General features: G+C 59.6%; 60 protein-coding genes and 1 pseudogene (2 of these 61 running past the window's edge). 45 read left to right on the top strand and 16 right to left on the bottom strand.

The window, feature by feature from the left end; translation table 11 throughout:
* From FQ185_RS18280 to FQ185_RS18255, 6 genes are all read left to right on the top strand, one after another.
* Positions 1–399: the 3' portion of a flagellar motor protein gene (locus FQ185_RS18280; protein WP_149418631.1), read on the top strand. Its footprint begins 342 nt before the window's first position; only the last 399 of its 741 coding nucleotides appear in the window; its start codon lies beyond the left edge, outside the window; the stop codon is at positions 397–399.
* A 15-nt stretch (positions 400–414) separates the two neighbouring features.
* Positions 415–1,308 (top strand): flagellar motor protein MotD, encoded by an 894-nt coding sequence (gene motD / locus FQ185_RS18275; protein ID WP_149418630.1) that lies wholly within the window; start codon positions 415–417, stop codon positions 1,306–1,308.
* A 43-nt stretch (positions 1,309–1,351) separates the two neighbouring features.
* Positions 1,352–2,140 (top strand): ParA family protein, encoded by a 789-nt coding sequence (locus tag FQ185_RS18270; RefSeq protein WP_149418629.1) that lies wholly within the window; start codon positions 1,352–1,354, stop codon positions 2,138–2,140.
* A 1-nt stretch (position 2,141) separates the two neighbouring features.
* Positions 2,142–3,011, top strand: a complete 870-nt coding sequence (locus tag FQ185_RS18265) for a CheW domain-containing protein (protein ID WP_149418628.1) — start codon at positions 2,142–2,144, stop codon at positions 3,009–3,011.
* A gap of 87 nt (positions 3,012–3,098) precedes the next feature.
* Positions 3,099–3,584, top strand: a complete 486-nt coding sequence (locus FQ185_RS18260; protein WP_008155806.1) for a chemotaxis protein CheW — start codon at positions 3,099–3,101, stop codon at positions 3,582–3,584.
* A complete protein-coding gene (locus tag FQ185_RS18255) occupies positions 3,585–3,977 on the top strand; it encodes a DUF2802 domain-containing protein (RefSeq protein WP_149418627.1) in 393 nt (130 codons plus the stop codon).
* Positions 3,978–4,017: 40 nt separating this feature from the next.
* Here the strand turns inward: FQ185_RS18255 and FQ185_RS18250 are convergent, their stop codons facing one another.
* Entirely contained in the window at positions 4,018–4,347 is a 330-nt protein-coding gene (locus FQ185_RS18250) for an EscU/YscU/HrcU family type III secretion system export apparatus switch protein (protein ID WP_149418626.1), read from the bottom strand.
* Entirely contained in the window at positions 4,344–5,918 is a 1,575-nt protein-coding gene (locus FQ185_RS18245) for a flagellar hook-length control protein FliK (RefSeq protein ID WP_149418625.1), read from the bottom strand. Before FQ185_RS18245 ends, FQ185_RS18250 begins: the two co-directional genes overlap by 4 nt.
* A 197-nt stretch (positions 5,919–6,115) precedes the next feature.
* Between FQ185_RS18245 and ccmA the strand changes: the two genes are divergently transcribed.
* From ccmA to FQ185_RS18120, 25 genes are all read left to right on the top strand, one after another.
* On the top strand, positions 6,116–6,751 hold the full coding sequence (gene ccmA / locus FQ185_RS18240) for a cytochrome c biogenesis heme-transporting ATPase CcmA (RefSeq protein WP_149418624.1): 636 nt from the start codon (positions 6,116–6,118) through the stop codon (positions 6,749–6,751).
* Positions 6,748–7,416: a heme exporter protein CcmB gene (gene ccmB / locus FQ185_RS18235; protein WP_059407539.1), complete on the top strand. Its 669-nt coding sequence runs from the start codon at positions 6,748–6,750 to the stop codon at positions 7,414–7,416. Before ccmA ends, ccmB begins: the two co-directional genes overlap by 4 nt.
* 96 nt (positions 7,417–7,512) lie before the next feature.
* Positions 7,513–8,268: a heme ABC transporter permease gene (locus tag FQ185_RS18230; RefSeq protein ID WP_149418623.1), complete on the top strand. Its 756-nt coding sequence runs from the start codon at positions 7,513–7,515 to the stop codon at positions 8,266–8,268.
* Positions 8,265–8,441 (top strand): heme exporter protein CcmD, encoded by a 177-nt coding sequence (ccmD, locus tag FQ185_RS18225; RefSeq protein ID WP_027922383.1) that lies wholly within the window; start codon positions 8,265–8,267, stop codon positions 8,439–8,441. The genes FQ185_RS18230 and ccmD overlap by 4 nt, the downstream gene beginning before the upstream one ends.
* Positions 8,438–8,893, top strand: coding sequence for a cytochrome c maturation protein CcmE (gene ccmE, locus FQ185_RS18220; RefSeq protein ID WP_149418622.1), 456 nt, complete (start codon positions 8,438–8,440; stop codon positions 8,891–8,893). The genes ccmD and ccmE overlap by 4 nt, the downstream gene beginning before the upstream one ends.
* A gap of 3 nt (positions 8,894–8,896) precedes the next feature.
* Positions 8,897–10,885, top strand: coding sequence for a heme lyase CcmF/NrfE family subunit (locus FQ185_RS18215; RefSeq protein WP_149418621.1), 1,989 nt, complete (start codon positions 8,897–8,899; stop codon positions 10,883–10,885).
* On the top strand, positions 10,882–11,418 hold the full coding sequence (locus tag FQ185_RS18210) for a DsbE family thiol:disulfide interchange protein (protein WP_149418620.1): 537 nt from the start codon (positions 10,882–10,884) through the stop codon (positions 11,416–11,418). Before FQ185_RS18215 ends, FQ185_RS18210 begins: the two co-directional genes overlap by 4 nt.
* On the top strand, positions 11,415–11,888 hold the full coding sequence (locus FQ185_RS18205) for a cytochrome c-type biogenesis protein (protein ID WP_149418619.1): 474 nt from the start codon (positions 11,415–11,417) through the stop codon (positions 11,886–11,888). The genes FQ185_RS18210 and FQ185_RS18205 overlap by 4 nt, the downstream gene beginning before the upstream one ends.
* Positions 11,881–13,083 carry a c-type cytochrome biogenesis protein CcmI gene (gene ccmI, locus FQ185_RS18200; protein WP_149418618.1) on the top strand — a complete coding sequence of 401 codons (1,203 nt, stop codon included), beginning with the start codon at positions 11,881–11,883 and terminating at the stop codon, positions 13,081–13,083. Before FQ185_RS18205 ends, ccmI begins: the two co-directional genes overlap by 8 nt.
* Positions 13,084–13,097: 14 nt before the next feature.
* Positions 13,098–13,511: a hypothetical protein gene (locus FQ185_RS18195; protein WP_149418617.1), complete on the top strand. Its 414-nt coding sequence runs from the start codon at positions 13,098–13,100 to the stop codon at positions 13,509–13,511.
* Between the two features lie 821 nt (positions 13,512–14,332).
* On the top strand, positions 14,333–15,166 hold the full coding sequence (phnC, locus tag FQ185_RS18190) for a phosphonate ABC transporter ATP-binding protein (RefSeq protein ID WP_149418616.1): 834 nt from the start codon (positions 14,333–14,335) through the stop codon (positions 15,164–15,166).
* Between the two features lie 43 nt (positions 15,167–15,209).
* Positions 15,210–16,226 carry a phosphonate ABC transporter substrate-binding protein gene (gene phnD / locus FQ185_RS18185; RefSeq protein ID WP_149418615.1) on the top strand — a complete coding sequence of 339 codons (1,017 nt, stop codon included), beginning with the start codon at positions 15,210–15,212 and terminating at the stop codon, positions 16,224–16,226.
* Positions 16,227–16,396: 170 nt separating this feature from the next.
* A complete protein-coding gene (gene phnE, locus FQ185_RS18180) occupies positions 16,397–17,179 on the top strand; it encodes a phosphonate ABC transporter, permease protein PhnE (protein WP_149418614.1) in 783 nt (260 codons plus the stop codon).
* A gap of 36 nt (positions 17,180–17,215) precedes the next feature.
* The gene (phnF, locus tag FQ185_RS18175) at positions 17,216–17,920 is read left to right on the top strand and encodes a phosphonate metabolism transcriptional regulator PhnF (protein WP_178113558.1); all 705 of its coding nucleotides are present in this window, start codon (positions 17,216–17,218) and stop codon (positions 17,918–17,920) included.
* A 14-nt stretch (positions 17,921–17,934) separates the two neighbouring features.
* Positions 17,935–18,381 (top strand): phosphonate C-P lyase system protein PhnG, encoded by a 447-nt coding sequence (phnG, locus tag FQ185_RS18170; RefSeq protein ID WP_149418613.1) that lies wholly within the window; start codon positions 17,935–17,937, stop codon positions 18,379–18,381.
* Positions 18,381–18,980 carry a phosphonate C-P lyase system protein PhnH gene (gene phnH, locus FQ185_RS18165; protein WP_149418612.1) on the top strand — a complete coding sequence of 200 codons (600 nt, stop codon included), beginning with the start codon at positions 18,381–18,383 and terminating at the stop codon, positions 18,978–18,980. Before phnG ends, phnH begins: the two co-directional genes overlap by 1 nt.
* On the top strand, positions 18,980–20,056 hold the full coding sequence (locus FQ185_RS18160; RefSeq protein WP_149418611.1) for a carbon-phosphorus lyase complex subunit PhnI: 1,077 nt from the start codon (positions 18,980–18,982) through the stop codon (positions 20,054–20,056). Before phnH ends, FQ185_RS18160 begins: the two co-directional genes overlap by 1 nt.
* Positions 20,057–20,069: 13 nt before the next feature.
* Entirely contained in the window at positions 20,070–20,936 is an 867-nt protein-coding gene (locus FQ185_RS18155) for an alpha-D-ribose 1-methylphosphonate 5-phosphate C-P-lyase PhnJ (RefSeq protein ID WP_178113560.1), read from the top strand.
* Positions 20,933–21,739, top strand: a complete 807-nt coding sequence (phnK, locus tag FQ185_RS18150) for a phosphonate C-P lyase system protein PhnK (protein WP_149418609.1) — start codon at positions 20,933–20,935, stop codon at positions 21,737–21,739. Before FQ185_RS18155 ends, phnK begins: the two co-directional genes overlap by 4 nt.
* 29 nt (positions 21,740–21,768) lie before the next feature.
* A complete protein-coding gene (gene phnL / locus FQ185_RS18145; RefSeq protein ID WP_149418608.1) occupies positions 21,769–22,488 on the top strand; it encodes a phosphonate C-P lyase system protein PhnL in 720 nt (239 codons plus the stop codon).
* Complete coding sequence (locus FQ185_RS18140) at positions 22,478–23,623, top strand: alpha-D-ribose 1-methylphosphonate 5-triphosphate diphosphatase (RefSeq protein ID WP_149418607.1); 1,146 nt, start codon at positions 22,478–22,480, stop codon at positions 23,621–23,623. The genes phnL and FQ185_RS18140 overlap by 11 nt, the downstream gene beginning before the upstream one ends.
* Entirely contained in the window at positions 23,623–24,192 is a 570-nt protein-coding gene (gene phnN, locus FQ185_RS18135; RefSeq protein WP_149418606.1) for a phosphonate metabolism protein/1,5-bisphosphokinase (PRPP-forming) PhnN, read from the top strand. The genes FQ185_RS18140 and phnN overlap by 1 nt, the downstream gene beginning before the upstream one ends.
* Positions 24,183–24,932, top strand: a complete 750-nt coding sequence (phnP, locus tag FQ185_RS18130) for a phosphonate metabolism protein PhnP (RefSeq protein WP_149418605.1) — start codon at positions 24,183–24,185, stop codon at positions 24,930–24,932. Before phnN ends, phnP begins: the two co-directional genes overlap by 10 nt.
* A gap of 145 nt (positions 24,933–25,077) precedes the next feature.
* Positions 25,078–25,290 carry a type II toxin-antitoxin system HicA family toxin gene (locus FQ185_RS18125; protein WP_149418604.1) on the top strand — a complete coding sequence of 71 codons (213 nt, stop codon included), beginning with the start codon at positions 25,078–25,080 and terminating at the stop codon, positions 25,288–25,290.
* Positions 25,290–25,694, top strand: coding sequence for a type II toxin-antitoxin system HicB family antitoxin (locus FQ185_RS18120; RefSeq protein ID WP_149418603.1), 405 nt, complete (start codon positions 25,290–25,292; stop codon positions 25,692–25,694). Before FQ185_RS18125 ends, FQ185_RS18120 begins: the two co-directional genes overlap by 1 nt.
* Before the next feature lie 98 nt (positions 25,695–25,792).
* On the opposite strand, the gene FQ185_RS18115 is transcribed toward FQ185_RS18120, so the two are convergent.
* Positions 25,793–26,998 carry an MFS transporter gene (locus FQ185_RS18115; RefSeq protein WP_149418602.1) on the bottom strand — a complete coding sequence of 402 codons (1,206 nt, stop codon included), beginning with the start codon at positions 26,996–26,998 and terminating at the stop codon, positions 25,793–25,795.
* Between the two features lie 226 nt (positions 26,999–27,224).
* Between FQ185_RS18115 and FQ185_RS18110 the strand changes: the two genes are divergently transcribed.
* Positions 27,225–27,854 carry a hypothetical protein gene (locus FQ185_RS18110; RefSeq protein ID WP_178113557.1) on the top strand — a complete coding sequence of 210 codons (630 nt, stop codon included), beginning with the start codon at positions 27,225–27,227 and terminating at the stop codon, positions 27,852–27,854.
* Between the two features lie 531 nt (positions 27,855–28,385).
* On the top strand, positions 28,386–28,709 hold the full coding sequence (locus tag FQ185_RS18105) for a DUF6124 family protein (RefSeq protein ID WP_149418601.1): 324 nt from the start codon (positions 28,386–28,388) through the stop codon (positions 28,707–28,709).
* Between the two features lie 183 nt (positions 28,710–28,892).
* Here the strand turns inward: FQ185_RS18105 and FQ185_RS18100 are convergent, their stop codons facing one another.
* The 8 genes from FQ185_RS18100 to gcl form a co-directional block, all read right to left on the bottom strand.
* Entirely contained in the window at positions 28,893–29,891 is a 999-nt protein-coding gene (locus tag FQ185_RS18100) for a sulfate ABC transporter substrate-binding protein (RefSeq protein ID WP_149418600.1), read from the bottom strand.
* 104 nt (positions 29,892–29,995) lie between these two features.
* A complete protein-coding gene (locus FQ185_RS18095) occupies positions 29,996–30,820 on the bottom strand; it encodes an ion transporter (protein ID WP_149418599.1) in 825 nt (274 codons plus the stop codon).
* Between the two features lie 21 nt (positions 30,821–30,841).
* Positions 30,842–31,756: an urea transporter gene (locus FQ185_RS18090; protein ID WP_149418598.1), complete on the bottom strand. Its 915-nt coding sequence runs from the start codon at positions 31,754–31,756 to the stop codon at positions 30,842–30,844.
* Positions 31,757–31,903: 147 nt separating this feature from the next.
* Positions 31,904–33,319: a pyruvate kinase gene (pyk, locus tag FQ185_RS18085; protein ID WP_149418597.1), complete on the bottom strand. Its 1,416-nt coding sequence runs from the start codon at positions 33,317–33,319 to the stop codon at positions 31,904–31,906.
* A complete protein-coding gene (locus FQ185_RS18080) occupies positions 33,309–34,589 on the bottom strand; it encodes a glycerate kinase (RefSeq protein ID WP_149418596.1) in 1,281 nt (426 codons plus the stop codon). Before FQ185_RS18080 ends, pyk begins: the two co-directional genes overlap by 11 nt.
* Positions 34,590–34,742: 153 nt before the next feature.
* The gene (locus tag FQ185_RS18075) at positions 34,743–35,633 is read right to left on the bottom strand and encodes a 2-hydroxy-3-oxopropionate reductase (protein ID WP_149418595.1); all 891 of its coding nucleotides are present in this window, start codon (positions 35,631–35,633) and stop codon (positions 34,743–34,745) included.
* Between the two features lie 152 nt (positions 35,634–35,785).
* Positions 35,786–36,568 (bottom strand): hydroxypyruvate isomerase, encoded by a 783-nt coding sequence (gene hyi, locus FQ185_RS18070; RefSeq protein WP_149418594.1) that lies wholly within the window; start codon positions 36,566–36,568, stop codon positions 35,786–35,788.
* Between the two features lie 140 nt (positions 36,569–36,708).
* A complete protein-coding gene (gene gcl, locus FQ185_RS18060; protein ID WP_149418593.1) occupies positions 36,709–38,484 on the bottom strand; it encodes a glyoxylate carboligase in 1,776 nt (591 codons plus the stop codon).
* A 267-nt stretch (positions 38,485–38,751) separates the two neighbouring features.
* Between gcl and FQ185_RS18055 the strand changes: the two are divergent.
* Together FQ185_RS18055 and FQ185_RS18050 are read left to right on the top strand one after the other, a co-directional pair.
* Positions 38,752–39,191, top strand: a pseudogene (locus FQ185_RS18055) (heme-binding protein).
* A 207-nt stretch (positions 39,192–39,398) separates the two neighbouring features.
* Complete coding sequence (locus FQ185_RS18050; protein ID WP_149418592.1) at positions 39,399–39,857, top strand: transposase; 459 nt, start codon at positions 39,399–39,401, stop codon at positions 39,855–39,857.
* Positions 39,858–39,984: 127 nt separating this feature from the next.
* Here the strand turns inward: FQ185_RS18050 and FQ185_RS18045 are convergent, their stop codons facing one another.
* On the bottom strand, positions 39,985–40,593 hold the full coding sequence (locus FQ185_RS18045) for a TetR/AcrR family transcriptional regulator (RefSeq protein ID WP_149418591.1): 609 nt from the start codon (positions 40,591–40,593) through the stop codon (positions 39,985–39,987).
* Between the two features lie 135 nt (positions 40,594–40,728).
* Between FQ185_RS18045 and FQ185_RS18040 the strand changes: the two genes are divergently transcribed.
* On the top strand, positions 40,729–41,643 hold the full coding sequence (locus tag FQ185_RS18040; protein ID WP_149418590.1) for a DUF808 domain-containing protein: 915 nt from the start codon (positions 40,729–40,731) through the stop codon (positions 41,641–41,643).
* Positions 41,644–41,704: 61 nt separating this feature from the next.
* On the opposite strand, the gene FQ185_RS18035 is transcribed toward FQ185_RS18040, so the two are convergent.
* Both FQ185_RS18035 and FQ185_RS18030 read right to left on the bottom strand, forming a co-directional pair.
* Entirely contained in the window at positions 41,705–42,493 is a 789-nt protein-coding gene (locus FQ185_RS18035; RefSeq protein WP_149418589.1) for a VacJ family lipoprotein, read from the bottom strand.
* Positions 42,486–43,784, bottom strand: a complete 1,299-nt coding sequence (locus FQ185_RS18030) for a serine/threonine protein kinase (protein WP_149418588.1) — start codon at positions 43,782–43,784, stop codon at positions 42,486–42,488. Before FQ185_RS18030 ends, FQ185_RS18035 begins: the two co-directional genes overlap by 8 nt.
* Before the next feature lie 224 nt (positions 43,785–44,008).
* Here FQ185_RS18030 and FQ185_RS18025 point away from each other — a divergent pair, with 224 nt between their 5' ends.
* Positions 44,009–44,377, top strand: coding sequence for a hypothetical protein (locus FQ185_RS18025; protein ID WP_149418587.1), 369 nt, complete (start codon positions 44,009–44,011; stop codon positions 44,375–44,377).
* 52 nt (positions 44,378–44,429) lie between these two features.
* Here FQ185_RS18025 and FQ185_RS18020 read toward each other — a convergent pair whose 3' ends face one another.
* Positions 44,430–46,025 carry a beta (1-6) glucans synthase gene (locus tag FQ185_RS18020; RefSeq protein WP_149418586.1) on the bottom strand — a complete coding sequence of 532 codons (1,596 nt, stop codon included), beginning with the start codon at positions 46,023–46,025 and terminating at the stop codon, positions 44,430–44,432.
* A 301-nt stretch (positions 46,026–46,326) separates the two neighbouring features.
* Between FQ185_RS18020 and FQ185_RS18010 the strand changes: the two genes are divergently transcribed.
* The 3 genes from FQ185_RS18010 to FQ185_RS18000 all read left to right on the top strand — a co-directional run bounded on the left by FQ185_RS18010 (position 46,327) and on the right by FQ185_RS18000 (position 49,353).
* Positions 46,327–47,178 (top strand): glycine betaine ABC transporter substrate-binding protein, encoded by an 852-nt coding sequence (locus FQ185_RS18010; protein ID WP_149418585.1) that lies wholly within the window; start codon positions 46,327–46,329, stop codon positions 47,176–47,178.
* A 208-nt stretch (positions 47,179–47,386) separates the two neighbouring features.
* The gene (locus FQ185_RS18005; protein ID WP_008148580.1) at positions 47,387–47,698 is read left to right on the top strand and encodes a DUF485 domain-containing protein; all 312 of its coding nucleotides are present in this window, start codon (positions 47,387–47,389) and stop codon (positions 47,696–47,698) included.
* Complete coding sequence (locus tag FQ185_RS18000; protein ID WP_149418584.1) at positions 47,695–49,353, top strand: cation acetate symporter; 1,659 nt, start codon at positions 47,695–47,697, stop codon at positions 49,351–49,353. The genes FQ185_RS18005 and FQ185_RS18000 overlap by 4 nt, the downstream gene beginning before the upstream one ends.
* A 559-nt stretch (positions 49,354–49,912) precedes the next feature.
* Here the strand turns inward: FQ185_RS18000 and gltA are convergent.
* On the bottom strand, positions 49,913–51,202 hold the full coding sequence (gene gltA, locus FQ185_RS17990) for a citrate synthase (RefSeq protein WP_149418582.1): 1,290 nt from the start codon (positions 51,200–51,202) through the stop codon (positions 49,913–49,915).
* A 363-nt stretch (positions 51,203–51,565) separates the two neighbouring features.
* Here gltA and sdhC point away from each other — a divergent pair, with 363 nt between their 5' ends.
* The 5 genes from sdhC to FQ185_RS17965 all read left to right on the top strand — a co-directional run.
* Positions 51,566–51,940, top strand: a complete 375-nt coding sequence (gene sdhC / locus FQ185_RS17985) for a succinate dehydrogenase, cytochrome b556 subunit (protein ID WP_149418581.1) — start codon at positions 51,566–51,568, stop codon at positions 51,938–51,940.
* On the top strand, positions 51,934–52,302 hold the full coding sequence (sdhD, locus tag FQ185_RS17980) for a succinate dehydrogenase, hydrophobic membrane anchor protein (protein WP_007945134.1): 369 nt from the start codon (positions 51,934–51,936) through the stop codon (positions 52,300–52,302). Before sdhC ends, sdhD begins: the two co-directional genes overlap by 7 nt.
* Positions 52,303–52,305: 3 nt before the next feature.
* Positions 52,306–54,081 (top strand): succinate dehydrogenase flavoprotein subunit, encoded by a 1,776-nt coding sequence (gene sdhA / locus FQ185_RS17975; protein WP_149418580.1) that lies wholly within the window; start codon positions 52,306–52,308, stop codon positions 54,079–54,081.
* Between the two features lie 11 nt (positions 54,082–54,092).
* Positions 54,093–54,797: a succinate dehydrogenase iron-sulfur subunit gene (locus tag FQ185_RS17970; protein ID WP_140681891.1), complete on the top strand. Its 705-nt coding sequence runs from the start codon at positions 54,093–54,095 to the stop codon at positions 54,795–54,797.
* Between the two features lie 275 nt (positions 54,798–55,072).
* A protein-coding gene (locus FQ185_RS17965; protein ID WP_149418579.1) for a 2-oxoglutarate dehydrogenase E1 component crosses the window boundary here: on the top strand, positions 55,073–55,603 show its beginning. Its footprint extends 2,301 nt past the window's final position; only the first 531 of its 2,832 coding nucleotides appear in the window; the start codon lies at positions 55,073–55,075; its stop codon lies off the right edge, out of view.

Genomic DNA, 55,603 nt, shown 5'->3' with positions numbered 1-55,603 from the left:
TTGGTGGACGGCGCCGAGCCGGAAGCGATTCGCAGCATCCTTGAAGTGGATTTCTACACCCAGGAAAGCCGCGACATCGAAGCCGCCAAAGTCTTCGAAAGCATGGGCGGCTACGCGCCGACCATCGGCATCATCGGTGCGGTGATGGGCCTGATCCACGTCATGGGCAACCTGGCCGATCCATCGCAGCTGGGCAGCGGCATTGCCGTGGCCTTCGTCGCCACCATCTATGGCGTGGCCAGTGCCAACCTGGTGCTGCTGCCGATTGCCGCCAAACTCAAGTCCGTCGCTTTGCGGCAGTCGCGTTATCGCGAAATGTTGCTGGAAGGCATTTTGTCGATCGCCGAAGGTGAAAACCCTCGCTCTATTGAGTTGAAGCTTCAGGGCTTCATGGATTGATGGGGGTAATGGACTATGGCTCGACGTCGGCAACCTGAAGAACATGTAAACCATGAACGTTGGCTGGTTTCCTACGCTGACTTCATCACGTTGCTGTTCGCCTTTTTCGTGGTGATGTATTCGATCTCTTCGATCAACGAAGGCAAGTACAAGGTCATCTCGGAAGCGTTGATCGGCGTGTTCACCGATTCGGATCGTGCCCTCAAGCCGATCCCGATCGGTGATGAACGACCGAAGACCGTGACCCCGGCCAAACCGTTGGTTAAAGACAGCGAGCAGATCGACGCCGGCATCGCCCAGGCCGCCAACGATCCGCTCAAAAGCATCGCCGATGACATCAGCGCGGCGTTCGGCGACCTGATCAGCTCCAACCAGATGACCATTCGCGGCAACGAACTGTGGGTCGAGATCGAACTCAATTCCAGCCTGTTGTTCGGCAGTGGCGACGCCATGCCCAGCGACATCGCGTTCAACATCATCGACAAAGTCGCCGTGATTCTGAAGCCGTTCGACAACCCGATCCACGTCGAAGGTTTCACTGACGATCAACCGATCCGCACCGCGCAGTACCCGACTAACTGGGAGCTGTCCTCGGCCCGCTCGGCGAGCATCGTGCGCATGCTGGCGATGCAGGGCGTGAACCCCGGTCGTCTGGCGTCGGTGGGTTACGGCGAATTCCAGCCGGTAGCCAACAACGCCACTGCTGAGGGCCGGGCACGCAACCGTCGCGTCGTGCTGGTGGTGTCACGAAATCTCGATGTACGTCGCAGCCTTACCGGTACCGGAACCGCTAAAGCGCAACCCGATGCCGCGTTGAAGCGTGCTGGCACACAAACTGCACCGACCCCGGTCAAGTCGCCGGTACGAGAGAGCGCCGTCAATTCTCCGTCACCCGCATTAATACGTTGAGCTATTTCTCGGTCGACCGGTTCGACCGGGAGGAACAATCCGAATGAGAGTCTGGGCAGTCGCCAATCAAAAGGGTGGGGTCGGTAAAACCACTTCCTCTATCGCTTTAGCCGGTTTACTGGCCGAGGCGGGCAAGCGCGTGGTCGTGGTCGATCTCGATCCTCACGGCTCTATGACCAGCTACTTCGGTTACGACCCCGACAGCCTGGAACACAGCAGCTACGACCTTTTCCTGCACAAGGGCAGCGTGCCGCAAGGCTTGCCTGGTCAGTTGTTGATGCCCACCAGTCACGACAATATTTCCCTGTTGCCGTCGAGCACTGCACTGGCGACCCTTGAACGCCAGTCGCCGGGCCAGAGTGGTTTGGGCCTGGTGATCGCCAAGAGCCTGGCGCAGTTGTGGCAGGACTTCGATTACGCGGTGATCGACAGTCCGCCGTTGCTTGGTGTGCTGATGGTCAATGCCTTGGCGGCGAGCCAGCAGTTGGTGATCCCGGTGCAGACCGAACACCTGGCGGTCAAAGGTCTGGAACGCATGGTCAATACCCTGGCGATGATCAACCGTTCGCGCAAACAGGCGCTGCCCTTCAGCATCGTGCCGACCCTGTTCGACCGTCGCACGCAGGCTTCTCTCAGCACGCTTCGGGTGTTGCGCGACAAGTACCCGGAAGACATCTGGCAGGGCTACATTCCCGTCGACACCCGCTTGCGTGATGCCAGCCGTGCCGGCGTGACGCCTTCGCAGTTCGACGGTAAAAGCCGTGGCGTTCTCGCGTACCGCGCACTGCTCAAGCATTTGCTGGCCGCACAACTTGTCCCGCAGGTGGCGTGAGATGAACCGGCCGGTAAAAATCACCTCGCGTCCGCAACTGGCGCTCCAGTCTTATCTGGACAGCTTGCTGATGGAGGCGACCGAAGAGTTGCCGCCGGAAGTCGAGGCGCTGCCCGAGGTTGTGGAGGCTGAAGCTGCTCTGGACGAATTCCAGGCGGCGGTGCTGGAAGAACAGGCCCGCGATGCGCAGAAATCTGCCGTCGTCGCCGCGCCAGTGGTTGCGCCAATCGTAGCGAAAGCGCCGGTCGCCGTGATCGAAGCACCAGCACCGGTACTTGCACCGGTCTTGACGATTGCGCCGCTGCTGCAAGCCTTGGTGCCGCCGGTGGTCGAAGTTCATCTGCCACCCAGCAACACGCCGCCACCGGTGGAAACCGACGGCCGTCCGGCATGGGCCGCCGAGCCGTTCGAATGCCTGTTGTTCGATGTTGCCGGGTTGACCCTGGCGGTGCCGCTGGTGTGCCTGGGCTCGATTTATTCGTTGGCCGGTCACGAGCTGACGCCGCTGTTCGGTCAGCCGGAATGGTTCCTCGGGATCCTGCCGAGTCAGGCCGGCAACCTGAAAGTGCTGGATACCGCACGTTGGGTCATGCCGGACCGTTATCGCGACGATTTCCGTCAGGGCCTGCAGTACGTCATTTCGGTTCAGGGCTACGAGTGGGGGCTGGCGGTGCATCAAGTCAGTCGCTCGTTGCGCCTGAACCCGAACGAAATCAAATGGAGAAGTCATCGAGGTCAGCGGCCATGGCTCGCCGGCACGGTGATTGAGCACATGTGTGCGCTGCTGGACGTTTCCGCACTGGCCGAGTTGATCGCCAGCGGCGGGGCAAAGCACATGGGCGGCAGCAAGCCGCTACACAAACCGACATAGCTGCCGACATAACAAGTATGCGACGGCATTGTTGAATGCCGCCTACAGAACACACACCGCCAGAAGCGGTTTTTCGAGGGTCAGGGTATGAGTAATCAAGCGACGAATGCAAAAGGTTCTGAAGATCCGATCCTGCAATGGGTGACCTTCAAACTGGACAATGAAACCTACGGCATCAACGTGATGCGCGTTCAGGAAGTCCTGCGTTACACCGAAATTGCCCCGGTCCCGGGTGCCCCAAGCTACGTCCTGGGCATCATCAACCTGCGCGGTAACGTGGTCACCGTGATCGACACCCGTCAGCGCTTCGGCCTGATGAATGCCGAAATCAGCGACAACACCCGAATCGTCATCATCGAAGCCGACAAACAAGTCGTCGGAATCATGGTCGACAGCGTCGCCGAAGTGGTTTACCTGCGTCAGTCGGAAATCGAAACCGCGCCGAACGTCGGTAACGAAGAATCCGCCAAGTTCATTCAAGGCGTGTGCAACAAGAACAACGAACTGCTGATCCTGGTCGAGCTCGACAAGATGATGAGCGAAGAAGAATGGTCGGATCTGGAGAACATCTGATTGATTCTTGAGGTTGCAGTCATTGTCCTGTTCCTGTTTTGGGCAGGCACGCTGGCGATGTTTCTGGCGTACATACGCGGCCAACGGCTGATTGCCGCGCAACAGGCTCAGGGCGATGCGCTGCGCGATCAGCGCATCAAGGAGCTGGCCAAGCGCGTCGACGACTACCAGAGCGGCAACGTGCGCATGGGTGAAGACCTGCACGAACTGCGCGCGGTGGTCGGGCCATTGCCGGACAAACTGGCGCAGCTGGAACAGCGCGACCCGTCGAGCCTGTCGTTTGCCCAGGCGGCGCGATTGGTCGGGATGGGCGCTACCGTTAATGAGCTGACTCAGTCTTGCGGGTTGACCCAGGCTGAGGCGGAGTTGATGCGTAAGCTGCACAAGAACTGATGCCTGTCAGAGATCGTTCCCATGCTCTGCGTGGGAACGATCAGTAGTCGTCGCCGCGATCGGTGATATCTTTCTCGACCATCGGCGCATCCGGATCCTGCCCTTCAGGGAATTTGCCCTTCAGGTTCCAGGCAAACGCGATGATCTCGGCAATCGTGCGATACAACGCCTCCGGAATACTGTCCCCCAGTTCCATCCTCGCCAGCAGTTTCACCAACTCGGCGTTTTCGTAGATCGGCACTTCACATTCGCGGGCAATCTTGAGAATGGCTTCGGCCAGTTCCTCGTCACCTTTGGCCGTGAGGGTAGGTGCGTGGGTGCCGTCGTATTTGAGCGCGATGGCCTGGCGTGGGGCGTTGGGGTTTCTCATGCGGTTTCGTCGACCCAGCGTTGTTCGAGGCGGGTTTTTGCACCTTGCGGTGGCGTACCGAGGTGGCAATCGAGATCGCCGACGTTCAGGCCAGATGACAACAAACGGTCGCGCAAACTGGCCAGATTGCTTTCGATCAGGCTGGCGGTGTAAGGACGTTCGGCCCACAACTGGCCGGACAGGCTGCCTTTGATCAGTTGCGCCTGAATTTGCAACGGTCCCAAAGGCTCCATGTCGAATGCAAGCTCGACGCGCCACAATTGTTGTTTGGGCTCGCGTTCGTCACGACGTTCGTTTTGCTGCTCTTTCTCAGGGGCTTCTTCACGCTGGAACTTGACCTGCAACGGCACGATGTCCTGCATATTGCGCATCGGGATTTCCAGTTGCCAGGTGCTCATCAACCGACCGTCATCGGTGACGCCGGTCTGCTCCAGGCTCGACAACTGATGGCTTTGCAGGCGCGAAACTGCCGCCGCCGCCAAACGCAGCAAGTGTTCGAGATCGCTTTCACCGTCCTGGCTCTGCAACAGACGTTTGGGGAGCGGGAAACTGGTCGGCAGCGGTTTTGCGCTGACCTGTCCGAGCATGCCGAGGGCGCTGCGCACGAAACTCGGCATGGCCTGGGCCAGCGTGTTGGCGGCAATAATCGCGTTGAGATTGGTGTTGGTCGGCAGTGCCGGTGTCAGTTGGGCGATCAGCTTGAGCAGATCACCCTTCATGTCCGGGGCAAGCGTGGGGGTTTGTCCGGCGAGCAGTTTGCTTTCCAGGAACATTCCGCTGTTGGCCAACGCCAGGGCCAGGCCTTTGGGCGTGCTGAGTTGCCGGACATCGGGCAGGCCGGCGAGCAGCTTGTCGACGGCGGCGCGCAGGTCGCTGGAAGTCTGGTCCGATGCCGGCAGGTTTTGCAGAAGCTTGATCAAGCCGTCCAGCGAACCCTGGCGGCTTTGTTGGCTGACCAGTTGCTGCGTCACGGCCAATTGTTCCTGGCGGCTGCTCAACGGCACGAACTTCAAGGTCTGCGTGTCTTGCACCATCGCGCTCAACAAGGTGCCGATGCGCAGCGGCTGCGGACTGTCGATGCTCAGGGTACTGCCGCTCAGCGCTGTGTTGAGCAGGCTCACCAACGAGCGAAAGACCGTCGGCTGGCCCGGCACTTGCGGCATCACCTGGGAAGTCAGCACTTTGCCTTGCAGCAGGGTGCCGACCGGCAGTTGTGCAGTGTCGAGGCGGGTGAGGCTGGCAACGCTTGAGGCGATCGCCTGTTGGACCGTGACCGCCAGATTGCCCGCCGATGGCTGGGTAATCGCCAGGCTGGTGCCTTGAGGCAGCGGCTGATTGCTGGTGGCCTGGACCGTGGTCTGACGGCCACTGTCGAGGGTGACCTTAAGCAGCAATTGAAAGGTCTGATCGGCCTGCTTGAGCGACAGCACTTCGCCCCGGGCAGTCTGGCCGGCAGTAATCAGGCCTTCCATCGGCGTCAGTAATTTGAGCAGCTCTCCACTCACTGCCTGCGCACGTGAGGGCGCAGACGCGGTCTGCGGTAGTGGGAGGATGTTCATTTCGCCTGTCATACGCGGTCACAACCTGAGGAAATTGCCCTCTTTAGAGTAGGGCATGGCATGTATAATGCGGCCCCGATGTATCCGGGACGCTGAAAACATTTCATAAACTTGATCCAGCTCCTTAGAACGAGCCGCCAATGCATTTATCCTGCATCTCTTTAGCGGCCGCTCCACTGCCGACTTGAACCTTAAAGGCCCGAGATCTCTTGACCAGTCCTGTCCTGCAAACCGTTGCCCTTGCCTGTGAGCGAGACCTTCGGCTGCTCTTCGAAAATCTCGAATTGAGACTGGCCAGTGGCGAAATGTTGCAGATCAGCGGCCCCAACGGCAGTGGCAAGACCAGTTTGCTGCGTTTGTTGTCCGGTCTGATGCAGCCGACCGCCGGTCAGGTATTGTTGAACGGTCAGCCACTGGGCGAGCAACGCAGTGAGCTGGCCCGCAACCTGCTGTGGATCGGTCATGCCGCCGGCATCAAGGATCTGCTGACCCCCGAGGAAAACCTCAGTTGGCTCTGCGCCCTGCATCAACCGGCTTCCCAAGAGGCGATCCGGCAAGCGCTGGTGGCGGTCGGACTGCGCGGTTTCGAGGATGTTCCCTGCCACACGCTGTCCGCAGGCCAGCAACGTCGCGTCGCGTTGGCGCGGTTGTACCTGGATAGTCCATCCTTGTGGATTCTTGATGAGCCGTTCACCGCGCTCGACAAACAAGGCGTGGCGCAGCTCGAAGAACACCTGGCCGCGCACTGCGAGCGGGGCGGCATGGTGGTGTTGACCACTCACCACACGCTGAGCCGAATGCCGGCCAGCTATCGCGACATTGATTTGGGGAACTGGGCCGTATGAGTGTTTTCGGCCTGTTGGTCGCCCGTGAGGCCCGTCTATTGTTCCGCCGACCTGCGGAGCTGGCCAATCCGCTGGTATTCTTCGCCATCGTGGTTTCGCTGTTCCCGTTGGCGGTCGGACCCGAGTCTCAATTGTTGCAAACCTTGTCCCCGGGACTGGTCTGGGTGGCGGCCCTTTTATCGGTTTTGCTCTCGCTGGACGGGCTTTTCCGCAGTGATTTCGAAGACGGCTCACTTGAACAGTGGGTCCTTTCGCCGCACCCTCTGCCTCTTCTGGTTTTGGCCAAGGTACTGGCACACTGGTCGTTTTCCGGTCTGGCACTGGTTTTGCTCGCGCCACTGCTGGCATTGATGCTCGGTTTGCCAACCGCCTGTCTGCCGGTGTTGCTGCTTTCTTTATTGCTGGGTACACCGGTGTTGAGCCTGCTCGGTGCGGTAGGCGCGGCCCTGACGGTGGGATTGAAGCGTGGTGGCCTGTTACTGGCGCTGTTGATTCTGCCGTTGTACATCCCGGTGTTGATTCTCGGCAGTGGCGCCTTGCAGGCGGCATTGCAGGGGATGCCGGCGACCGGTTATCTCTTGTGGCTTGGTAGCCTGACCGCCCTGGCGATAACCCTGACACCCTTTGCAATAGCTGCTGGCCTGAAGATCAGCGTCGGCGAATAATAATGAGGTCTGGTCATTTTTTGATCACTTTTTATTGGAAAAAGACAGACCCTTGACTGCTCGTGATAGCGAGCGGCAACCGTGATGGAAACAGTAATGAACTGGACTTGGTTTCATAAGCTCGGCTCGCCCAAATGGTTTTACGGCATCAGCGGCAAGCTGCTGCCATGGCTGAGCGTCGCGGCGTTGCTGCTGATCGGCGTTGGCGTAGTATGGGGTTTGGCCTTCGCGCCACCGGACTACCAGCAAGGCAACAGCTTTCGCATCATTTATATCCATGTTCCGGCCGCCTTGCTGGCGCAGTCCATCTACGTGATGCTGGCGGTGTGCGGCATCGTCGGGCTGGTCTGGAAGATGAAGCTGGCCGACGTCGCCCTGCAATGCGCGGCGCCCATCGGTGCCTGGATGACCGCCGTCGCGCTGGTCACCGGCGCAATCTGGGGCAAACCGACCTGGGGCTCGTGGTGGGTCTGGGATGCGCGACTTACGTCCATGCTTATTCTGCTGTTTCTGTACTTCGGTCTCATTGCGCTGGGCAACGCGATCAGCAATCGTGACAGCGCGGCCAAGGCCTGCGCGGTGCTGGCGATTGTCGGCGTGATCAACATCCCGATCATCAAATACTCGGTGGAGTGGTGGAACACTCTGCACCAGGGCGCGACCTTCACCCTCACTGAAAAACCGGCAATGCCGGTCGAGATGTGGCTGCCACTGCTGCTGACGGTGCTGGGTTTCTACTGTTTCTTCGGCGCGGTGCTGCTGCTGCGAATGCGTCTTGAAGTGCTCAAGCGCGAATCCCGGGCGAGCTGGGTGAAAGCCGAAGTGCAGAACAGTCTGGAGACCGCTCGATGAGTTTTGCTTCATTCGGCGACTTCCTCGCCATGGGCCACCATGCCCTGTATGTCTGGTCAGCCTATGGCATCTGCCTGGCGGTGCTGGTTCTTAACGTGGCGGCGCCGATCCTGGCCCGCAAGCGGTATCTGCAACAAGAGGCGCGTCGTCTGCGCCGGGAGAACGGCAAGTGAATCCCCTGCGTAAAAAGCGTCTTATCATCATTCTCGCGATCCTGGTCGGTGTCGGCGCTGCCGTTGGCCTGGCCCTGAGCGCCCTGCAGCAGAACATCAATCTGTTTTACACCCCGACCCAGATCGCCAATGGCGAAGCCCCGCAAGACACGCGCATTCGCGCGGGCGGCATGGTCGAGAAAGGTTCGCTGCAACGTTCCGGCGATTCGCTGGACGTGAAATTCGTTGTCACCGACTTCAGCAAATCCGTGACCATCACCTACCGCGGTATCCTTCCGGACCTGTTCCGCGAAGGGCAGGGCATCGTTGCCCTCGGCAAGATCAATGCCGACGGCGTAGTGGTGGCCGACGAAGTGCTGGCCAAGCACGATGAAAAGTACATGCCGCCGGAAGTGACCAAGGCCCTGAAAGACAGCGGCCAGTCGGCGCCTACACCTGCGAAAGAGGGTTAAACGATGACATTTGGAATCTTTATCCCGGAGCTGGGCCAGTTGGCGATGATTCTGGCGCTGTGTTTCGCGCTGGTTCAGGCCTTCGTGCCGTTGATGGGCGCCTGGCGCGGTGACCGCTTGTGGATGAGCCTGGCGCAGCCGGCCGCCTGGGGGCAGTTTGCCTTTCTGCTGTTTGCGTTCGGATGCCTGACTTACGCGTTCATGGCCGACGACTTCTCCGTCGCTTATGTGGCCAGCAACTCCAACAGCGCCCTGCCGTGGTACTACAAGTTCAGCGCGGTGTGGGGGGCTCACGAAGGTTCCTTGCTGCTGTGGGCGTTGATCCTCGGCGGCTGGACCTTCGCGGTGTCGGTGTTCTCTCGGCAGTTGCCGCAAGTGATGCTGGCTCGCGTGCTGGCGGTGATGGGCATGATCAGCACCGGTTTCCTGCTGTTCCTGATCCTCACGTCGAACCCGTTTGCGCGGATCCTGCCGCAGATTCCTGCGGACGGTCGTGACCTCAACCCGTTGCTGCAAGACATCGGCCTGATCGTTCACCCGCCGATGCTGTACATGGGTTATGTCGGTTTCTCCGTGGCTTTCGCTTTCGCCATCGCTGCATTGCTGGGCGGTCGTCTTGATGCAGCCTGGGCTCGCTGGTCCCGCCCGTGGACCATCGTCGCCTGGGCGTTTCTCGGTATCGGCATCACCTTGGGCTCCTGGTGGGCCTACTATGAACTTGGCTGGGGCGGCTGGTGGTTCTGGGACCCGGTAGAAAACGCATCCTTCATGCCTTGGCTGGTGGGTACGGCGCTGATTCACTCGTTGGCGGTCACGGAAAAACGTGGCGTGTTCAAGAGCTGGACCGTGTTGCTGGCCATTGCCGCGTTCTCGCTGAGCCTGCTCGGGACTTTCCTGGTGCGTTCCGGCGTACTGACCTCGGTTCACGCGTTTGCGTCCGACCCTGAGCGTGGCGTCTTCATCCTGATCTTCCTGTTGTTCGTCGTCGGTGGTTCGCTGACGTTGTTCGCCCTGCGCGCTCCCGTGGTGAAGAGCCACGTCGGTTTCAACCTCTGGTCCCGGGAAACCCTGCTGCTGGGCAACAACCTGGTGCTGGTGGTGGCGGCTTCGATGATCCTGCTCGGCACCTTGTATCCGCTGATCCTCGATGCGATGACCGGCGCCAAGCTGTCGGTGGGCCCGCCGTACTTCAATGCGCTGTTCATTCCGTTGATGGCGTTGCTGATGATGGTGATGGCGGTCGGCATGCTGGTGCGCTGGAAAGACACCCCGGTCAAATGGCTGTTGAGCATGTTGACCCCGGTCCTGCTCGGCAGCGCCGCGTTGGCCGTGGTGGCTGGCGTCGCTTATGGCGATTTCAACTGGGCGGTCATCGCGACCTTCATGCTTGCGGCTTGGGTGTTGCTGGCCGGCGTGCGCGACATCCTCGACAAGACCCGTCACAAAGGCCTGATCAAAGGCTTGCCGACCCTGACCCGCAGCTATTGGGGCATGCAGGTCGCTCACCTCGGCATCGCGGTGTGCGCCCTGGGTGTCGTGCTGTCGAGCCAGAACAGTGCCGAGCGCGACCTGCGCCTGGCACCGGGCGAATCCATGGACCTGGGCGGTTACCAGTTCGTATTCGAAGGCGCCAAGCACTTCGAAGGCCCCAACTTCACGTCCGACAAGGGCACCGTCCGGGTGATCCGCGACGGCAAGGAAGTCAGCGTGCTGCACCCGGAAAAACGGCTGTATACCGTGCAGAACTCGGTGATGACCGAAGCCGGGATCGATGCCGGTTTCACCCGTGACCTCTACGTTGCGCTCGGCGAACCGCTGGGCGATGGCGCCTGGGCCGTTCGCGTGCACGTCAAACCGTTCGTGCGCTGGATCTGGTTCGGCGGTCTGCTCACCGGGTTGGGCGGGTTGCTGGCGGCGATGGATCGGCGTTATCGGGTCAAGGTAAAAAGCCGTGTGCGTGAAGCGCTGGGCATGACGGGAGCCACTGCATGAGACGTTGGTTAATGCTGTTGCCACTGGCGATTTTTCTGCTGGTGGCTGTGTTCCTTTACCGCGGTCTGTTCCTGGACCCGGCCGAGTTGCCCTCGGCGATGATCAACAAGCCGTTCCCGGAGTTTTCCCTGCCTTCGGTGCAGGGCGACAAGACCCTGACCAAGGCTGACATTGTCGGTAAGCCGGCACTGGTCAACGTCTGGGGCACCTGGTGCATTTCCTGCCGGGTCGAGCACCCGGTGCTGAACAAACTGGCCGAGAAGGGCGTGGTGATTTATGGCATCAACTACAAGGACGTCAATGTCGACGCCTTGAAGTGGCTGGCGGAATTCCACAACCCGTATCAACTGGATATCCGTGATGACGAAGGCACCCTGGGGTTGAACCTCGGCGTGTACGGCGCTCCGGAAACTTTCTTCATCGACGCCAAGGGCATCATCCGTGACAAGTTCGTCGGCGTGATCGACGAACAGGTCTGGCGCGAAAAACTGGCGGCCAAGTATCAGGCGCTGGTTGATGAGGCCAAGCCATGAAACGCTGGATAGCCGCTGCGGTATTGGGTTTGAGCATGGCCGGCGTAGCGCACGCGGCCATCGACACCTACGAGTTCGCCAAGGAAAGTGACCGTGAGCGTTTTCGCGAGCTGACCAAAGAACTGCGTTGCCCAAAATGCCAGAATCAGGACATCGCCGATTCCAACGCCCCGATCGCTGCCGACCTGCGCAAAGAGATTTTTCGCATGCTCGGCGAGGGCAAGGACAATCAGCAGATCATCGACTTCATGGTCGATCGCTACGGTGATTTCGTCCGCTACAAACCCGCTCTGAACGCCAAGACCGCCTTCCTCTGGTTCGGCCCGGCCGGCCTGCTGCTGGGCGGTTTCGTGATCATCGCCGTGATCGTCCGTCGTCGTCGCGTGCAACGCACCGATGCGAAGGATGAGCTTTCTGCCGAGGAGCGCGAGCGCCTCGACCACCTGTTGGATAAAACCAAGAATGATTGATTTCTGGCTAGCTGCAGGTCTGCTACTTCTGGTTGCCCTGAGTTTTCTGCTGATCCCTGTTTTGCGTGGCCGCCGTGCCCAGCTTGAAGAGGATCGTACGGCGCTGAACGTCGCGCTGTATCAGGAGCGCGTGGCTGAGTTGCAGACTCAGCAGGAAGAGGGCGCGCTCGATACGGTGCAAATGGACACCGGTCGCGCCGAAGCCGCCCGTGAACTGCTCGCCGACACCGAAGGCGTCGAGGCGCCGCGCGTGTCCCGCCTGGGCAAACCGTTACCACTGCTGGCAGCGATTCTGGTGCCGGTGCTGGGCCTTGGCCTGTACCTGCATTTCGGTGCCAGCGACAAGGTCGAACTGACCCGCGAATTCGCCCAGGCGCCGCAGTCGATGGAAGAGATGACCCGTCGTCTGGAGCGCGCGGTCGCCGCTCAACCGGATTCAGCTGAAGGCCTGTACTTTCTCGGTCGCACTTACATGGCCCAGGACCGTCCTGGCGACGCGGCGAAGATTTTCGAACGCACCGTGAACGTGGCCGGTCGTCAGCCGGAACTGCTTGGCCAATGGGCTCAGGCCCAATACTTTGCCGATGGCAAGAAGTGGTCGGACAAGGTCCAGGCGCTGACCGACGAAGCGTTGAAAGCCGATCCAAAAGAAGTCACCAGCCTGGGCTTGCTCGGTATCGCGGCGTTTGAAAGCGAGCGTTATCAGGACGCCATCGATTACTGGAATCGCCTGCTGGCGCAATTGCCGCCAGAGGACAAATCCCGCGACGCGCTGCAGGGCGGCATCACCCGGGCCACCGAGAAACTCGAAGCCAGCGGCGGCAAGGTTGCTCAAGCGCCTGCGGCCAAGGCTGCGGCGCTGCTCAAGGTTCGAGTGGACCTGGCGCCAGACCTGAAAGCCAAGGTCCAGCCGGGCGACAGCGTGTTCATCTTTGCCCGCGCCACCGCCGGGCCTCCCGCACCGCTGGCCGCCAAGCGTCTGACCGTGGCCGACTTGCCGGCGACCGTCGAGCTGGGTGATGCCGATGCAATGATGCCGCAGTTGAAACTGTCGAACTTCCCTGAAGTCCAACTGGTTGCGCGCATCTCTCGCGCCGGCCAACCGACTGCCGGCGAATGGATCGGTCGTAGCCAGCCTCTGGCCAGCAGCACGACAGCGCAGCAACAACTGACTATCGACAGCCCGGATAAATAACAGGAACCGCCACCATGACCGCCATCGCTCGTATCACCCTGCTCAGTATGGTTTTGGGGCTGAGCGCTTGTGCGGTCCAACGACCCGAGCCGAGGCCGCTGCCGCCGATCCCCCCGTCGCAGCCTAGCCCTACACCTTCTACGTCACCCACGCCAAGCAAGCCGAGCATTCCGGCCAAGCCCGCCAAACCCGCCAAACCGCTGCCGCGCACTTCCGCCAGTTTCGCGCCGCCACCGGGTGGCGATAGTCACTGGGATCCGAAGCTCGGTGTTTATGTGCTGGATGGTCAACCGAACACTTTCTATCGCCAGCGTACGTATTACCGCTGGGATAACGGCTGGGGCCGGTCGATCAGCCCGAACGGGCCATGGGAAGAAACGGATATCCATGGGGTGCCGGGCGGGTTGGGGCGGCAGTTCGGGCAGTAATTGGCATTCCACAGACAAGGCGACCTTCGGGTCGCCTTTTTTGTGGGCGCTGAAAATCTAATGTGGGGACGGGCTTGCTCGCGAAGGCGGTCTGATAGCCGAGCTGTTTCGCACTGATCGTTCCCACGCTCCGCGTGGGAATGCATCCCGTGACGCTCCGCGTCACCAATGCGCAGGACTCAAGTCTGGCGTCGACAGCGGGGCGCGGAGCGTCCCCGGCGGCATTCCCACGCAGAGCGTGGGAACGATCAAAACAGAGCGACAAACACCCGCTTCTCACCACTCAATAGGCCGAGCGTTAGCTCGCCTGCAGCTTTTGATCTTGAGGTGCCCGCCCCATCGAGAGGCCCACGGAGCAGGACCGGAGCGAGGGCATGCCGAGCCTAAGTGAGGCACCGAACGAAAGGGGCAAGAGCCCTTGGTTACTTGGGGCTTTTCCAAGTGACTCGCTGTAAGAGCGAAACCGCCAGCCGCCACAACCGCAGGAATGGATATGTACACCTTCAAAAAACCAATCGCCTGACACGCAGCCTTCGCGAGCAGGCTCGCTCCCACAATGGATCGCGGACAATCGCGAAATCACGCCTGCAGGAACGCCGCCATCGCGGGCAAGCCCGCTCCCACAGGGATCTCCAGTGAACACCAGATCGTGTCGAACCGGGACCCACTGCAGGAGTCGGCCAGCTCAACCTTTCATCAAACCTTCATCAAACGGTTATTCCAGCGACTTGTGCGAGTCATAGGCCTGACACAGCCCATGCCTAGAGTTGGTTGAACTTCAAAGCAGCCAGGGACGGCTGTTCAACCAGACAGAGAAGCCCATGAACGCAGCTATCCATGTCGATCATCTGAACAAGACCTTTGCGCGCAAGACCGCACTGGTCGACCTCGAACTCACCATCGCGGCCGGTGAGATGGTCGCGCTGATTGGCGCTTCCGGCTCCGGCAAGTCCACCTTATTGCGGCACCTGGCGGGCCTGGCCTGTTGCGATCGCAACAACGGCGGCAGCGTCAAAGTGCTGGGGCGGGAGGTGCAGTCGTCCGGGCGACTCAATGGCAAGGTCCGTCGCTTGCGCGCCGACATCGGCTACATCTTCCAACAGTTCAACCTGGTCAACCGCCTCAGCGTGCTCGACAACGTACTGCTCGGTTGTCTGGGACGCATGCCGCGCTGGCGCGGCAATTTCCGCCTGTTCAATGCCGAGGAAAAGCTGTTTGCCCTGGAATCCCTGGACCGTGTCGGCCTGGCCGATCTGGCGGCGCAACGAGCGTCGACCCTGTCCGGTGGTCAGCAACAACGGGTCGCGATTGCCCGAGCCCTGACCCAGCGCGCCGAGGTCATTCTGGCCGATGAACCCATCGCCTCCCTGGACCCGGAATCGGCGCGCAAGGTCATGGAAATCCTCGCGGACATCAACCGACGCGACGGCAAGACCGTGGTGGTCACCCTGCATCAAGTCGATTACGCCACACGCTATTGCCCCCGTGCAGTGGCGCTCAAGGGCGGGCGGATTCATTTCGATGGCCGCGCCGCTGATCTGAGCAGTCAGTTCCTCAACGATTTGTACGGTGCCGACATCGACACCAGCCTGATGTTTTCCGATCAGTCCCGCCGCACCGAACCCGCGCCCCGTCTGGTGCTGGCACGCGTGTGAACAACCCTGTTTTCCTCACTGCGCACCCTAAGGAATCCTTTCCATGTTGAACCGTATCGGTCGCGTTTTGGCTGGCGCCGCTGTATTCGCCAGCTGTGTGCTGGGCACCGCCCAGGCTGAAGAAAAAGCTATCAACTTCGGCATCATGTCCACCGAGTCCTCGCAGAACCTCAAGAGCATCTGGCAGCCGTTTCTGGACGATATGCAGAAGAGGACCGGCCTGAAGATCAATGCCACCTTCGCCTCTGACTACGCCGGGCTGATCCAGGGCATGCGCTTCAACAAGGTTGACGTTGCCTGGCTGGGCAACAAGGCCGCCATGGAAGCGGTGGACCGCTCCAACGGCGAGATCTTCGCCCAGACCGCCGCCGCCAACGGTGCCGCTGGTTACTGGAGCGTGCTGATCGTGCGCAAGGACAGTCCGATCAACTCCGTGGAAGACATGCTCAAGAACGCCAAGTCTCTGACCTTTGGCAACGGTGATCCGAACTCGACTTCCGGCTACCTGGTGCCGGGCTACTACGTGTTCGCCAAGAACCATGTCGACGCCGCCACCGCGTTCAAACGCACCCTCAATTCCAGCCATGAGGTTAACGCCTTGAGCGTGGCCAAGGGGCAACTGGATGTGGCGACGTTCAACACCGAAAGCTGGGATCGTCTGCAAGTCACCCAGCCGGACAAAGCTGCTTTGCTCAAGGTGATCTGGAAGTCGCCGCTGATCCCCGCCGACCCGCTGGTGTGGAGCAAGGCCCTGAGCGACAGCGAGAAGACCAAGATCCGCGATTTCATCTTCAGCTACGGCGACACCGAGTCCGAGAAAGCGGTGCTCAAGGGCATGCAGCTGGGCAAGTTCCTGGCTTCCAGCGACGACCAGTTGCTGCCGATCCGTCAGCTTGAGCTGTTCAAACAGCGCACCACCATCAGTGCCGATACCAAGCTTGAGGCCGCGGACAAGGCCAAGCGCCTGGCCGATATCGATGCCGAGCTGGCCAGGCTGCAAGAGCGCCTGACCTTGCTCGAGAAAAGCACCGACAAAAAGACCGCGGCAACCGCCGGCTGATTCACAGGGGATCAATTGTGGGAGCGAGCCTGCTCGCGAAAGCGGCGTGACAGGCAGCGCAGATGTCGACTGACACTCAGTCTTCGCGAGCAGGCTCGCTCCCACAGTTTTTTTGCACCGGGCATTACTTATGTGCCGCGCCTCTTTAAACGCTTTTTTAGAGAATACTCATGACCACTTTGCACGCTGAAGCTGTCGGCAAACGCACCTGGCCACAGTACGGCGGTTGGGGCCTGTTTCTGGTCCTGTTGATCTGGGCCTGGCACGGCGCCGAGATGAACCCGCTGGCCCTGTACCGCGACTCGGGAAACATGGCGACCTTCGCCGCCGATTTCTTCCCGCCGGATTTCCATGAATGGCGCTCCTACCTCAAGGAAATGATCGTCACCGTACAAATCGCCCTCTGGGGCACGGTGCTGGCGATTGTCTGCTCGATCCCATTGGGCATTCTCTGCTCGGAAAACATCACGCCCTGGTGGATTCACCAACCGCTGCGCCGGGTGATGGATGCCTTCCGTTCGATCAACGAAATGGTCTTCGCGATGTTATTCGTCGTGGCCGTCGGGCTGGGACCATTCGCCGGGGTACTGGCGCTGTGGATCAGCACCACCGGCGTTCTCGCCAAGTTGTTCGCCGAAGCCGTTGAGGCCATCGACCCGGGCCCGGTCGAGGGGGTTCGCGCCACCGGTGCCAGCGCCCTGCAAGAGGTGATCTACGGCGTGATTCCGCAAGTGATGCCGCTGTGGGTGTCCTACGCGCTGTATCGCTTCGAGGCCAACGTGCGTTCGGCGACGGTGGTGGGGATGGTCGGCGCTGGCGGGATCGGGGTGATTCTCTGGGAGAACATCCGCGCGTTTCAGTTCGTACAGACCTGCGCGGTGCTGCTGGTGATCATCGTGGTGGTCAGCCTGATCGACATCCTCTCGCAACGCCTGCGCAAGCAGTTCATCTGACCTTGGAGGGGTGCCCTTGGGCGCTTTTTTTTAAGCATGCAGTTGTCTAGACAAGATGAACCGGTGTACCGCGAATTGGCCGACATCCTGCGTCGTGAGTTGGCTGAGTATCACGCCGGAGACTTCCTGCCGGCGGAGGTGCAGTTGGCGGAGCGCTTTGGCGTCAACCGCCATACCTTGCGCCGCGCCATTGATGAGCTGGTATTCGAAGGCAGCTTGCTGCGGCGCCAGGGCAAAGGCACGCAGGTGCTGGAGCGGCCGCTGATTTATCCGATGGCCGCCGACAGTGCCTACAGCCAGTCGCTATCGGCTCAAGGGCTGGGCGTCGAGGCGGTGCTGCTCAAGCGCCGTTACTGCTTCGCCAGTCGTGAAGAAGCGCAGTACCTGGGGCTTGTCGAAATGGCGGCGATGATTGAATTGCAGACCCTGCGCAAGCTCGATCAGCAGCCGGTCAGCCTGATCCGTCATCGCTACTGCGCCAGCCACGCGCCGCTGCTGGCGGAGTACACCGGCGGCTCTTTACGCCAATACCTCAGCGAACGCGATATGCCGCTGACCCGCACCCTGAGTCTGATCGGCGCCCGTTTGCCCAGTCGCGACGAAGCCGCGCTGCTGATGATGCCCCGGCATTTGCCGGCGCTGAGTGTGTTCACCCTTTCCCGCGACCGCGACGGCCACCCGGTGGAGTTGGCCCAGTCCACCAGCCGTTCGGATCGCTTTCAGTACCAGGTCGTCACCTGATGGAGAACTTGACCATGAACCCCGCTCCTCACTCTGCACGCCAGCACTGGATCGGCGTGCTCGCCCGCGCCCGTTGCAGCGAATTGCAGCCCCATGAAGCCGCACTGCGCGACGTCGAGTACCAACTGATCCGCGCCCCGGAAATCGGCATGACCCTGGTCCGTGGCCGCATGGGCGGCAATGGCGCGTCGTTCAACGTCGGCGAAATGAGCGTGACCCGTTGCGTGGTGCGCCTTTCCGATGGCCGTACCGGTTACAGCTATCTGGCGGGTCGCGACAAGGTCCACGCCGAACTGGCCGCCCTGGCCGACGCGCATTTGCAAGGCACGCAACAGCGCCATTGGCTCGATCAAGTGATCACGCCTTTGGCCAATACCCAAGCCGAACGCCGGGCGCAGAAAGAGGCGGAAACCGCCGCCACCAAAGTCGAATTCTTCACCCTCGTGCGAGGAGAAAACTGATGAGCGCACAATTGTTGCAACCGGCGTTTACCGACCCGGTACTGGATGCCCAACGCGGATTTCGCGCCGCGCTTAAAGCGCTGGCCGGCCCCGGATTGCCCCACACCTTGCACGCCACGCCAAGCCTTGAAGGGCTGGCGCCAGCAACGTACGCGCTGTGCCTGGCGTTGCTGGATATCGACACACCGCTGTGGCTGTCGCCGTCCTTCGACACGCCGACGATCCGCGCCAACCTGGCGTTTCACTGCGGCTGCCCGCTGACCCCCCACCGGGAAACCGCGCGATTTGCCTTGCTCGGCGCCGAGGATCTGCTCGACCTCAGCGGCTTCGACCATGGCAATGACCGCTACCCCGATCAGTCCTGCACCTTGCTGGTTCAGCTGCCGAACCTCGACGGCGGGGCGGGGCTGGCCTGGCGCGGACCGGGGATCGAAACCGAACATCAGGTCAGCCTGCCCCTGGCCGACGGCGTCTGGCGCGAGCGCGAACGGCGTAACGAATTCCCCCGAGGGCTGGACCTGTTTTTCACCGCCGGTCACGACTTTATCGGCCTGCCGCGCAGTACGCGGGTCGCTCGCACAGCACAGGAGCGTGTCTGATGTACGTAGCCGTCAAGGGTGGCGAACAGGCCATCGACAATGCCCACCGTCTGCTGGCGAAAAAGCGCCGGGGCGATACCTCGGTCGCTGAACTGAGCGTCGAGCAAATCCGTCAACAACTGCCGTTGGCGGTGGCACGGGTGATGAGCGAAGGCTCGCTGTACGACGAAGAACTCGCTGCACTGGCGATCAAGCAAGCGGCGGGGGATCTGGTCGAAGCGATCTTCCTGCTGCGCGCCTATCGCACCACGTTGCCGCGCTTCAGCCCGAGCCTGCCGATCGACACCGCAAACATGCAGCTCAGCCGGCGTCTGTCCGCCACGTTCAAGGACGTGCCGGGCGGTCAGTTGCTGGGACCGACCTTCGATTACACCCATCGCCTGCTCGACTTTGCGCTGCTCGCCGAAGGCGAGTATCCGGGGCCGAAAACCACTCCGAACACCAGCCTCGAACCCTGCCCACGGGTCCTGGGTTTATTGGCCAAGGAAGGCTTGATCAAGAACGAGTCCGACAACAGCGACAGCGTCGCCGACATCACCCGCGATCCGCTGGAACTGCCCGCCAGCCGCGCCCAGCGCTTGCAGGCATTGGCCCGTGGCGATGAAGGTTTTCTGCTGGCGCTGGGGTATTCCACCCAACGTGGTTATGGCCGTAATCATCCGTTCGCCGGGGAAATTCGTATCGGTGAAGTGGAGGTCTGGATCGATCCCGAAGAGCTGGGCTTCCCGATCAATCTGGGCAGTATCGAAGTGACCGAGTGCGAGATGGTCAACCAGTTCGTTGGCTCTACCACTGAGCTGGCGCAGTTCACCCGCGGCTACGGCCTGGCCTTCGGGCATGCCGAACGCAAGGCCATGGGCATGGCACTGGTCGACCGTGCGCTGCGGGCCGAGGAGTTCAACGAAGAGATCGTGTCCCCGGCGCAACAGGAAGAATTCGTGCTGATGCACTGCGACAACGTCGAGGCCGCCGGTTTTGTCTCGCACCTCAAATTGCCTCACTACGTGGACTTCCAGGCCGAACTGGAACTGATCCGCAAACTGCGCAAGCCTGCCGAGGGCCACAGCCATGAATGACCTGAGCACCCCCATGAAGGGCCGAGCGCCGGAGCGCGATGCGGCGTACAACTTCGCCTACCTCGATGAGCAGACCAAACGCATGATCCGCCGCGCCTTGCTCAAGGCTGTGGCGATCCCCGGTTACCAAGTGCCGTTCGGTGGCCGCGAAATGCCGTTGCCTTATGGCTGGGGCACTGGCGGCATGCAATTGACCGCGGCGATTCTCGGCGCCGACGACGTGCTTAAGGTCATCGATCAGGGTGCTGACGACACCACCAACGCGGTGTCGATCCGCCGCTTCTTCGCCCGCACCGCCGGCGTCGCGACCACCGAAAGCACACCGGATGCAACCGTGATCCAGACCCGCCACCGCATCCCGGAAACGCCGCTGCACGCCGAGCAGATCATGGTGTATCAGGTGCCGATCCCGGAGCCGCTGCGCTTTATCGAACCTTCGGAAACCGAGACCCGGACCATGCACGCCCTCAATGATTACGGGGTCATGCACGTCAAACTCTACGAGGACATTGCGACCTTCGGCCACATCGCCACCAGCTACGCCTACCCGGTGATGGTGGACGAGCGTTATGTGATGGACCCGTCGCCGATCCCCAAATTCGACAACCCGAAACTCGACATGAGCCCGGCGCTGATGCTGTTCGGTGCCGGTCGGGAGAAGCGCCTGTACGCGGTGCCGCCCTTTACCAAAGTCACCAGTCTCGACTTCGAGGATCACCCGTTCCAGGCGCAGCAGTGGGACGAGTGCTGCGCCATTTGCGGCAGCCACGATTCGTTCCTCGACGAGCTGATCATCGACGACGCCGGGACCCAGAGTTTCGTCTGTTCCGACACTTATTACTGCGCCCAGCGCGTCAGCCAGCAGGAGCAGGGCCAATGAACCAGGCGCTGAAAAATGATCTGACGGTCACCACCGAACCCTTGCTGCAAGTGCGCAATCTGTCGCTGTTGTATGGCCCGGAAAAGGGTTGCCAGGACGTCAGTTTCGACCTGTATCCCGGTGAGGTACTGGGGATTGTCGGCGAGTCCGGTTCGGGCAAATCGACCTTGCTCTCGTTGCTCAGCGGGCGCTTGCCACCGCAGAACGGCAGCATCGGCTATCGCGGCAAGGAGGGCGAGTGGCTCGACCTCTACAGCGCCAGCGAAGCCCAACGCCGGACCTTGCTGCGCACCGAATGGGGCTTCGTCGAACAAAACCCTCGGGACGGATTGCGCATGGGCGTTTCCGCCGGCGCCAACATTGGCGAACGCCTGATGGCCCAGGGCGTACGCAATTACCAGCAGTTGCGCGGCGCAGGGATCGACTGGTTGAGTCAGGTGGAAATCGACCCGCTGCGCATCGATGACTTGCCGCGGACCTTCTCCGGCGGCATGCAGCAGAGGCTGCAAATTGCCCGCAACCTGGTGTCGAGCCCGCGCCTGGTGTTCATGGATGAACCGACTGGCGGCCTCGACGTGTCGGTGCAGGCGCGCTTGCTCGACCTGCTGCGCGGGTTGGTGCGTGAACTGGATCTGGCGGTGGTGATTGTCACTCACGACCTCGCCGTGGCACGCCTGTTGGCCGATCGGCTGATAGTGATGCGTCGCTCGCGGGTGGTGGAAACCGGCCTGACCGATCAGATCCTCGACGATCCGCAGCACCCTTACTCGCAACTGCTGGTGTCTTCGGTGTTGCAGCCGTGAAGCCCCGCCCCTCTGTGGAAACCCGAGCGATGAATACCTTGATCGAGGTCCGAGACCTCTCGAAAACCTTCACCCTGCATCAGCAGCACGGCGTGGTTCTGAACGTGTTGCGCGGGGTGGATTTCAGCGTGGCGAGCGGTGAGTGTCTGGTGCTGCATGGCCAGTCGGGTGCCGGTAAAAGCACCTTGCTGCGCACCCTTTATGGCAATTACCTGCCGGCGGGCGGCAGCATCCGCGTGCAGCACGACGGTCATTGGCTGGAGTTGGTGGGCGCCGAACCCAGGGACGTTCTTCAGGTGCGCCAGCGAACCCTCGGCTATGTCAGTCAGTTCCTGCGGGTGATCCCGCGCGTGGCTTGCCTGGATGTGGTGATGGAGCCCGCGCTGGCTCGCGGCTGGTCCAGGTCGCTGGCGCAATCGCGTGCCGAGTTGTTGCTGAGTCGACTCAACATTCCCCAGCGCTTGTGGCCACTGGCGCCCGGCACCTTTTCCGGTGGCGAGCAGCAGCGGGTCAACATCGCCCGCGGGTTTATGGTGGCCTGGCCGGTAATGTTGCTCGACGAACCGACCGCCTCCCTGGACGACACCAATCGCCAAGTGGTGCTGGCGCTGATGAACGAAGCGAAAGCAGCGGGCTGCGCACTGATCGGCATCTTCCACGACCGCACCGCTCGCGAAGCGGTCGCCGATCGCCATCTCGATATGACGCCTGCCGCCGTCAACCACGAGGAATACGCCGATGCCCGCTGAACAGATCCTCAGCAATGCCCGACTGGTCACCGCTGACCGTGTGTTCCTTGGCACGCTGGTGTTGCGCGACGGCTTGATTGTCGACATCGCCGAAGGCATGAGTCGACTGCCTCAGGCCCAGGACCTCTACGGTGATTTTCTGCTGCCGGGCCTTGTGGAGTTGCACACCGACAACCTGGAAAAACACATGACCCCGCGCCCCGGCGTGGACTGGCCGTCGACTTCGGCGGTGCTCAGCCACGATGCGCAGATCATCGCGGCCGGCATCACCACGGTGTTCGACGCCGTGTCCATCGGTGATGTGAACCCCAAGGGCAATCGCATGCAGAAATTGCCGGCGATGCTGGAGGCCATTTCCAGCGCTTCCAACGCCGGGCTGACCCGCGCCGAACACCGTCTGCACCTGCGTTGTGAACTGTGCCACCCGGACACCCTGAGTGTGTTTCGTGATCTGGTGGAGCATCCGCTGGTGCAACTGGTGTCGGTGATGGACCACTCTCCGGGCCAGAGGCAGTTTGTGCTGGAGTCCAAGTACCGCGAGTACTACATGGGCAAGTACCACCTGACGACGACCCAGATGGATGAGTTCATCGTCCTGCAAATGGCTAACTCCCGCGAGTACAGCACCCGCTATCGCGCGGCGATTGTGGAGCATTGCCTGGCCCGTGGCCTGTCGGTGGCCAGCCATGACGATGCGACGCTGGCCCACGTCGAAGAGTCGGCGCGCTACGGCATGACCATCGCCGAATTTCCGACCACGCTGGAAGCGGCGCGGGGTTGCCAGCAGTTGGGCATGAGTGTGTTGATGGGCGCTCCGAACATCGTCCGCGGTGGTTCTCACTCGGGCAACGTCGCCGCCGCGGATCTGGCCGCTGAAGGGTTGCTGGACATTCTTTCCAGCGACTATTACCCGGCGAGTCTGTTGCAAGCGGCGTTTGCGCTGGCGGCCCAGGACAATCAGTGCGACCTGGCCAAGGCTGTGTGCATGGTCACGCTGGCACCGGCCAGGGCGGCGGGGTTGAGTGATCGTGGCGAGATTGCTGTCGGTTTGCGGGCGGATCTGGTGCAGGCCAGGACCCAGGATGGGCTGCCGGTCGTCCAACAAGTCTGGCGACAAGCGAAGCGGGTGTTTTGATGGGAGGCAGGTTGATCTACCTCATCGGACCTTCCGGGTCGGGCAAGGACAGCCTGCTGGATGCCGCACGAACGCCGTTGGCCGAACGTGGCTGCCGGATCGTGCGGCGGGTCATCACCCGTTCGACGGAAGCGGTGGGGGAGGCGGCGCGAAGTGTGAGCCTCGATGAGTTTGCAGCGCTTGAGGCTCAGGGCGCGTTTGCTCTGAGCTGGCACGCCAATGGTTTGTCCTATGGGATTCCCCGGGAAATCGACGATTGGCTGGCGGCGGGGCAGGACGTGCTGGTCAATGGGTCGCGCGGTCATCTGCCGGCCACCCGCGTGCGTTATCCGCACGTGGTGGTCTTGCTGCTGACGGTGAATCAAGCCGTGTTGCGCCAGCGATTGCTGGCACGGGGGCGCGAACCAGTCGCCGAGATTGAGGCGCGGCTGGCGCGCAATGCCCGCTTCAGTGAACGCGTGCTCGAAGGCAACGATTCGGCGTTGCGCTTGATCGATAACAGCGGCCCGCTGGAGCGTACCGTCGAGCGCCTGCTGGCTTGCGTCGACGGGCAATCCGTATGCGCCTGACTTTACTGGGCACCGGCGACGCTCGACAAGTGCCGGTCTACGGCTGCGAATGCGCGGCGTGCGATCTGGCCCGCAACGATCAACGACGCAAGCGTCGTCCGTGCAGCGCGTTGATCGAATGTGGCGATCAACGCTGGCTGATCGACAGTGGCCTGCCCGACCTGACCGAACGCTTCGCGCCGCGCAGCTTCAACGGGATTTTCCAGACCCACTACCACGCCGATCATGCGCAAGGTCTGCTGCATTTGCGCTGGGGGCAGGGGCTGGTGATTCCGGTGCATGGGCCGCAAGATCCAGAAGGCTTGGCCGACCTCTACAAGCACCCGGGGATTCTCGATTTCAGCCAACCGTTTGCAGCCTTCGAAACCCGGCAGTTCGGCACGCTCAGCGTGACGGCGTTACCGCTGCAACACTCCAGACCGACGCTTGGTTTTTTGCTGGAAGGCGAAGGACGGCGTATCGCGTATCTGACCGACACCGTGGGCTTGCCACCGGCCACCACGCAATGGCTGCAACGCGCGCCGCTTGATGTTCTCGTACTGGACTGTTCGATGCCACCGCAGCCGCAGACTCCCCGTAATCACAACGATCTGAATCTTGCATTGCGTTGCATTGAGGACTTGCAACCGGAGTTGGCGGTGTTGACGCATATTGGTCATACCCTGGATGCCTGGCTGCTTGAACACCGCAGCGAGTTACCGGCCAATGTCACCGTGGCTTTCGATGGATGCGTGCTATAGCGGTAGACGCAATCTACGGTTTTTCTCAGGCCCCCCCCGTAATCACACTCTGCAAAACAACCGAACGTCGCGATCCGAATTTATGTGCTTGAGTAAAGATAACTCTAGGGTTACTTTTGTTTGGGCCTGAGCAAGGAGGCGAGTGGTGCAGAGCAGGCTATTGATCAAGGAGTTGGAAGCGGCGGGCTGGACACTGGATCGGATTATCGGCAGCCATCACATCTTCATTCACCGTTACAACCCGTACACGATTCCCGTCCCCCATCCGAAAAAGGATTTGCCGATCGGGACGGTCAAAAGCATCAGGAGGCGAGCCGGACTTCATTGCCCGGGAGCCAGTTACGCAGGAGATCCATAATGCAATACCCAATCTGTATCGAGTGGGGCGACGAGAACACCGCCATCGGTATTCAGATCCCCGATATTCCAGGTGCCGTCACGGCCGGGGATACCTTTGAAGATGCTTACAACGCAGCCGTCGAAATTGCGCACATCATGTTGCAGGAGATTGTCGCTGACGGAGAGTCGATTCCCATGCCGACTTCCGCGGCCGAACACCGCGGCAATCCTGAGTTTGCCGACATGGGCTGGGGAATGCTGGAGCTGGACATCGCGCCGTATATGGGCAAGACCGAGAAGGTCAACGTGACGCTGCCTGGCTATGTGATTCAGCGTATTGACCGGTATGTGCGCGAGCACAATGTCAAAAGCCGCTCTTCCTTTCTGGCGGATGCGGCGCTGGAGAAACTGGTCCGGCACTGAGTGGTGCCCGTCACATAGCCTTCGCGGGCAAGCCGGCTCCCACAGGTTATTCGCTAACCCTGTGGGAGTGGGGCCTGCCCGCGATGCTTTTTGACGATTTACGCGGTAGCGAGCGAACGCTCCTGCGAAACACTCAAAAACCGCACCAACGCCAACAGCGGAAACGCGCTACCCACAATCACGATCCACAACCAGCCGCCATGTTCATACACCGCACTGGCGACAGAAGAACCGAACGCACCACCGATAAAAATGCTGGTCATGTACAGCGCATTCAGGCGGCTGCGGCTTTTGGCGTCGAGGGCGTAGACCGCACGTTGGCCGAGGACCATGTTCATCTGCACGCAGAAGTCGAGCACCACGCCGGTCACGGCCAGGCCGATGACGCTGTAGACCGGATGAATGAAGGCCGGCAAGAAGCTCAGGCTGGCGAACAGCAGGGCCAGCAAGGTGGCGATGCGGGTATGGCCGGCATCGGCCAGGCGACCGGCGATAGGCGCGGCAATGGCGCCGATGGCCCCGACCAGGGCGAAGATCGCGATCTGGGTTTGCGACAAGCCATGATTGCGCGCCAGCTCCAGCGGCACTGCCGACCAGAACAGGCTGAAGGTTGCAAACATGCAACCCTGGTAAAACGCGCGCTGACGCAATGCCGGTTGTTGGCGCAACAGCGTCCACAGCGAACCCAGCAACTGGCCATAAGACGCGCTGTGATCAGGCTGGCGCTTGGGGATGGTCAGGATAAGCACAACGCTGATGGCGGCCATCAACACCGCCGCGATGACAAACATCGCACGCCAGCCGAAGTGGTCGGCCACCACGCTGGCCACTGGCCGCGCCAGCAGAATCCCCAGCAGCAAACCACCCATGATTCCACCGACTACTCGACCGCGGGACTCTTCCGGCGTCAGGTGCGCGGCCAGCGGAATCAGGATCTGTACCGACACCGAACTGAAACCCACCAGCAGGGAAATCAGTAAAAACACATTCGGCTGGTCGGTGAACGCCGCGCCCAGCAAACTGGCGATGGCCACCACCGTGGTGATGATCATCAACCGGCGGTTTTCCAGCAGATCACCCAGCGGCACCAGGAAAAACAGGCCCAATGCATAACCAATCTGGGTCAGCGAAACGATAAAACTGGCCATGGTGCTGGTCAGCCCGATGTCCGGTGCGATCAGGCCGATGATGGGCTGGGCATAGTAGAGGTTGGCAACAATCGCGCCGCAGCAGAAGGCAAACAGCAGCACCATGCCTCGGGTCATTGTCGCGGCGCTGTGGGGCAGCTGGGGCGTCGGGTTCATAACGGGTCTCGCTGAACAAATGGGAATGCGCGCAGGCTAATGGGCTGACCAATACGGCGGAAGAGGGATTGGAGCGATAGCAGTCTTTCCGTTGCGGAATGAGTGACGGACGTCCATCGATGAACCTTGCGTCAAAACTTTGAGGTCCGATGATACATTCACTTACATCTTGTTCGATAGCGTGCTTATGTTCTCTCTTCACGATTCATAACCGGAAGGCACTTCCATGAACGCGATGTTACGTCACCTGATTCGCGGCGCTTCGGCCGTTACCTTGGTCACCTTGTTCACGGCAGGTTTGGCCCAGGCTGCTGACGCGCCGGGCATGCGCATCGGCGTGCGCGGCGAGATCACCGGGGTCAGCCCCGATGCGTTGAAAGTACACGCCAACAGTGGTGAAAACCTGGTGATCAACCTGGCCAAGGACACCCAGGTCCGCGCCGTCACCCTGGCCAATATCGAAGACATCAAACCCGGCAGCTACATCGGCTCGGCTGCCGTGCCGCAGGATGACGGCACCCTCAAGGCACTGGAAGTCCACGTCTTCCCACCCGAACTGGCGGGCAGCGGCGACGGCCATCGGCCGTTCGATCTGGCCAAGGGCAGCAGCATGACCAATGGCAGCGTCGGCGATCTGGTGGTCAGCAATGGTCGGGTCTTGACCGTTAACTACAAGGGCGGTCAGCAGAAAATTCTGGTGCCCGAAGACGTGCCAATCGTGAATCTGGTGCCCGGGGATCGCAGCTTGCTGAAGGTGGGTGTGAAGATTGTGACGTTCGTGACCCAAAGTGCTGACGGGAGGTTGACCGCGCAATCGATTTCCGCAGGCAAGGACGGCGTGGCGCCACCGATGTAATGGCGGGTAATAACCCCTGTGGGAGCGAGCTTGCCCGGCACATTCAGCATTGATGTGTCTGCCACACCGCCATCGCGAGCGAGCTCGCTCCCACAGGGATCTTCAGCGAACACAAATCCTGCGTATCTCCGTGATCACACGTGGGAGCGGGCTTGCCCGCGAAGGCGACCGGACAAACAACGCATCATTTGCGGCGTAGGCATCAGGCTACATAGCCTTGCGTCATTGCCTACGGCTGCGCCAGAATCCGCCGGCTTGTGCGTCTTGACCTTGGCTTTTATTGTTTGCGAATCGCTGAAAAACTCAGCGATCGGGTTTCGCAGCCTGGGTTAATCAAGGCGCTCAGCGCCACCGTTTCCTTTTCAGTCGGCGCTTCTTTTCGTCTGCTGCATTGCGTTATGGCGGCTGTGCGCGGGATACCTTCGGGTATGCCGGGTTCCTTGATTCCCGGTCTGCGAACCTGCGTACAGCTGCCACCTTCTATCGTTTCGCAGCGAACCGTGGCGGCTCCATTAATCAAGGAGCTTCACCATGTTTAAACCAACGCCCAATCCCCCCGGATCAGAAACAGAAACGACCATTCCCGCCGCCGATGGCACCCTTGAGGACTACCTCAACTTCTCCAGTACCCAGCACAAACCCAACACTATGTTTACGATCGTTCCTGAGGTCGACACCGAAACCTTGCTGGCCCATGCGTGCGAATCCTTGGCCTCGGCGAATGTCATGGCCAGTGATTTGGCCGGGTTTCTGCCTGGGCCGTACCGCAATGCCCTGCTGGGAATTGCGCAGATCATCATGCTGGGTGAGCTGGCGGTGAATCGGGCGCTGGATAACATCGATCCGCAGGAGTAAGCCGCCCACCACTGATCGTTCCCATGCTCTGCGTGGGAATGCAGCCCGGGACGCTCCGCGTCCCATCCAGAGCCGAACGCAGAGCGTCCGTTGAGGCATTCCTTTGCTGCGCGTGGGAACGATCAGTTGGCGGCCACAAAAAAAGGCGCCCCTCGCAGGTCGCCTTTTTGTGAGGCTCAGGAATTACTGGCCGTTGTAGATCTGATCAAAAACCCCACCATCGTTGAAGTGAGTCTTTTGCACGGTCCGCCAGTCACCAAACGTTTTCTCGACCGACAGGAAATCCACTGTCGGGAAACGATCGGTGTACTTGGCCAGCACCGCCGGGTCACGCGGACGCAGATAGTTCGCTGCCGCAATCTCCTGGCCTTCCGGCGACCACAGGTACTTCAAATATTCCTCGGCTGCCGCGCGGGTGCCTTTCTTGTCGACGGTTTTGTCGACCACCGACACTGGCGGCTCAGCCTCGGCAGAAACACTTGGATAGATCACTTCAAACTGATCGCGACCAAACTCACGCGCAATCATTTCCGCTTCGTTTTCGAAGGTCACCAGCACGTCGCCGATCTGGTTGGTCATGAACGTGGTGGTGGCGGCACGGCCACCGGTGTCGAGTACCGGCGCCTGTTTGAACAGCTTGCCGACGAAGTCTTTGGCTTTGCTTTCGTCACCACCGTTTTTCAGCACATAACCCCAGGCCGAGAGGTAGGTGTAGCGGCCGTTACCCGACGTTTTCGGGTTTGGCACGATCACCTGCACGCCGTCCTTGAGCAGGTCGGGCCAGTCTTTCAGGGCTTTCGGGTTGCCTTTGCGAACGATGAACACGGTGGCCGAGGTGAACGGCGCGCTGTTGTTCGGCAGGCGTGTGACCCAGTTATCCGGGATCAGTTTGCCGTTGTCCGCCAGGGCGTTGATGTCGGTAGCCATGTTCATGGTGATGACGTCAGCCGGCAGGCCATCGATCACCGAGCGCGCCTGTTTGCTGGAGCCGCCGAAGGACATCTGCAGGGTGATGTTTTCGTTATGCTCGGCTTGCCAGTGTTTCTGGAAGGCAGTGTTGTAGTCCTTGTAGAAATCGCGCATCACGTCGTAGGAAACGTTAAGCAGGGTCGGGGCGGCCTGAGCCATGCTGGACAGAGCCAGGCCAGCGGCCAGAAGTGAGGCGCCAAAGAGTTTTTTCACTGCGCATTCCTTGTTCTGAATAGGTGTTTTATTAAAAGTGAGGCAATTTGCCGGCGACTATAGCCGGGCTCGCATAGTCCTTTAAAGATTAAAAAGCACTTTGCTTATTCCAGTTTCTTGAATAACTGATTACCGCACCGAGAGCAAAACGCGGCACCCGCTTCGTGGCTGTTTTTCTTGCACACCGGGCAATCGGTTTGCAGTTGCTCGCCACGCATGGCGTTGGCCAGTTCGGCGGTGAAAATCCCCGTCGGCACGGCGATGATCGAGTAACCGGTGATCATCACCAGCGACGAAATCACCTGGCCCAATGGCGTCTTCGGCACGATGTCGCCGAAGCCCACGGTAGTCAGCGTGACGATAGCCCAATAGATGCCTTTGGGGATGCTGGTGAAGCCGTGCTCCGGGCCTTCGATCACGTACATCAGCGTGCCGAACACCGTCACCAGGGTGCAGACGCTGAGCAGAAACACCACGATCTTCTGCTTGCTGCCGCGCAGGGCCGACATCAGATAGTTGGCTTGTTTCAGATACGGGCTGAGCTTGAGTACGCGGAAAATCCGCAGCATGCGGATGATCCGGATAATCAGCAGGTACTGCGCATCGGCGTAATACAGCGCAAGAATGCCGGGCACGATCGCCAGTAAATCCACCAGTCCATAGAAGCTGAACGCGTAGCGCAACGGCTTGGGCGAGCAGTAGAGGCGCAGGCCGTATTCGATAGCGAAGATGACGGTGAAGCCCCATTCGATGTACGCCAGCACATTGGCGTAGTTCTGGTGAATGGAATCGATGCTGTCGAGCATCACGATCACAATGCTGGCGAGGATGATCAACAGCAGGATGCCGTCGAAGCGCCGACCGGCCTTGGTGTCGCTCTGGAATACCATGACGTAAAGGTCTTCACGCCAGTTTTTGTTGCTGTCCATGGAAAACGCCTGAATCAATGATCAGCGCAGCCTAGGTTGATTCTCCTCCAGAGTGCAAGGTGTACGGGCGACAGTGGTCTTGCCGAGCATTTGAACAACCGTGCGGATCAGCCAGCAGGAGAGGATGAACGGCGCGGTCAGCGTTGGCAGACCAATGGCGGCAAACACCGGCGTCAGCAACAGCGCTGATGTAATACCGATTAGCGGCAGCCAAGGCTTCTGGCGCTGCGAGCTCAAGGCGAGGGAGGCGAGTACGGCGTTATAGCCACCGAGGCCGAGCAATGCGGTGTAGAAGTCGTGATGCAGCATGCTCCAGCCCATGCCAGCGACAGACGCCAACAACGCCCAGCAGAATGCGCGGCGATCAGCGATCAGCAAACCCACGGCAATCATCGCACCGGCCAGCGGATGACCGAGGAACATCACCTGGCCAAGGCCTTTGAGTGGTGCGGCGAGCATGTTCAGCGTATTAGTTTCGATCAAATGCGCATTTGTCGAGGGCGTGGCGAAGCACAGCAGCAACCAGCCCAGCCCCACGAAGGGTGTCGTATAGACAGGCAGGTATTGGCTGACCCGGACGCGCTTGAGCCATTGTTGAGTGACCATCGCGCTCAGGCCACCAGCGGCAATGATCAACGGCGGCAACAGCGCTGACCATGGGAAATAGAGGCTCAGCAGCAAGCCGAGCAAGACACCGTTGTAACTGAACAGCCCGGCCTGACGATCGGCCTTGGCATAACCGCGACGTTGCGCGGTGAGTAACCCGGCGACGCCACCCAGCAGTGCACCGCCGAGTAACACCGGAGCGGTAAAAAGAATCGCCAACAGACACAGCAGACCGCACAGCGGATGGCGCTGGAGGAAGATCTGGCTGAAACCGTTGAGCAGGGCAGTGGCCCAGTCGGGGCAATGGGTGTTGAAGTGGTTGGCAGGCATGGCAATTCTGAAAGACAGTGAAACCGAGTCGCCCGCATCGCCAGCAGGCTGGCTCCCACACTGAATCTCAGTTCAGTATTAATTCCGTGATAGACACAAAACCAATGTGGGAGCCAGCCTGCTGGCGATGAGGCCGGTATGGGCGCTCTAGATCAACGTCTCGATACGCAAGGAGTTAGTCGACCCCGGCTGCCCAAACGGCACACCCGCCGTGATCACCAAAGTATCCCCGCGCTTGGCCATTCCTTGTGCCTGCGCAATCTCCAGTGCCGTCGAGCACACCTCATCCACCTGACGCAGCCGATCATTGACCACCGAGTGCACGCCCCACGCCACCGTCAAACGGCGAGCGGTTTGCAGGTTCGGCGTCAGGTTCAGAATCGGCACCGTCGGCCGCTCCCGCGCCGCACGCAGACTCGAAGTACCCGACTCGCTGTAATTCACCAGCACCGCCACCGGCAGCACGTTGCTGATGCGGCGGATCGCGCAGCTGATCGCATCGGAAACGGTCGCCTCAGCCTTCGGCCGGCTCACGTCCAATTGCGCCTGATAGTCCGGGCCGTTTTCCACCTGGCGGATGATCTTGCTCATCATCTGCACGGCTTCCAGCGGATATTCACCGGATGCGGTTTCCGCCGACAGCATCACCGCGTCGGCACCTTCAGCCACGGCATTGGCAACATCAGTGACCTCGGCACGGGTCGGGGCAGGGGAGAAGCGCATCGATTCCAGCATCTGCGTGGCCACCACCACCGGTTTGCCGAGTTCGCGGCAAGTGCTGATGATGTTCTTCTGAATTTGCGGCACGCTTTCAGCCGGCACTTCAACGCCCAGGTCACCGCGCGCAACCATGATCGCGTCGCTCAATTCGGCGATTTCCCGTAGCTGAGTCACCGCCGAAGGCTTCTCGATCTTGGCCATCAAAAACGCTTTATCACCGATCAATTCGCGGGCTTCGCGAATGTCTTCCGGACGCTGCACAAACGACAGGGCAACCCAGTCCACACCGAGCTCCAGACCGAAGCTCAAATCGCGACGGTCCTTGGCGGTCAGCGGGCTCAGTTCCAGCACCGCTTGCGGTACGTTCACGCCTTTGCGATCCGAGAGTTCGCCGCCATTGAGCACGGTGGTGTCGATGGCGTCGGAGTACTTTGTCACCACACGAAGACGCAGCTTGCCGTCATCCAGCAGCAAGTCCATGCCCGGCTCCAGCGCGGTGATGATTTCCGGGTGGGGCAGGTTGACGCGGCGCTGATCCCCCGGCGTCGGGTCCAGGTCCAGGCGAAGGGCCTGACCGCGATGCAACTGCACCTTGCCCTCGGCGAACTTGCCGACGCGCAGTTTCGGGCCTTGCAGGTCCATCAGAATGCCCAGCGGATAATTCAGCTGGCGCTCGACTTCACGAATCCACTGATAGCGCTGAGCGTGGTCGGCGTGATCGCCGTGGCTGAAGTTCAGGCGAAAGATGTTGACCCCGGCCTGCACCAGCTCACGGATGTCGTCGATCCCGTTAGTGGCAGGACCGAGGGTGGCGAGGATTTTGACCTTCTTGTCAGGCGTCATGTTTAGGGCTCTCGAGAATCAGGATGGCGCGGAAGTCGTTGACGTTGGTGCGGGTCGGTTCAGTGACGATCAGCGCGTCCAGCGCCTCGAAATAGCCGTAGCCATTGTTGTTGTCCAACTCGTCGCTGGCGCTCAGGCCGAGGGCGGCGGCGCGGGCGTAGCTGTCCGTTGTCATGATTGCGCCGGCGTTGTCTTCGGAGCCGTCGATGCCATCGGTGTCGCCGGCCAGCGCGTAGACGCCGGGCAGGCCTTTGAGGCTGTCGGTCAGGCTCAGCAGGAATTCGGCGTTGCGCCCGCCACGGCCATTGCCGCGCACGGTGACCGTGGTTTCACCGCCCGAGAGGATTACGCAGGGCGCCGCCAATGGTTGACCGTGCAGCACCACTTGCCGGGCGATACCAGCATGAACCTTGGCCACGTCGCGGGATTCGCCTTCCAGGTCGCCGAGGATCAGCGGACTGAAACCGGCCTGACGGCACTTCACCGCCGCAGCTTCAAGCGACTGCTGCGGACGGGCGATCAGTTGGAAGTGACTGCGCGCCAGGCTCGGGTCGCCGGGTTTGACCGTCTCTGATTCTGGACTTTGCAGCCAGTTGCGTACCGAGGCTGGGACTTCAATGGCGTAACGCTTGAGGATCGCCAGGGCTTCGGCGCAGGTGCTCGGGTCGGCCACGGTGGGGCCGGAGGCGATGACTGTGGCGAGGTCGCCCGGTACATCGGAAATCGCGTAGGTATAAACCGTGGCAGGCCAGCAGGCTTTGCCGAGGCGGCCGCCCTTGATCGCCGAGAGGTGTTTGCGCACGCAATTCATCTCGCCGATGGTGGCGCCGGATTTGAGCAGGGCTTTGTTGATCGACTGCTTGTCGGCCAAGGTGATGCCGGCCGCGGGCAGGGCCAGCAATGCGGAGCCTCCGCCGGACAGCAGGAAGATGACTCGGTCGTCTTCAGTCAGGTCGCTGACGAGTTCGAACACACGCTTGGCGACTGCCTGACCCGCGGCGTCCGGCACCGGGTGCGCGGCTTCGACTACTTCGATCTTTTCGCACGGGGCGCCGTGACCGTAACGGGTCACCACTAAACCAGACACTTCACCCTGCCAGCAACGCTCCACCACTTGGGCCATGGCCGCGGCGGCTTTGCCGGCGCCGATGACGATCACCCGAGCGCTGCGATCTTTGGGCAAATAGGCTTCGAGGACTTGCTGCGGATGGGCCGCGTCGATGGCTGTGGCGAACAGCTCGCGCAGGAATTGTTGCGGATCGACCGACATGGCGGGCTCCCGGATTTCTTGTTATTGGAGGGTGGAGCAACCCGGATCCTTGTGGGAGCCAGCCTGCTGGCGATTCAGGCGCTGAGGTCTATCAGACACACCGCGTCGATTTCATCGCCAGCAGGCTGGCTCCCACAGGTCAGGCAGGGCTTGTTACTTATCGCGAATCGAGAAATTCGCCATGTGTTCCAGGCCCTTGATCAGCGCCGAATGGTCCCAATTGCTGCCACCGATTGCTGCGCAGGTGCTGAACACTTGCTGGGTGTTGGCGGTGTTCGGCAGGTTGATGCCCAGCTCTTTGGCGCCTTGCAGGGCCAGGTTCAGGTCCTTCTGGTGCAGGCTGATGCGGAAGCCTGGGTCGAAGGTGCCTTTGATCATGCGTTCGCCGTGCACTTCGAGGATCTTCGAGGATGCGAAGCCGCCCATCAGTGCTTCGCGGACCTTGGCGGGATCGGCGCCGTTTTTGGACGCGAACAGCAGGGCTTCGGCCACGGCCTGGATGTTCAGCGCCACGATGATCTGGTTCGCCACTTTGGCGGTTTGACCGTCGCCGTTGCCACCGACCAGGGTGATGTTTTTGCCCATCGCCTGGAACAGCGGCAGTGCGCGTTCGAAGGCATCGGCATCACCGCCGATCATGATGCTCAGGCTTGCAGCCTTGGCACCGACTTCACCGCCGGACACTGGCGCGTCGAGGTACTGAGCGCCTTTTTCGTTGATCTTGGCAGCGAACGCCTTGGTGGCGGTCGGCGAGATCGAACTCATGTCGATCACGACTTTGCCTTTGCCAACGCCGGCCGCAACGCCGTCGGCGCGGAACAGCACGTCGTCGACCTGCGGGGTATCCGGCACCATGATGATGATGAATTCAGCTTCCTGGGCGACTTCTTTCGGGTTGGCCAGAGCGATAGCGCCACCGGCAACCAGGTCAGCAGGCGCGGCGTCGTGGTGCGCCGAAAGGAACAGGCTGTGACCGGCTTTCTGCAGGTTCAACGCCATTGGGTGGCCCATGATGCCGGTGCCGATAAATCCGATTTTAGCCATGAGAAATTCCTCTTGTTTTTGTGTTGCTCAAGCAAATGGGTGCATAGCTTTTTGTAGGAGTGAGCCTGCTCGCGATAGCGGTAGGCCAAACAACGTCAATGTTGAATGTGCTGGCCTCATCGCGAGCAGGCTCGCTCCCACAGGGATCTGTGTCAGATTGCGTTATGCGTTTTCAACCAGCCCAGACCTGCTTCAGTGGTGGTCAGCGGCTTGTATTCGCAGCCAACCCAACCCTGATAACCGATGCGGTCCAGGTGTTCGAACAGGAAGCGGTAGTTGATTTCACCGGTGCCCGGTTCGTTGCGCCCTGGGTTGTCGGCCAACTGGATGTGGTTGATCTCGCCCAGGTGCGCAGCCATGGTGCGGGCCAGGTCGCCCTCCATGATTTGCATGTGATAGATGTCGTATTGCAGGAACAGGTTGGCGCTGGCGACCTGTTCGCGAATCGACAGGGCCTGCGTCGTGTTGTTCAGGTAGAAACCCGGGATGTCGCGGGTGTTGATCGCTTCCATCACCAGTTTGATGCCCGCCGCTTGCAGCTTGTCGGCCGCGTACTTGAGGTTGGCGACGAAGGTTTTTTCCACGGTGGCATCGTCGATGCCTTGTGGACGAATACCGGCCAGGCAGTTGACCTGGGTGTTGCCCAGCACTTTGGCGTAAGCGATGGCCAGGTCGACACCGGCGCGGAACTCTTCAACCCGATCCGGCAGGCACGCGATACCGCGCTCGCCCTTGGCCCAGTCACCGGCCGGCAGGTTGAACAGCACTTGGGTCAAGCCATTGGCATCGAGCTTGGCTTTGATCTCGGCAGAGCTGAAGTCGTAAGGGAACAGGTATTCGACACCGCTGAAGCCGGCCTTGGCGGCCGCTTCAAAACGAGCAAGAAAATCCTGTTCGGTGAACAGCATGGATAGGTTGGCTGCGAAACGCGGCATGGTGGTCTCCCGTAAAAATAGGTGCAGATCCCCTGTGGGAGCCAGCCTGCTGGCGATAGCGGTGGGGCAGTCAACATCAATGTTGAATGTGCCGGCCTCATCGCGAGCAGGCTCGCTCCCACAATGGGAACGATCAGCTGTCAATCAAGCATCGAAATCGCCGTTGGCGCATCGTTGCCGACCAACGCCAGGTCTTCGAATTCGTTGACGGCGTTGATCTCGGTACCCATGGAAATGTTGGTCACACGCTCCAGAATAATCTCGACGATCACCGGCACCTTGAACTCTTCGATCAGCTCCTGAGCCTTGCGCAGGGCAGGCTGGATCTGACCCGGTTCGAACACACGCAGGGCCTTGCAACCGAGGCCTTCGGCGACGGCGACGTGATCGACACCGTAACCGTTGAGTTCCGGCGCGTTCAGGTTGTCGAAGGACAGCTGCACGCAGTAGTCCATGTCGAAACCGCGCTGAGCCTGACGAATCAGCCCCAGGTAAGAGTTGTTTACCACAACGTGGATGTACGGCAGTTTGAACTGCGCGCCCACCGCCAGTTCTTCAATCATGAACTGGAAATCATAGTCGCCCGATAGTGCCACGACCTTGCGGGTCGGATCAGCCTTGACTACGCCCAGCGCTGCCGGAATGGTCCAGCCCAACGGGCCGGCCTGACCGCAGTTGATCCAATGACGCGGTTTGTAGACGTGCAGGAACTGCGCGCCGGCAATCTGCGACAGACCGATGGTGCTGACATAGCAAGTGTCTTTGCCGAACACCTGGTTCATCTCTTCGTAAACGCGTTGCGGCTTGACTGGCACGTTGTCGAAGTGAGTCTTGCGTTGCAGGCTGGATTTGCGCTGCTGGCAATCCTGCAACCAGGCACTGCGGTTTTTCAGCTTGCCAGCGGCTTGCCATTCGCGAGCGACTTCGATGAACACGGTTAGCGCGGCAGCGGCGTCGGAAACGATGCCCAGGTCCGGGGTGAATACGCGGCCGATCTGGGTCGGTTCGATGTCGACGTGAATGAACTTGCGGCCTTCGGTGTAAACGTCGATCGAACCGGTGTGACGGTTCGCCCAGCGGTTACCGACACCCAGCACCAGGTCGGATTTGAGCATCGTCGCGTTGCCGTAGCGGTGCGAGGTTTGCAGACCGACCATGCCGACCATCAACGGGTGATCGTCCGGGATCGTGCCCCAGCCCATCAGGGTCGGGATCACCGGAATACCGGTCAGCTCGGCGAATTCCACCAGCAACTCGCTGGCGTCGGCATTAATGATGCCACCACCGGCCACCAGCAATGGGCGCTCGGCCTGATCGAGCATGGCCAGGGCCTTCTCGATTTGCACGCGGTTAGCGGTTGGCTTGGCCAGCGGCAGTGGCTCGTAGGCGTCGATGTCGAATTCGATTTCAGCCATCTGCACGTCGAACGGCAGGTCGATCAGCACCGGGCCTGGACGGCCGGAGCGCATTTCGTAGAAGGCTTTCTGGAACGCGTAAGGCACCTGGCCCGGTTCCATGACGGTGGTTGCCCACTTGGTCACGGGTTTGACGATCGCGGTGATGTCGACAGCCTGGAAGTCTTCCTTGTGCATCCGGGCGCGGGGGGCCTGGCCGGTAATGCAAAGAATCGGGATCGAGTCGGCCGAGGCGCTGTAGAGCCCGGTGACCATGTCAGTACCGGCGGGGCCCGAAGTCCCGATGCACACGCCAATGTTGCCGGCCTTGGTGCGGGTGTAGCCCTCAGCCATGTGCGAGGCGCCTTCAACGTGGCGAGCGAGGACGTGATCGATGCCACCGACCTTCTGCAAGGCGGAGTACAGCGGGTTGATCGCGGCGCCCGGGATGCCAAAAGCGGTATCAACCCCTTCACGGCGCATCACCAGAACGGCGGCTTCGATTGCTCTCATTTTGCTCATGGTTTTGGTGCCTATTACGTTTTGTAATTGTATACAAGTGGCTTTGCGCAGAGTGTATTCACGGCGGACGGCGCAGGTCAATCCATTTTCTCAAGCGACCGTTTCATTCGTCGGAAGCCCTTTCTACTGTGGCTTTTCGTCGCATGTGGCGCTTTGCGAGAATAATTGTATACAAAAAAATAACTCATTGTGTTCTATTTGTTGCATCGGACTTCTCAACCAAAAGCAGTCCAACAGCTTTCCCTATAACAAAATGAGGACGGCACCATGAGCGCTTTAACCTTGAAAGTTGCAGTAAACCTGGTCAATCAGGCCATCTCCGCAGGGCGTGCAATCTCGGCGGCTCCATTGACCGTTGCAGTACTGGATGCCAGCGGGCATTTGGTGACATTGCAGCGCGAAGACGGCGCCAGCCTGCTGCGCCCGCAAATCGCCATCGGCAAAGCCTGGGGCGCTATCGCCCTTGGCAAAGGCTCACGCCTGCTGGCGCTGGACGCACAACAACGCCCGGCGTTTATCGCTGCGTTGAATAGTCTGGGGCAGGGCAGCGTCGTCCCGGCACCGGGTGGGTGTTGATTCGGGATCAGGACGGGAACGTGCTGGGGGCGGTGGGTATCAGCGGTGATCTTTCTGATGTTGATGAGCAGTGTGCGATCAATGCGATTGAGGCGGCGGGGTTGCGGGCGGATGCGGGGGTGACTGCTTGATTTGGGGTGGCTGATTAATCGCTATCGCGAGCAGGCTCACTCCTACAAGTATCGGGGTTGGACACAAAATGTCTGAACACCACATTCCCTGTAGGAGTGAGCCTGCTCGCGATAGCTATCTACCAGACACATCCAGCCAAAAGTTTGTCCCGTCTTCCTGAATCCACAGGACTAGCCTTCTCCTGACCTGATCATGGGAGGCAAGGAATGCCGGATTTACCCGCTGCACACCGATTGCGAGTCGGGCGCTATGCCGAAGCCAGCCGAATTTATTTGTTAACCAGCAATACACTTCACAGGACCCCGGTTTTCAAGGATTTTGCCTTGGGCAGACTGGTCGTCGATCAATTTCGAAATGCTCAGAATCTAGGCTTGGCGAACTCACTGGCGTGGGTAGTCATGCCCGATCATTTTCATTGGTTGATTGAATTACAGCAGGGCTCTTTGAGCGAGTTGATGCAAAAGACCAAGTCGATGAGTACCAAAGCGGTGAAGCAGCGTACCGGTCGAAATATTAGCCTCTGGCAGAGAGGATTCCATGATCGGGCACTTCGGCGGGAAGAGGATTTGGTGAAGTTGGCGCGGTATGTCGTGGCCAACCCATTGCGCGCCGGATTGGTTGAGAAACTGGGCGACTATCCACTGTGGGATGCTATTTGGGTTTGAGCTGAAACCGGGTCGTCCCCTATCGCCAGCAGGCTGGCTCCCACAGTGGATCTTCAGTGATCACTAAATGTGCATTCAACACAGAAACCCGGTGGGAGCGGGCTTGCTCGAATGGCCGCACCACGGTTTAACGGTCAGGCTCACACCCCTTCAACACCAACCGAATAATCGTCTGCGCCGCCGCTTCATAATCCGCCTCATCCAGCTTGGCCTTTCCGGTGACCGCGGAAATCTGCCAATCAAAATCGGCATAAGTCTGGGTCGCGGCCCAGATGCTGAACATCAGGTGGTTGGGGTCGATCGGGGCGATCTGGCGGCGGTCGATCCAGGTCTGGATACAGTCGATGTTGTGCTTGGCTTGGCCGTTGAGTCGTTCAACCAGGTCGGCGCTCAGGTGTGGGGCGCCGTGCATGATCTCGCTGGCAAACACCTTGGAGGCGAAGGGCAGGTCGCGGGAGATGCGGATTTTTGAGCGGATGTAGCCACTTAGTACTTCGCCGGGCACACCGTCGGCATTGAACGGCGTCGAGGCCTGAAGAATCGGCTCGATGATGCTTTCGAGGACCTCGCGGTAGAGGTTTTCCTTGGATTTGAAGTAGTAGTAGACGTTGGGCTTGGGCAATCCCGCCTTGGCTGCGATGTCACTGGTTTTGGTCGCAGCGAAGCCCTTGTCGGCAAATTCTTCACTGGCGGCACGCAGGATCAATTGTTTGTTGCGCTCGCGGATAGTGCTCATAAACCAAGGGGTTCCTTGCCTGTGCTGGCGGTTGCGCATGGTAGCACCGGCCTCGCGCGGCGCTCAAGAATGCCCCGCAGCACGTTAGGCCGCGCTATGCTGCTCAGCATTCATTATTCGAAGGAAACCTGATTCATGGCAGGAAGCAGTTTGCTGTTGCTGATCGACGACATTGCCGCGGTACTCGATGACGTGGCATTGATGACCAAAATGGCCGCGAAGAAGACCGCCGGCGTGCTCGGTGACGATCTGGCGCTCAACGCCCAGCAGGTTTCCGGTGTGCGTGCCGAGCGGGAAATCCCGGTAGTTTGGGCGGTGGCCAAGGGCTCGTTTCTTAACAAACTGATCCTGGTGCCCTCGGCCTTGGCCATCAGTGCGTTCATCCCGTGGCTGGTCACGCCGCTATTGATGGTGGGTGGCGCCTATCTGTGTTTCGAAGGTTTCGAGAAACTGGCCCACAAATTCCTGCACAGCAAGGCTGAAGATCAAGCCGAACATGCTGAGCTGGTCGAGGCCGTAGCCGATCCGGCGGTCGATCTGGTGACGTTCGAGAAAGACAAGATCAAGGGGGCGATCCGCACCGACTTCATTCTGTCGGCGGAAATCATCGCCATCACGCTGGGTACGGTGGCTGATGCTTCGCTGACCCAGCAAGTCATCGTGCTCTCGGGCATCGCCATCGTCATGACCATTGGCGTCTATGGCCTGGTGGCGGGAATCGTCAAACTCGACGACCTCGGTTTGTGGCTGACCCAGAAGCCTGGCCAGATAGCCAAACGTATCGGCGCCGGGATTCTGCGTGCGGCGCCGTACATGATGAAAAGCCTGTCGGTGATTGGCACGGCGGCGATGTTCCTGGTCGGTGGCGGAATTCTCACCCACGGCGTGCCGGTGGTTCATCACTGGATTGAGAGTGTCAGCGCGGGTGCCGGTGGCGCCGGGTTCATCGTGCCGACGTTGCTGAATGCGGTGGCGGGGATTGTCGCGGGTGCAGTGGTGTTGGCGGGTGTGATGGCGGCGAGCAAAATCTGGAAAGCAGCGAAAGGCTGAGACGCGGTCACTTGATCGTTCCCACGCAGAGCGTGGGAACGATCTTAAGGAAACAATAGACTTACTCGGCGATCTGCAACTTGCGCGACTCGGTGTACACGTAGCGCACTTTCTCGTACTCGAACGGCGAGTTCAGCTGACCGTAGCGGAAGCCGGTCTGGTAGCGCTTGTCGACACCGCGCAAGATCCAGACTTCAGGATGGTTGGAGCTGACTTCGGAGACGTTCAGGAAGTTGATCGCCGATTCCGTGGTGAAGTCCACCGCCAGTCCGCCGGTGTCGCGGATGTTCGAGGGGCCGAGGATCGGCAACACGAAGTAGGGGCCGCCCGGTACACCGTAGAAGCCCAGCGTCTGGCCGAAATCTTCGGCTTGGCGCGGCAGGCCCATGGCGGTGGCCGGGTCCCACAGGCCGGCGATGCCGACGGTGGTGTTGAGCAGCAGGCGCGCGGTGGTTTCCATCGAGCGCTGACCCTTGAACTGCAGCAGGCTGTTCAACAGGTTCGGTACGTCACCGAGGTTGTTGAAGAAGTTACTGACACCGGTGCGCAGGAAGCTCGGCGTGATATAGCGATAGCCGTCGACCACTGGCAGGAACACCCATTGGTCAAAGCGATAGTTGAAGTGGTAGACGCGACGGTTCCACTCTTCCAGCGGGTCGTAGATGTTCAACGCATTGAGCGTCGAGCGTTCGAACTCACGCTGGTCCAGCCCGGGATTGAACTTGAGCTTGCTCAGCGGCTCCTTGAAGCCATCGCTGTCAATCACAACCGGAGCGTTGGCTTTGCTGTTGTCTGCATTGGCGGCGCCTGCACAGAGTAACGCGGCAATAAGCAGGAGGTATTTAGCCACGGAAGAACTCCAGCATGGCGTCGCTGTTGACGCGATAGTTAAGGTTGCCGCAATGGCCGCCCAGTGGATAAACAGTCAAACGGTCGCCAAAGGTCTTGCGCAGGAAGCCGAGGTCGCCAGGGCCGAGGATCACGTCGTCAGCGTTGTGCATGACGGCGATTTTCGGGCTGTCGTGCAGATAGTCCTTCAGCGCATACAAACTGACCTGATCGATCAATTGCAGCAGGCTGCCGCCGTCGGTGCGGGCGCGCCACATCGGGATGACCTGTTCGGTGATGTAACAGTCGAAGTCACACTGCAGCGCACGTTTGAGGAACGGCGTGAGCGTTGTGCCTTCGGTGATCGGGTATTTCGGTGGGGTGATGAGGCCGCGGCGGTTGATCAGGTCCGAGGTGAAGGCAATGTCGGCTGCCGAGAAACGGAACGAGGTGCCGATCAGCATGGCCATCTGTTCATTGCTCAGGTGTTGCTTGGACTGCTGAAAGTCGTAAAGAAGGGCGTCGTTAAGGTCGATGTAGCCCTTCTGCTGGAAGTAGCGGGTCAGTTTGTCCAGCACCAGTTCATAGAAGGTTGTGCTGTTGTTGATGCCCTTGACCTCGGTCTGGACCAGCTTGTCGAGGTTGGTGATCGAAGTGTAGAGGTTGACCGGGGGGTTGAGCAGCAAGACTTTCTTGAAGTTGAAGCTGCGGCGGGTTTCATCCAGGTGCGCGACGAACGCCGCATCCAGTGCGCCCAGGCTGTAGCCGGTCAGGTAGTAATCGGTAACGTCCACATTCGGGTTTTGTGCCCGCACGGCCTGCATCACCCGGTACATGTCTTCGGCGTCTTCCTTGGTGATACCGGGCGTGGCAAAGCGTGAGGCGGCGCTCATGAAGTCGAAACTGGTGGGCGACGACAGTTGCACCACGTGGTAGCCGGCCTTGTAGTAGAGCTTCTTCAGGTATTCGTTAAGGGTGCTGTCATAGCGTGCGCCGGTGCCGGCGATCAAGAAGATCAGCGGCGCGGCTTTATCCTGGGTGGCGATGCGGTAGGTGAGTTTTTTCACCGGCCAGAAGTTGTCCGGCAGGTCGAATTCACGCTCCGGGCGTAACCTGACGCTGCGGGTTGCCTGATTGATGTCATCGTCCAGCGGCAACTCCGGACGCAGGGCCGGTGGTGTCGTCGCAATGGTCGCCTCGAACGGATTGGTCAAGGGGTAGCCATAGCTGGCAGCGTCGATGTCGACGGCCAGTGCGGACGCACTCAAAATAAGGCCGCCAAACAGGGCGGCGAAGCGCAAGGAACGGTGCATGACTAGATCCCTTAGAGAAAGGTGCCGAATGAAGTTCGCAGGCTATGACCACGGGGATTGCGCCAAAGTGCCATGGATCGGCACCAATCAGGCCTAATTTTGGGGTAATAGTAGACGGACGATACACTTTGCAGCTATTTCATGGCCAATTATCTGTTTCGCGCGTTTGCTTACCGCTAGCGGCAGATTAAGCTGGCCGCCGTTTTCGTTTATTGGAGTGCTTCATGTCCCGCCGTCTGCCCGTGATTCTGCTGCTCGTTTTACTGCCTTTATGGCTGGCCGCCAGTTATGGCGCGCGTTATGGCTTCATGGAGGATGCGCAGTGGGTTGGCGTCTGCGTGGACGAGGCGAGCCGCTGGGAATGCCAGGTCCGTTCGAACCTGGGCTTGATGATTCACTTCAAAGTGTTGGGCTGGGCGGCGATGGCTGCTGCCGTGACCGGTTTTGTGCTGCCGGGGCGGGCAGGGTGGTGGTTGGCGGTGCTGGCGCTGGTGTTCGGGTTTCCGGCGCTGGCGTTGTATAACACCACGTTGGCGGTGTTTGCGGTGGTGATTGCTGGATTGCGTTTGGTCCGGGCTTCCCGCAGCGTCTGATGGTCAGTCTTCGCGAGCAGGCTCGCGAAGAGGCCGGAATCGACCCTGAAGATCAGGCCTTGCGAACCCGCAAACTGCGCCACAACGCTGCAACCATCAACACACTCACCAGCGCCCAGCCCCAGGCCTGCTGGTTCTGCAAACCTTCTTGATACAGTTGCGGCGCAATGCCGGCACCGATGATGAAGGCCAGCAGGGCAATCTCCCGACGTGGCACGTTTACCGGGCGGCACAGATAAACCAGTGCCGGCAGGATGAACGCGACACTCGGGAAGCTGCGATAACGTGGATCGAACACCAACTCCAGCATTGTCACCGCGGCGGCGAACCCTGCTGCCACCAGCAACCAGCCAGCCCGGGGTTCCAGCACATTGAACATCCGTGCGCGCCAACCCTTGCGAGCGCTCAGCGTCAGCGCAGCATGAGCCAGCACCAACACATTCAAAGCCGTCAGCAAGGCGACCCACAGCCATTCACTGGCAAAGCGGGTAGTGACACGCGCCAGATCGCCCCAGACGCCGATCGAGCAAGCCGCCAGCGCACCCAGCAGCGGTAGAACCAACGCCGCGCGAGTGCTGCGTACACGACCGCCGAGGATCAGCGTGCCGAGGAAGATCAAGCCGCCGACTACCAGCCACTGCGACCAGTACGGCACGTTCGATACCGGGCCGGCCAGCACGCCCTTGTCCTGACGATCGGCATCGAACAGCCCCCAGTAACCGCCGACTGCACCTTCGCTGGCACGTTTCCACGGCTGGTCGAAGGCTTCGATCAGGTTGTAATGCCAGCCTTGCTGCTCGGCCATGATGACAAAAGAGCGAATGAACTTGGCTTCATTGACCCGGCTCGGCAGGGCGGTTTCGCGCTGGCGGCCTTCGCTCGGCCAGCCGGTTTCGCCAATCACTACGTCTTTGGGTGCGAACTTGTTGCCGAACACCTGGCGCACTTCTGCCACGTGCTGCAGGGCGGCGTCGATGTTCGATGGATCGTCTTCCCAGTACGGCAGCAAATGAATGGTCAGGAAATCCACCGCTGGAGCGACTTCCGGGTGCTTGAGCCAGAACTCCCAGACGTCGGCATAAGTGACAGGCTGTTTGACTTGGCTCTTGACCTTATTAATAAGCTTGGCCAATTGCGCACCGGTGATTTCCTTGCGCAACAGGGCTTCGTTGCCGACGATCACCGAGGTCACCACGTCTGCGTTGGCGTTGGCCGAGGCGATCAGCAGGTTGACCTCTTTCTCGGTGTCTACCGAGTTGCTGTTGACCCAGGCGCCGATCATCAATTTCAGACCGTGCTTGCGTGCCAGGTCGGGCAGGGCTTCAAGACCGGTCATGGAATAGGTGCGAATACATTCGAAGCTTTTGGACAGCAGAGCGAGGTCGGCGTCCATGCGCTCCGGGCGCAATTTGAACGGCACATCGAACGGTGACTGGTCCTTGTCGAACGGGGTGTAGGAAGCGCATTGAAGCTTGTGCGTCGCGCTGGCCACGTCCGGCAGAATCACCGGTTTGCCGAGGCCGTACCAAAAGCCAACGAGGGCGAAAAGCCCCAGCAGGCAGGCGAATAGATAAGCAAAAAAAGGAAAGCGTGATGTCGCGGGCATGGTCAGGCCGTCTGGGAGCAAAGCCGCGCATGTTACCTTCATTTGTCGCGCGCTTGGTGGCCTGCATAATTTTGACATGCAAAGTTCGGGCGGATTGGCCGGCTGACTTCCTGTGGTCTAGATTAATGGCGTTCTGATGTCGTTTCTCGATGCCTTGAGGTCGCTGGCAGAGCAGGTCGCCATTGGCGTCAGGTTGATTATCGACGCATCAGTGCTCTCATAGATAAATCGCGCTGATGTTCGAGGAGGTTTGCGGTGAGGCGTGATGGGGGCGCTGTGCACCATAACAATACGTTGACGCGACTCGGCATCCGTCGAGCGCAGCACTTTCGGGGAAGTAACGATGAAGATGCGACGACTTTTAGGCGCGGGTGCCGCTCTGGTACTTGCGATTGGCTCCACTATGGCCAATGCCGAGAGCAAGACCCTGAGCATCGGTTACGTCGACGGTTGGTCCGACAGCGTCGCGACGACCCATGTAGCGGCCGAAGTGATCAAGCAGAAGCTGGGTTATGACGTGAAGCTGCAAGCGGTCGCCACCGGGATCATGTGGCAGGGTGTGGCCACCGGCAAACTCGACGCCATGATGTCTGCGTGGCTGCCGGTGACTCACGGCGATTACTGGACCAAGAACAAGGATCAAGTGGTCGATTACGGCCCGAACTTCAAGGACGCTAAAATCGGCCTGATCGTACCGGAGTACGTCAAAGCCAAATCCATTGAAGATCTTAAAACCGACGACAGCTTCAAAAAACGCATCGTCGGCATCGACGCCGGTTCGGGCGTAATGCTCAAGTCCGAACAGGCAATCAAGGACTACGATCTGACCGGCTATCAACTCAAGGCCAGTTCCGGCGCCGGCATGATTGCCGAGCTGACCCGTGCCGAGAAGAAAAACGAATCCATCGCAGTCACCGGTTGGGTGCCGCACTGGATGTTCGCCAAGTGGAAACTGCGGTTCCTGGATGACCCGAAGGGCGTTTTTGGCGCGGCTGAAACCGTAAACAACATCGGCAGCAAAGAACTGGCAACCAAAGCTCCGGAAGTTGCCAAGTTCCTGAAGAACTTCCAGTGGGCTTCGAAAGATGAAATCGGCGAAGTCATGTTGGCCATTCAGGATGGTGCCAAACCTGAAGCCGCAGCGAAGGATTGGGTGGCCAAACACCCGGAACGCGTTGCAGACTGGATCAAATGATTTGAGCTGACGGCTCTCGTCACCACCTCTCAAAGGCCCCTCGGTGTAACAGCCGAGGGGCCTTTTGTTTTTCTGTAGGAAATCACGCAATACCGAACATTGGCGATTCTGTCATGTCGTTCTAATACTAAGGTCGTCTGGAACCAGTTCCGTAGCCGCATAAAGTGGATGACGTTACAACTTCATCTGTGCTGCGAGGATAAAAACAATGAACGACAGCATTTACCTCTCGATTCAAAACAGCCCGCGCTTCAAGGAGCTGGTTAGTAAGCGAGAAAAGTTCGCCTGGATTCTTTCGGCGATCATGCTTGGGCTTTACTCCGGATTCATCCTTTTGATTGCTTACGGGCCGCATATTCTGGGCGCGAAAATCAGCCCTGAATCTTCGATTACCTGGGGGATACCGATTGGTGTCGGGCTGATTCTCTCAGCCTTTATCCTGACTGCAATCTACGTACGACGCGCCAATGGCGAATTCGACGACCTGAACAATGCGATTCTCAAGGAGGCTCAGCAATGATCCGGCGTCTAATGGCTCTATTGAGCATCGCAGCCTTTGCACCTGGCGCCTGGGCAGCTGAAGCCCTGACTGGCGAAGTGCACAAACAACCACTCAACGTTTCCGCGATCCTGATGTTCGTGGCGTTCGTCGGTTTGACCCTGTGCATCACCTACTGGGCCTCCAAGCGCAACAATTCGGCAGCTGACTACTATGCGGCGGGTGGCAAGATCACCGGCTTTCAGAACGGTCTGGCGATCGCCGGTGACTACATGTCCGCGGCGTCCTTCCTGGGTATTTCCGCCCTGGTGTTCACCTCCGGCTACGACGGCCTGATCTACTCGATCGGCTTCCTGGTGGGCTGGCCGATCATCCTGTTCCTGATCGCCGAGCGCCTGCGTAACCTGGGTAAATACACCTTTGCCGACGTGGCGTCCTATCGTCTCGGGCAAACCCAGATCCGCACGCTGTCCGCTTGCGGTTCGCTGGTGGTGGTGGCGTTCTACCTGATCGCGCAAATGGTCGGTGCCGGCAAGCTGATCCAGCTGCTGTTCGGTCTCGACTACTACGTTGCGGTGATCCTGGTCGGTATCCTGATGTGCATGTACGTGTTGTTCGGCGGCATGCTGGCAACCACTTGGGTGCAAATCATCAAGGCTGTGCTGCTGCTGTCCGGTGCCTCGTTCATGGCGCTGATGGTAATGAAGCACGTCAACTTCGACTTCAACGTACTGTTTTCCGAGGCGATCAAGGTTCACGCCAAAGGTGAAGCGATCATGAGCCCGGGCGGTCTGGTGAAAGACCCGATTTCCGCGTTCTCCCTTGGCCTGGCACTGATGTTCGGTACCGCTGGCCTGCCGCACATTCTGATGCGCTTCTTCACCGTGAGTGACGCAAAGGAAGCTCGCAAGAGCGTGCTGTATGCAACCGGCTTCATTGGCTACTTCTACATCCTGACGTTCATCATCGGCTTCGGCGCGATCCTGCTGGTGAGCACCAACCCGGCCTTTAAAGATGCTGCTGGCGCGCTGTTGGGCGGCAACAACATGGCGGCGGTGCACCTGGCCAACGCGGTCGGTGGCAGTGTTTTCCTGGGCTTCATCTCTGCAGTAGCGTTCGCGACCATTCTGGCGGTAGTTGCCGGTTTGACCCTGGCCGGTGCTACGGCGGTGTCTCACGACCTTTACGCCAGCGTGATCAAGAAGGGCAAGGCCAACGACAAGGACGAGATTCGCGTTTCGAAAATCACCACCGTCTGCCTGGGTGTGTTGGCGATCGGCTTGGGCATTCTGTTCGAAAGCCAGAACATCGCGTTCATGGTGGGCCTGGCATTCTCCATCGCGGCAAGCTGTAACTTCCCGGTGCTGCTGCTTTCGATGTACTGGAAGAAGCTGACCACACGTGGTGCGATGATCGGTGGCTGGTTGGGGCTGATCAGTGCCGTTGGTTTGATGGTCCTTGGGCCAACCATTTGGGTGCAGATCCTGCATAACGAGAAGGCTATCTTCCCGTATGAGTACCCGGCGTTGTTCTCCATGGCCATTGCGTTTATCGGGATCTGGTTCTTCTCGATCACTGACAAGTCCAAGGCGGCTGACAATGAGCGGGCGCTGTTCTTCCCGCAGTTTGTACGTTCGCAGACTGGTTTGGGGGCGAGTGGGGCGGTTTCGCACTAAGGCTTCAGGTTTGTTTATATAAGCTGCGTTAGATAGAAATGCCCCGGTCGAGAGATTGGGGCATTTTTTATTGGGCGGTTATCGGACTTTGTGGGAGCTGGCTTGCCTGCGATGGATTTTTTTTGCGGGTGGACGAGATTCTTGATCGTGTACATATCCGTTGCTGCTGCGGTAACGGCTGATTACGGTTTCGCCCTTACGGCGAGGCACTTTTTTCAAACGCCAAAAAAATACCCAAAAAGGCTCGCCCCAAGCGTCCGGCCCTCGCTTAGGCTCGGCGTTCCTTCGCTCCGGGCCCACGGAGCAGGACCGGAGCGAGGGCATGCCGAGCCACAGCGAGGCACCGAACGTCAGGGGCAAGAGCCCTTGGTTACTTGGGGCTTTTTCAAGTGACTCGCTGTAAAAGCGAAACCGCTATCCGCCATTACCAAAGACACGGATATGTACACGATCAAACAGCCGGGGCCAGCTCCTGGAAAACGCGCACAAACAAAAACGGCCTCTATATAAATAGAGGCCGTTCCCGGTGCAATTTTAAGACGTTATCGCAAGACAGGTCTTATTTGCGGTCTTCCAGCTTGGTGATGTCACGCGACTCGTAGCCGGTGTACAGCTGGCGCGGGCGGCCAATCTTGTATGGGCTGGAGAGCATTTCTTTCCAGTGGGAGATCCAGCCGACGGTCCGCGCCAAAGCGAAGATCACGGTGAACATGCTGGTCGGAATGCCGATCGCCTTGAGGATGATCCCCGAGTAGAAGTCGACGTTCGGGTACAGCGAGCGTTCGATGAAGTACGGGTCGGTCAGGGCAATCTCTTCCAGGCGCATGGCCAGTTTGAGTTGCGGATCGTTGGTGATACCCAGTTCCTTCAGCACTTCGTCGCAGGTCTGCTTCATGACGGTGGCGCGTGGGTCGCGGTTTTTGTAAACCCGGTGACCGAAGCCCATCAGTTTGAACGGATCGTTCTTGTCCTTGGCCTTGGCGATGTACTTGTCGATGTTCGACACATCGCCAATTTCATCGAGCATGGTCAGAACAGCTTCGTTCGCGCCGCCGTGGGCAGGGCCCCACAGTGCAGCGATGCCGGCGGCGATACAGGCGAACGGGTTGGCACCCGAAGAACCGGCCAGGCGTACGGTGGAAGTCGATGCGTTTTGCTCGTGGTCGGCATGGAGGATGAAGATCTTGTCCATGGCGTTGGCGAGTACCGGGCTGATCGGTTTGATCTCACACGGGGTGTTGAACATCATGTGCAGGAAGTTTTCCGCGTACGTCAGGTCGTTGCGCGGGTACATCATGGGTTGGCCCATGGAGTACTTGTAAACCATCGCTGCCAGGGTCGGCATCTTGGCAACCAGGCGGATCGCGGAGATTTCGCGATGCTGCGGGTTGTTGATGTCCAGGGAGTCGTGGTAGAAGGCCGAAAGAGCGCCGACTACACCGCACATGACAGCCATTGGGTGAGCGTCACGACGGAAGCCGTTGAAGAAGGTCTTCAGCTGCTCGTGAACCATGGTGTGGTTCTTTACGGTGCTGACGAACTGGGCCTTCTGTTCTGCGGTCGGCAATTCGCCGTTGAGCAGCAGATAGCAGGTTTCCAGGTAGTCCGACTTTTCAGCCAGCTGTTCGATCGGGTAGCCGCGGTGCAGCAGAATGCCGTTGTCGCCGTCGATATAGGTGATCTTCGACTCGCAGGAAGCTGTCGACATGAAACCAGGGTCAAAGGTGAAACGGCCCGTGGCCGTCAGGCTCCGAACATCGATAACATCGGGACCAACGGTGCCGGTTAAAATGGGCAGCTCGACGGGGGCTGCGCCCTCGATGATCAACTGCGCTTTTTTGTCAGCCATGTGGCCTCCTATTTATGCTTGAAATCATCAGACAGACCCCCCACGCAGGGCCCGCACCACTATAGTGAGATAAATTCGAATGTCAATTTGCCTAAAGTCTTGCTCCAGAAGGCTTTAACCCGACTTTTTCCTCGAAATTGACTGCCATTTACGCCTTTTATGCAACTTGTGCAATGCGCTATTAGGGGAAGGTGAACGCGTTGTCATTAGTAGCCTAACTGTCTATACTCGGCCTCCGACCGCCAGGGGCTTTTGGGCCTGCTTTGCTGGGGGTCGCACTCCCTGGGTGGTGGGTACCTGACCAGTGCACTCCCCAACAACTTTGCCCTGATTGTTAGGGGCTCTTCAGTGTGAAAAAAAGCCGTGAATAGCCAACGACCTGTAAACCTAGACCTAAGGACCATCAAACTCCCAGTCACTGCTTACACGTCCATTCTTCACCGAATCTCCGGAATCATCATCTTTGTCAGCCTGGCCATCATGCTTTACGCATTGGACAAGTCGCTCGACTCGGAAGAAGGCTTCGGTCAGGTGAAAGCGTGTCTGACCAGTCCGCTAGCCAAGCTAGTGACATGGGGCATCCTGTCCGCTCTGCTGTATCACCTGGTTGCCGGTGTGCGCCACTTGATCATGGACATGGGCATCGGCGAGTCGCTTGAAGGCGGCAAACTGGGCTCGAAAATCGTTATCGCCGTTTCCGTGGTGGTAATCGTTCTGGCAGGAGTTTGGATATGGTAACTAACGTCACGAACCTGTCGCGTTCGGGCCTCTATGACTGGATGGCACAACGTGTGTCTGCGGTCGTTCTCGCGGCTTACTTCATTTTCCTGATCGGATACGTCGTCGCCAATCCTGGCATCGGCTACGCCCAATGGCATGAACTGTTCGCAAGCAACTGGATGCGTATTTTCAGTCTCCTGGCTCTCGTTGCCCTTGGCGCTCACGCCTGGGTCGGCATGTGGACCATCGCGACCGACTACCTGACGCCAATGGCGTTCGGCAAGTCCGCGACTGCAATACGTTTCCTCTTCCAGGCAGTATGCGGCGTCGCGATGTTCGCCTATTTCGTCTGGGGTGTGCAGATTCTTTGGGGTATCTGATTCATGTCTAACTCAGTAAATACGCTTTCGTTCGACGCCATCATCATTGGCGGCGGCGGTGCTGGCATGCGCGCTGCTCTGCAGCTGGCACAGGGCGGTCACAAGACTGCCGTAATCACCAAGGTTTTCCCGACTCGTTCGCACACTGTATCCGCCCAGGGTGGCATCACCTGCGCCATCGCCTCGGCAGATCCGAACGATGACTGGCGCTGGCACATGTACGATACCGTCAAGGGTTCCGACTATATCGGTGACCAGGACGCTATCGAATACATGTGTTCCGTAGGCCCGGAAGCGGTCTTCGAACTCGAGCACATGGGTTTGCCGTTCTCCCGTACCGAACAAGGCCGCATCTATCAGCGTCCGTTCGGCGGTCAGTCGAAAGATTTCGGTAAAGGTGGCCAGGCTGCCCGTACGTGCGCCGCAGCCGACCGTACCGGTCACGCGCTGTTGCACACCCTGTATCAAGCCAACCTGAAGGCCGGCACTGTATTCCTTAATGAATACTACGGCGTTGACCTGGTGAAGAACGAAGACGGTGCCTTTGTCGGCATGATCGTCATCTGCATCGAAACTGGCGAAACCTCCTACGTCCGTGCCAACGCCACCGTACTGGCGACTGGCGGGGCAGGCCGTATCTACTCGTCCACCACCAATGCCCTGATCAACACCGGTGACGGTATTGGTATGGCGCTGCGTGCTGGCGTGCCGGTGCAAGACATTGAAATGTGGCAGTTCCACCCGACCGGCATCGCCGGCGCCGGTGTACTGGTGACTGAAGGCTGCCGCGGTGAAGGCGGTTACCTGATCAACAAGCACGGCGAGCGTTTCATGGAGCGTTATGCTCCGAACGCCAAAGACCTTGCCGGTCGTGACGTTGTTGCCCGTTCGATGGTTAAAGAAATCATCGCCGGCAACGGTTGCGGTCCGGATGGCGACCACGTAATGCTGAAACTCGATCACCTCGGTGAAGAAGTTCTGCACAGCCGTCTGCCAGGCATCATGGAACTGTCCAAGACTTTCGCCCACGTCGATCCAGCCGTGTCGCCAATTCCGGTCGTTCCAACCTGCCACTATATGATGGGCGGCGTGCCGACCAACATTCATGGCCAGGCAATCACTCAGGATGCTGACGGCGTTGACCAGATCATCCCGGGCCTGTTCGCAGTAGGCGAAGTGGCTTGCGTATCGGTTCACGGTGCCAACCGTCTGGGCGGCAACTCGCTGCTCGACCTGGTGGTGTTCGGCCGTGCCGCCGGCCTGTTCCTGGAACAGACCCTGAAAGAAGGCGTCGACTACACCCGTGCTCGCCAGTCCGACATCGACGCTGCCCTGGCACGTCTCGATGGCCTGAACTCGCGTACCGAAGGTGAAGACGTAGCCACCCTGCGTAAAGAGCTGCAAAGCTGCATGCAGAACTACTTCGGTGTATTCCGTACCGGCGAATACATGCAGAAGGGTATTGCTCAGCTGGCTGATCTGCGTGACCGTATCGCCAACGTCAAGATCAACGACAAGAGCCAGGCGTTCAACACTGCTCGTATCGAAGCCCTGGAACTGCAGAACCTGCTGGAAGTGGCCGAAGCCACCGCCATCGCAGCCGAGATCCGCAAAGAGTCCCGCGGCGCTCACGCCCGTGAAGACTTCGAAGAGCGCGATGACGTTAACTGGCTGTGCCACACCCTGTATTTCCCGGGTGAGAAGCGCGTTACCAAGCGTGCCGTGAACTTCTCGCCAAAAACAGTCCCGACCTTTGAACCAATGATTCGGACTTATTAAGGGTGGCCGCCATGTTGCAAGTCAGTGTTTATCGCTACAACCCTGATCAGGACGCCGCGCCGTTCATGCAGGAATTCCAGGTCAATACCAACGGTAAAGACCTGATGGTGCTGGACGTGCTGGCCCTGATCAAAGAGCAGGACGAGGGTTTCTCCTATCGTCGCTCTTGCCGTGAAGGTGTTTGCGGTTCCGACGGCATGAACATCAACGGCAAAAACGCTCTGGCGTGCGTCACGCCGCTGTCCGCTGTCGTAAAAGGTAACAAGCTGATCGTTCGTCCTCTGCCAGGTTTGCCGGTTATCCGTGACCTGGTCGTCGATATGAGCATCTTCTACAAGCAATACGAGAAGGTTAAGCCATACCTGCAGAACGACACGCCGGCTCCGGCCATCGAACGTCTGCAGACCCCTGAAGAGCGCGAAAAGCTCGACGGTCTGTACGAGTGCATCCTGTGCGCTTGCTGCTCGACCTCTTGCCCGTCCTTCTGGTGGAACCCGGACAAGTTCCTGGGTCCAGCTGCTCTGCTGCAAGCGTATCGCTTCCTGGCAGACAGCCGCGACACCAAGACTGCCGAGCGTCTGGCTTCGCTGGATGACCCGTTCAGCGTATTCCGCTGCCGCGGGATCATGAACTGCGTCAACGTCTGCCCGAAAGGCCTGAACCCGACTAAGGCCATCGGTCACGTACGTAACATGCTGCTGCAAAGCGGCGTGTGATTCAGCTGCTGTAACCGGCTGTTGTAAATGCAGTACCGCTGTACCCGTAGATGCTACGGCGCAGGCTTCAACCGGCGCCGTAGTCTTAACCTGAGCAGCAGCTTATAAGGCTGCGGCTCTTATTTTGAAGAAATGAGACAAGCAGGGGCATCCGGGCTGGTACCCGGACTATCAGCGTGATCCTAAGTGGCTTGTTTTAGTCGCTGCATTCGGACTTCTGCAAGTGTGCTCGGTGTCGACGCCGGTGGTGTTCCCCTAACCGAGGGTGACCAAGCATGCAAGAAAGCGTGATGCAGCGCATGTGGAACAGCGCCTACCTATCCGGTAGTAACGCTGCCTATGTGGAAGAGCTCTATGAGCTCTACCTGCACGACCCTAACGCTGTGCCAGAAGAGTGGCGCACCTACTTTCAGAAGTTGCCTGCTGACGGCAACACTGCCACCGATGTTTCGCACTCCACGATTCGCGATCATTTCGTCTTGCTGGCAAAGAACCAGCGCCGCGCCCAACCGGTTTCCGCCGGCAGCGTGAGCAGTGAGCACGAGAAGAAGCAAGTTGAAGTGCTGCGATTGATCCAGGCCTACCGTATGCGTGGCCACCAGGCAGCCCAGCTTGACCCGCTGGGGCTGTGGCAGCGTCCTGCACCTGCAGACCTGTCGATCAATCATTACGGCTTGACCAATGCCGATCTTGATACGACCTTCCGTGCCGGCGACCTGTTCATCGGCAAAGAGGAAGCGAGCCTACGCGAAATTCACGAAGCGTTGCAGCAGACATATTGCCGCACCATCGGCGCTGAATTTACG

The sequence above is a fragment of the Pseudomonas sp. ANT_H12B genome, assembly GCF_008369325.1.
In the GTDB taxonomy this organism is placed as follows: Bacteria; Pseudomonadota; Gammaproteobacteria; order Pseudomonadales; family Pseudomonadaceae; genus Aquipseudomonas.
Note: the sequence above shows the minus strand (reverse complement) of the source record. Positions and strands in the feature narration are given on the sequence as shown.

Excerpts from the sequence above, each read along its gene's own strand:
- motD (WP_149418630.1), top strand. The coding sequence starts at position 415 with ATGGCTCGACGTCGGCAACCTGAAGAACATGTAAACCATGAACGTTGG.
- FQ185_RS18270 (WP_149418629.1), top strand. The coding sequence starts at position 1,352 with ATGAGAGTCTGGGCAGTCGCCAATCAAAAGGGTGGGGTCGGTAAAACC.
- FQ185_RS18265 (WP_149418628.1), top strand. The coding sequence starts at position 2,142 with ATGAACCGGCCGGTAAAAATCACCTCGCGTCCGCAACTGGCGCTCCAG.
- FQ185_RS18260 (WP_008155806.1), top strand. The coding sequence starts at position 3,099 with ATGAGTAATCAAGCGACGAATGCAAAAGGTTCTGAAGATCCGATCCTG.
- FQ185_RS18250 (WP_149418626.1), bottom strand. The coding sequence starts at position 4,347 with ATGAGAAACCCCAACGCCCCACGCCAGGCCATCGCGCTCAAATACGAC.
- FQ185_RS18245 (WP_149418625.1), bottom strand. The coding sequence starts at position 5,918 with ATGACAGGCGAAATGAACATCCTCCCACTACCGCAGACCGCGTCTGCG.
- ccmB (WP_059407539.1), top strand. The coding sequence starts at position 6,748 with ATGAGTGTTTTCGGCCTGTTGGTCGCCCGTGAGGCCCGTCTATTGTTC.
- FQ185_RS18230 (WP_149418623.1), top strand. The coding sequence starts at position 7,513 with ATGAACTGGACTTGGTTTCATAAGCTCGGCTCGCCCAAATGGTTTTAC.
- ccmD (WP_027922383.1), top strand. The coding sequence starts at position 8,265 with ATGAGTTTTGCTTCATTCGGCGACTTCCTCGCCATGGGCCACCATGCC.
- FQ185_RS18215 (WP_149418621.1), top strand. The coding sequence starts at position 8,897 with ATGACATTTGGAATCTTTATCCCGGAGCTGGGCCAGTTGGCGATGATT.
- FQ185_RS18210 (WP_149418620.1), top strand. The coding sequence starts at position 10,882 with ATGAGACGTTGGTTAATGCTGTTGCCACTGGCGATTTTTCTGCTGGTG.
- FQ185_RS18205 (WP_149418619.1), top strand. The coding sequence starts at position 11,415 with ATGAAACGCTGGATAGCCGCTGCGGTATTGGGTTTGAGCATGGCCGGC.
- ccmI (WP_149418618.1), top strand. The coding sequence starts at position 11,881 with ATGATTGATTTCTGGCTAGCTGCAGGTCTGCTACTTCTGGTTGCCCTG.
- FQ185_RS18195 (WP_149418617.1), top strand. The coding sequence starts at position 13,098 with ATGACCGCCATCGCTCGTATCACCCTGCTCAGTATGGTTTTGGGGCTG.
- phnC (WP_149418616.1), top strand. The coding sequence starts at position 14,333 with ATGAACGCAGCTATCCATGTCGATCATCTGAACAAGACCTTTGCGCGC.
- phnD (WP_149418615.1), top strand. The coding sequence starts at position 15,210 with ATGTTGAACCGTATCGGTCGCGTTTTGGCTGGCGCCGCTGTATTCGCC.
- phnE (WP_149418614.1), top strand. The coding sequence starts at position 16,397 with ATGACCACTTTGCACGCTGAAGCTGTCGGCAAACGCACCTGGCCACAG.
- phnF (WP_178113558.1), top strand. The coding sequence starts at position 17,216 with ATGCAGTTGTCTAGACAAGATGAACCGGTGTACCGCGAATTGGCCGAC.
- phnG (WP_149418613.1), top strand. The coding sequence starts at position 17,935 with ATGAACCCCGCTCCTCACTCTGCACGCCAGCACTGGATCGGCGTGCTC.
- phnH (WP_149418612.1), top strand. The coding sequence starts at position 18,381 with ATGAGCGCACAATTGTTGCAACCGGCGTTTACCGACCCGGTACTGGAT.
- FQ185_RS18160 (WP_149418611.1), top strand. The coding sequence starts at position 18,980 with ATGTACGTAGCCGTCAAGGGTGGCGAACAGGCCATCGACAATGCCCAC.
- FQ185_RS18155 (WP_178113560.1), top strand. The coding sequence starts at position 20,070 with ATGAAGGGCCGAGCGCCGGAGCGCGATGCGGCGTACAACTTCGCCTAC.
- phnK (WP_149418609.1), top strand. The coding sequence starts at position 20,933 with ATGAACCAGGCGCTGAAAAATGATCTGACGGTCACCACCGAACCCTTG.
- phnL (WP_149418608.1), top strand. The coding sequence starts at position 21,769 with ATGAATACCTTGATCGAGGTCCGAGACCTCTCGAAAACCTTCACCCTG.
- FQ185_RS18140 (WP_149418607.1), top strand. The coding sequence starts at position 22,478 with ATGCCCGCTGAACAGATCCTCAGCAATGCCCGACTGGTCACCGCTGAC.
- phnN (WP_149418606.1), top strand. The coding sequence starts at position 23,623 with ATGGGAGGCAGGTTGATCTACCTCATCGGACCTTCCGGGTCGGGCAAG.
- phnP (WP_149418605.1), top strand. The coding sequence starts at position 24,183 with ATGCGCCTGACTTTACTGGGCACCGGCGACGCTCGACAAGTGCCGGTC.
- FQ185_RS18120 (WP_149418603.1), top strand. The coding sequence starts at position 25,290 with ATGCAATACCCAATCTGTATCGAGTGGGGCGACGAGAACACCGCCATC.
- FQ185_RS18115 (WP_149418602.1), bottom strand. The coding sequence starts at position 26,998 with ATGAACCCGACGCCCCAGCTGCCCCACAGCGCCGCGACAATGACCCGA.
- FQ185_RS18110 (WP_178113557.1), top strand. The coding sequence starts at position 27,225 with ATGAACGCGATGTTACGTCACCTGATTCGCGGCGCTTCGGCCGTTACC.
- FQ185_RS18105 (WP_149418601.1), top strand. The coding sequence starts at position 28,386 with ATGTTTAAACCAACGCCCAATCCCCCCGGATCAGAAACAGAAACGACC.
- FQ185_RS18095 (WP_149418599.1), bottom strand. The coding sequence starts at position 30,820 with ATGGACAGCAACAAAAACTGGCGTGAAGACCTTTACGTCATGGTATTC.
- FQ185_RS18090 (WP_149418598.1), bottom strand. The coding sequence starts at position 31,756 with ATGCCTGCCAACCACTTCAACACCCATTGCCCCGACTGGGCCACTGCC.
- pyk (WP_149418597.1), bottom strand. The coding sequence starts at position 33,319 with ATGACGCCTGACAAGAAGGTCAAAATCCTCGCCACCCTCGGTCCTGCC.
- FQ185_RS18080 (WP_149418596.1), bottom strand. The coding sequence starts at position 34,589 with ATGTCGGTCGATCCGCAACAATTCCTGCGCGAGCTGTTCGCCACAGCC.
- FQ185_RS18075 (WP_149418595.1), bottom strand. The coding sequence starts at position 35,633 with ATGGCTAAAATCGGATTTATCGGCACCGGCATCATGGGCCACCCAATG.
- hyi (WP_149418594.1), bottom strand. The coding sequence starts at position 36,568 with ATGCCGCGTTTCGCAGCCAACCTATCCATGCTGTTCACCGAACAGGAT.
- gcl (WP_149418593.1), bottom strand. The coding sequence starts at position 38,484 with ATGAGCAAAATGAGAGCAATCGAAGCCGCCGTTCTGGTGATGCGCCGT.
- FQ185_RS18050 (WP_149418592.1), top strand. The coding sequence starts at position 39,399 with ATGCCGGATTTACCCGCTGCACACCGATTGCGAGTCGGGCGCTATGCC.
- FQ185_RS18045 (WP_149418591.1), bottom strand. The coding sequence starts at position 40,593 with ATGAGCACTATCCGCGAGCGCAACAAACAATTGATCCTGCGTGCCGCC.
- FQ185_RS18040 (WP_149418590.1), top strand. The coding sequence starts at position 40,729 with ATGGCAGGAAGCAGTTTGCTGTTGCTGATCGACGACATTGCCGCGGTA.
- FQ185_RS18030 (WP_149418588.1), bottom strand. The coding sequence starts at position 43,784 with ATGCACCGTTCCTTGCGCTTCGCCGCCCTGTTTGGCGGCCTTATTTTG.
- FQ185_RS18025 (WP_149418587.1), top strand. The coding sequence starts at position 44,009 with ATGTCCCGCCGTCTGCCCGTGATTCTGCTGCTCGTTTTACTGCCTTTA.
- FQ185_RS18020 (WP_149418586.1), bottom strand. The coding sequence starts at position 46,025 with ATGAAGGTAACATGCGCGGCTTTGCTCCCAGACGGCCTGACCATGCCC.
- FQ185_RS18010 (WP_149418585.1), top strand. The coding sequence starts at position 46,327 with ATGAAGATGCGACGACTTTTAGGCGCGGGTGCCGCTCTGGTACTTGCG.
- FQ185_RS18005 (WP_008148580.1), top strand. The coding sequence starts at position 47,387 with ATGAACGACAGCATTTACCTCTCGATTCAAAACAGCCCGCGCTTCAAG.
- FQ185_RS18000 (WP_149418584.1), top strand. The coding sequence starts at position 47,695 with ATGATCCGGCGTCTAATGGCTCTATTGAGCATCGCAGCCTTTGCACCT.
- gltA (WP_149418582.1), bottom strand. The coding sequence starts at position 51,202 with ATGGCTGACAAAAAAGCGCAGTTGATCATCGAGGGCGCAGCCCCCGTC.
- sdhD (WP_007945134.1), top strand. The coding sequence starts at position 51,934 with ATGGTAACTAACGTCACGAACCTGTCGCGTTCGGGCCTCTATGACTGG.
- sdhA (WP_149418580.1), top strand. The coding sequence starts at position 52,306 with ATGTCTAACTCAGTAAATACGCTTTCGTTCGACGCCATCATCATTGGC.
- FQ185_RS17970 (WP_140681891.1), top strand. The coding sequence starts at position 54,093 with ATGTTGCAAGTCAGTGTTTATCGCTACAACCCTGATCAGGACGCCGCG.